At 57.7% G+C, this 57,671-nt stretch carries 49 protein-coding genes and 1 tRNA gene (1 of these 50 running past the window's edge); 36 read left to right on the top strand and 14 right to left on the bottom strand.

Annotated elements, in window-relative coordinates:
- On the top strand, positions 1–522 hold the 3' portion of the coding sequence (locus DXC67_RS10555) for a septum formation initiator family protein (RefSeq protein WP_233503122.1). Its footprint begins 237 nt before the window's first position; only the last 522 of its 759 coding nucleotides appear in the window; its start codon lies beyond the left edge, outside the window; the stop codon is at positions 520–522.
- A gap of 28 nt (positions 523–550) precedes the next feature.
- Positions 551–1,552 (top strand): hypothetical protein, encoded by a 1,002-nt coding sequence (locus DXC67_RS01690; RefSeq protein ID WP_117637107.1) that lies wholly within the window; start codon positions 551–553, stop codon positions 1,550–1,552.
- 35 nt (positions 1,553–1,587) lie between these two features.
- Here DXC67_RS01690 and DXC67_RS01685 read toward each other — a convergent pair whose 3' ends face one another.
- The 3 genes from DXC67_RS01685 to DXC67_RS01675 form a co-directional block, all read right to left on the bottom strand.
- Positions 1,588–2,874 carry an ATP-binding protein gene (locus DXC67_RS01685; RefSeq protein ID WP_233503121.1) on the bottom strand — a complete coding sequence of 429 codons (1,287 nt, stop codon included), beginning with the start codon at positions 2,872–2,874 and terminating at the stop codon, positions 1,588–1,590.
- A 275-nt stretch (positions 2,875–3,149) separates the two neighbouring features.
- Positions 3,150–3,234, bottom strand: a tRNA-Leu gene (locus DXC67_RS01680).
- 31 nt (positions 3,235–3,265) lie between these two features.
- Positions 3,266–3,889 carry a hypothetical protein gene (locus DXC67_RS01675; RefSeq protein ID WP_089573579.1) on the bottom strand — a complete coding sequence of 208 codons (624 nt, stop codon included), beginning with the start codon at positions 3,887–3,889 and terminating at the stop codon, positions 3,266–3,268.
- A 163-nt stretch (positions 3,890–4,052) separates the two neighbouring features.
- Here DXC67_RS01675 and DXC67_RS01670 point away from each other — a divergent pair, with 163 nt between their 5' ends.
- Positions 4,053–4,340 carry a PTS sugar transporter subunit IIB gene (locus DXC67_RS01670; RefSeq protein WP_055252380.1) on the top strand — a complete coding sequence of 96 codons (288 nt, stop codon included), beginning with the start codon at positions 4,053–4,055 and terminating at the stop codon, positions 4,338–4,340.
- Positions 4,341–4,351: 11 nt separating this feature from the next.
- A complete protein-coding gene (locus DXC67_RS01665) occupies positions 4,352–4,726 on the top strand; it encodes a VOC family protein (RefSeq protein WP_089573578.1) in 375 nt (124 codons plus the stop codon).
- 295 nt (positions 4,727–5,021) lie between these two features.
- Here DXC67_RS01665 and DXC67_RS01660 read toward each other — a convergent pair whose 3' ends face one another.
- The 3 genes from DXC67_RS01660 to DXC67_RS01650 are packed head-to-tail and all read right to left on the bottom strand — an operon-like array spanning position 5,022 to position 7,611.
- Positions 5,022–6,317, bottom strand: a complete 1,296-nt coding sequence (locus DXC67_RS01660; protein WP_117637105.1) for a cell wall metabolism sensor histidine kinase WalK — start codon at positions 6,315–6,317, stop codon at positions 5,022–5,024.
- A complete protein-coding gene (locus DXC67_RS01655) occupies positions 6,301–7,050 on the bottom strand; it encodes a response regulator transcription factor (RefSeq protein ID WP_117637104.1) in 750 nt (249 codons plus the stop codon). Before DXC67_RS01655 ends, DXC67_RS01660 begins: the two co-directional genes overlap by 17 nt.
- Positions 7,051–7,068: 18 nt before the next feature.
- On the bottom strand, positions 7,069–7,611 hold the full coding sequence (locus DXC67_RS01650; protein WP_117637103.1) for a DUF4342 domain-containing protein: 543 nt from the start codon (positions 7,609–7,611) through the stop codon (positions 7,069–7,071).
- A gap of 504 nt (positions 7,612–8,115) precedes the next feature.
- Between DXC67_RS01650 and DXC67_RS01645 the strand changes: the two genes are divergently transcribed.
- Both DXC67_RS01645 and DXC67_RS01640 read left to right on the top strand, forming a co-directional pair.
- The gene (locus DXC67_RS01645) at positions 8,116–8,790 is read left to right on the top strand and encodes a type IV toxin-antitoxin system AbiEi family antitoxin domain-containing protein (protein ID WP_199408775.1); all 675 of its coding nucleotides are present in this window, start codon (positions 8,116–8,118) and stop codon (positions 8,788–8,790) included.
- An 18-nt stretch (positions 8,791–8,808) separates the two neighbouring features.
- The gene (locus DXC67_RS01640; RefSeq protein ID WP_199410550.1) at positions 8,809–9,582 is read left to right on the top strand and encodes a nucleotidyl transferase AbiEii/AbiGii toxin family protein; all 774 of its coding nucleotides are present in this window, start codon (positions 8,809–8,811) and stop codon (positions 9,580–9,582) included.
- A gap of 188 nt (positions 9,583–9,770) precedes the next feature.
- On the opposite strand, the gene DXC67_RS01635 is transcribed toward DXC67_RS01640, so the two are convergent.
- Positions 9,771–11,210 carry a hypothetical protein gene (locus DXC67_RS01635; protein ID WP_117637102.1) on the bottom strand — a complete coding sequence of 480 codons (1,440 nt, stop codon included), beginning with the start codon at positions 11,208–11,210 and terminating at the stop codon, positions 9,771–9,773.
- Positions 11,211–11,498: 288 nt separating this feature from the next.
- Here DXC67_RS01635 and DXC67_RS01630 point away from each other — a divergent pair, with 288 nt between their 5' ends.
- The 6 genes from DXC67_RS01630 to DXC67_RS10785 all read left to right on the top strand — a co-directional run bounded on the left by DXC67_RS01630 (position 11,499) and on the right by DXC67_RS10785 (position 17,056).
- Entirely contained in the window at positions 11,499–12,416 is a 918-nt protein-coding gene (locus DXC67_RS01630; RefSeq protein WP_117637101.1) for a hypothetical protein, read from the top strand.
- A 37-nt stretch (positions 12,417–12,453) separates the two neighbouring features.
- On the top strand, positions 12,454–13,938 hold the full coding sequence (locus tag DXC67_RS01625; protein ID WP_158551265.1) for a VirD4-like conjugal transfer protein, CD1115 family: 1,485 nt from the start codon (positions 12,454–12,456) through the stop codon (positions 13,936–13,938).
- A gap of 115 nt (positions 13,939–14,053) precedes the next feature.
- On the top strand, positions 14,054–14,656 hold the full coding sequence (locus DXC67_RS01620) for a ClpP family protease (RefSeq protein ID WP_117637099.1): 603 nt from the start codon (positions 14,054–14,056) through the stop codon (positions 14,654–14,656).
- A gap of 74 nt (positions 14,657–14,730) precedes the next feature.
- Positions 14,731–15,558 (top strand): hypothetical protein, encoded by an 828-nt coding sequence (locus tag DXC67_RS01615; protein ID WP_117637098.1) that lies wholly within the window; start codon positions 14,731–14,733, stop codon positions 15,556–15,558.
- Between the two features lie 78 nt (positions 15,559–15,636).
- Entirely contained in the window at positions 15,637–16,413 is a 777-nt protein-coding gene (locus DXC67_RS01610) for an HNH endonuclease (protein WP_117635636.1), read from the top strand.
- 295 nt (positions 16,414–16,708) lie between these two features.
- The gene (locus tag DXC67_RS10785) at positions 16,709–17,056 is read left to right on the top strand and encodes a DNA adenine methylase (protein WP_117637097.1); all 348 of its coding nucleotides are present in this window, start codon (positions 16,709–16,711) and stop codon (positions 17,054–17,056) included.
- On the opposite strand, the gene DXC67_RS01600 is transcribed toward DXC67_RS10785, so the two are convergent.
- A complete protein-coding gene (locus DXC67_RS01600; protein ID WP_147327734.1) occupies positions 17,002–17,481 on the bottom strand; it encodes a type II restriction endonuclease in 480 nt (159 codons plus the stop codon). The two genes, DXC67_RS10785 and DXC67_RS01600, sit on opposite strands and share 55 nt — an antisense overlap.
- A 176-nt stretch (positions 17,482–17,657) precedes the next feature.
- Here DXC67_RS01600 and DXC67_RS01595 point away from each other — a divergent pair, with 176 nt between their 5' ends.
- From DXC67_RS01595 to DXC67_RS01575, 5 genes are all read left to right on the top strand, one after another.
- Entirely contained in the window at positions 17,658–18,842 is a 1,185-nt protein-coding gene (locus DXC67_RS01595; RefSeq protein ID WP_117637095.1) for a WYL domain-containing protein, read from the top strand.
- Positions 18,829–23,454, top strand: coding sequence for an ATP-binding protein (locus tag DXC67_RS01590; RefSeq protein ID WP_117637094.1), 4,626 nt, complete (start codon positions 18,829–18,831; stop codon positions 23,452–23,454). Before DXC67_RS01595 ends, DXC67_RS01590 begins: the two co-directional genes overlap by 14 nt.
- A gap of 130 nt (positions 23,455–23,584) precedes the next feature.
- Positions 23,585–23,890, top strand: a complete 306-nt coding sequence (locus DXC67_RS01585) for a hypothetical protein (RefSeq protein WP_117635630.1) — start codon at positions 23,585–23,587, stop codon at positions 23,888–23,890.
- 102 nt (positions 23,891–23,992) lie between these two features.
- The gene (locus DXC67_RS01580; RefSeq protein ID WP_117635629.1) at positions 23,993–24,817 is read left to right on the top strand and encodes a hypothetical protein; all 825 of its coding nucleotides are present in this window, start codon (positions 23,993–23,995) and stop codon (positions 24,815–24,817) included.
- A gap of 171 nt (positions 24,818–24,988) precedes the next feature.
- Positions 24,989–25,606, top strand: a complete 618-nt coding sequence (locus DXC67_RS01575; protein ID WP_117637093.1) for a hypothetical protein — start codon at positions 24,989–24,991, stop codon at positions 25,604–25,606.
- A gap of 71 nt (positions 25,607–25,677) precedes the next feature.
- Here DXC67_RS01575 and DXC67_RS01570 read toward each other — a convergent pair whose 3' ends face one another.
- Complete coding sequence (locus DXC67_RS01570; RefSeq protein WP_117637092.1) at positions 25,678–27,321, bottom strand: hypothetical protein; 1,644 nt, start codon at positions 27,319–27,321, stop codon at positions 25,678–25,680.
- 269 nt (positions 27,322–27,590) lie between these two features.
- On the opposite strand from DXC67_RS01570, the gene DXC67_RS01565 reads away from it, so the two are divergent.
- The 8 genes from DXC67_RS01565 (at position 27,591) to DXC67_RS01535 (ending at position 37,100) form a co-directional block, all read left to right on the top strand.
- Positions 27,591–28,328, top strand: a complete 738-nt coding sequence (locus DXC67_RS01565; RefSeq protein WP_117637091.1) for a hypothetical protein — start codon at positions 27,591–27,593, stop codon at positions 28,326–28,328.
- Positions 28,329–28,372: 44 nt separating this feature from the next.
- Positions 28,373–28,579: a hypothetical protein gene (locus DXC67_RS01560; RefSeq protein WP_117637090.1), complete on the top strand. Its 207-nt coding sequence runs from the start codon at positions 28,373–28,375 to the stop codon at positions 28,577–28,579.
- A gap of 60 nt (positions 28,580–28,639) precedes the next feature.
- Positions 28,640–30,409, top strand: a complete 1,770-nt coding sequence (locus tag DXC67_RS01555) for an AAA family ATPase (RefSeq protein ID WP_158549337.1) — start codon at positions 28,640–28,642, stop codon at positions 30,407–30,409.
- Between the two features lie 624 nt (positions 30,410–31,033).
- Complete coding sequence (locus tag DXC67_RS01550; protein ID WP_117637088.1) at positions 31,034–34,384, top strand: CAP domain-containing protein; 3,351 nt, start codon at positions 31,034–31,036, stop codon at positions 34,382–34,384.
- Between the two features lie 96 nt (positions 34,385–34,480).
- On the top strand, positions 34,481–34,846 hold the full coding sequence (locus DXC67_RS10285; protein WP_117799814.1) for a hypothetical protein: 366 nt from the start codon (positions 34,481–34,483) through the stop codon (positions 34,844–34,846).
- A 128-nt stretch (positions 34,847–34,974) separates the two neighbouring features.
- The gene (locus tag DXC67_RS01545) at positions 34,975–35,730 is read left to right on the top strand and encodes a metallophosphoesterase (RefSeq protein ID WP_089572443.1); all 756 of its coding nucleotides are present in this window, start codon (positions 34,975–34,977) and stop codon (positions 35,728–35,730) included.
- A 9-nt stretch (positions 35,731–35,739) separates the two neighbouring features.
- On the top strand, positions 35,740–36,378 hold the full coding sequence (locus tag DXC67_RS01540) for a metallophosphoesterase (protein WP_117637087.1): 639 nt from the start codon (positions 35,740–35,742) through the stop codon (positions 36,376–36,378).
- Positions 36,375–37,100, top strand: a complete 726-nt coding sequence (locus tag DXC67_RS01535; RefSeq protein WP_117637086.1) for a metallophosphoesterase — start codon at positions 36,375–36,377, stop codon at positions 37,098–37,100. The genes DXC67_RS01540 and DXC67_RS01535 overlap by 4 nt, the downstream gene beginning before the upstream one ends.
- Positions 37,101–37,115: 15 nt before the next feature.
- Here DXC67_RS01535 and gluQRS read toward each other — a convergent pair whose 3' ends face one another.
- The gene (gene gluQRS / locus DXC67_RS01530; protein ID WP_255413181.1) at positions 37,116–38,135 is read right to left on the bottom strand and encodes a tRNA glutamyl-Q(34) synthetase GluQRS; all 1,020 of its coding nucleotides are present in this window, start codon (positions 38,133–38,135) and stop codon (positions 37,116–37,118) included.
- Between the two features lie 509 nt (positions 38,136–38,644).
- Here gluQRS and DXC67_RS10355 point away from each other — a divergent pair.
- A complete protein-coding gene (locus DXC67_RS10355) occupies positions 38,645–40,591 on the top strand; it encodes a DUF2207 domain-containing protein (RefSeq protein WP_158551264.1) in 1,947 nt (648 codons plus the stop codon).
- 452 nt (positions 40,592–41,043) lie between these two features.
- Here the strand turns inward: DXC67_RS10355 and DXC67_RS01520 are convergent, their stop codons facing one another.
- Positions 41,044–41,685, bottom strand: coding sequence for a GNAT family N-acetyltransferase (locus DXC67_RS01520; RefSeq protein ID WP_117637084.1), 642 nt, complete (start codon positions 41,683–41,685; stop codon positions 41,044–41,046).
- 265 nt (positions 41,686–41,950) lie between these two features.
- Here DXC67_RS01520 and purH point away from each other — a divergent pair, with 265 nt between their 5' ends.
- From purH to DXC67_RS01500, 4 genes are all read left to right on the top strand, one after another.
- Complete coding sequence (purH, locus tag DXC67_RS01515; RefSeq protein ID WP_117637083.1) at positions 41,951–43,558, top strand: bifunctional phosphoribosylaminoimidazolecarboxamide formyltransferase/IMP cyclohydrolase; 1,608 nt, start codon at positions 41,951–41,953, stop codon at positions 43,556–43,558.
- A 250-nt stretch (positions 43,559–43,808) separates the two neighbouring features.
- Positions 43,809–44,540 (top strand): hypothetical protein, encoded by a 732-nt coding sequence (locus DXC67_RS01510; RefSeq protein WP_117637082.1) that lies wholly within the window; start codon positions 43,809–43,811, stop codon positions 44,538–44,540.
- A 177-nt stretch (positions 44,541–44,717) separates the two neighbouring features.
- On the top strand, positions 44,718–45,389 hold the full coding sequence (locus DXC67_RS01505) for a response regulator transcription factor (RefSeq protein WP_117583591.1): 672 nt from the start codon (positions 44,718–44,720) through the stop codon (positions 45,387–45,389).
- A gap of 9 nt (positions 45,390–45,398) precedes the next feature.
- Complete coding sequence (locus DXC67_RS01500; RefSeq protein ID WP_117637081.1) at positions 45,399–46,442, top strand: sensor histidine kinase; 1,044 nt, start codon at positions 45,399–45,401, stop codon at positions 46,440–46,442.
- 202 nt (positions 46,443–46,644) lie between these two features.
- On the opposite strand, the gene DXC67_RS01495 is transcribed toward DXC67_RS01500, so the two are convergent.
- A complete protein-coding gene (locus tag DXC67_RS01495) occupies positions 46,645–47,082 on the bottom strand; it encodes a universal stress protein (RefSeq protein ID WP_055285548.1) in 438 nt (145 codons plus the stop codon).
- A gap of 249 nt (positions 47,083–47,331) precedes the next feature.
- Between DXC67_RS01495 and DXC67_RS01490 the strand changes: the two genes are divergently transcribed.
- Both DXC67_RS01490 and DXC67_RS01485 read left to right on the top strand, forming a co-directional pair.
- Positions 47,332–48,312, top strand: coding sequence for an undecaprenyl-diphosphate phosphatase (locus DXC67_RS01490; RefSeq protein ID WP_117637080.1), 981 nt, complete (start codon positions 47,332–47,334; stop codon positions 48,310–48,312).
- A gap of 356 nt (positions 48,313–48,668) precedes the next feature.
- On the top strand, positions 48,669–51,569 hold the full coding sequence (locus DXC67_RS01485; protein WP_117637079.1) for an ATP-dependent helicase: 2,901 nt from the start codon (positions 48,669–48,671) through the stop codon (positions 51,567–51,569).
- 281 nt (positions 51,570–51,850) lie between these two features.
- Here the strand turns inward: DXC67_RS01485 and DXC67_RS01480 are convergent, their stop codons facing one another.
- Together DXC67_RS01480 and DXC67_RS01475 are read right to left on the bottom strand one after the other, a co-directional pair.
- On the bottom strand, positions 51,851–52,783 hold the full coding sequence (locus DXC67_RS01480) for a type I phosphomannose isomerase catalytic subunit (protein ID WP_369831353.1): 933 nt from the start codon (positions 52,781–52,783) through the stop codon (positions 51,851–51,853).
- 72 nt (positions 52,784–52,855) lie between these two features.
- On the bottom strand, positions 52,856–53,575 hold the full coding sequence (locus DXC67_RS01475; protein WP_117637077.1) for a GntR family transcriptional regulator: 720 nt from the start codon (positions 53,573–53,575) through the stop codon (positions 52,856–52,858).
- A gap of 302 nt (positions 53,576–53,877) precedes the next feature.
- Between DXC67_RS01475 and DXC67_RS01470 the strand changes: the two genes are divergently transcribed.
- The 4 genes from DXC67_RS01470 (at position 53,878) to DXC67_RS01455 (ending at position 57,547) form a co-directional block, all read left to right on the top strand.
- Complete coding sequence (locus DXC67_RS01470) at positions 53,878–55,278, top strand: glycoside hydrolase family 1 protein (protein ID WP_117637076.1); 1,401 nt, start codon at positions 53,878–53,880, stop codon at positions 55,276–55,278.
- A 120-nt stretch (positions 55,279–55,398) separates the two neighbouring features.
- Entirely contained in the window at positions 55,399–56,742 is a 1,344-nt protein-coding gene (locus DXC67_RS01465; RefSeq protein WP_117637075.1) for a PTS sugar transporter subunit IIC, read from the top strand.
- Positions 56,743–56,902: 160 nt separating this feature from the next.
- Positions 56,903–57,205, top strand: coding sequence for a PTS sugar transporter subunit IIB (locus DXC67_RS01460; protein WP_055285538.1), 303 nt, complete (start codon positions 56,903–56,905; stop codon positions 57,203–57,205).
- A gap of 9 nt (positions 57,206–57,214) precedes the next feature.
- Entirely contained in the window at positions 57,215–57,547 is a 333-nt protein-coding gene (locus tag DXC67_RS01455) for a PTS lactose/cellobiose transporter subunit IIA (RefSeq protein ID WP_199410549.1), read from the top strand.
- The last annotated feature ends 124 nt before the right edge of the window (positions 57,548–57,671 follow it).

Genomic DNA, 57,671 nt, shown 5'->3' with positions numbered 1-57,671 from the left:
AGCAGGCCTTCGAGCCGTCTTTCGGGCTCGGACTTTATGCGCTACGCCAACGACAATGCGGTGGTCAAGGCAATCTATGACTTTACGCATGGCTCTCTGCGTCCGCTGTTTATCGGTATCGTGGTGGCTCTGGCGCTCGTGAGCCTGTATTTCCCCGTGCGCGACCTGTACGTTGCAAAACGCTCGAACGACATCTTGGCCAAGCAGGTCGAGATTCGCGAGCAATACAAAGATGAGATGAAAAAAGACACTGACAAGTGGCTCTCGGAAGAGGGCATTAAGGATCGGGCACGGGAACTGGGCATGGCGATGCCCGGCGAGAAGAGGATTGAAGTGCTGGGCCTGGACGATGATTCGGATTCGTCGTCGAGCAAAAAGTCCTCAAACGCCAAGAAGGCCAGTGAAGTGGCCAAAGAGATCGAAGAGGTCGGCAAGGACGCACCGTGGTACATCCAGACGCTCGATATGCTGTTTGGATTTAACGGCGTCGAGGGCCAGACGGTCGCGTCCAGCGGCGAGTAGGCGAGTAGCGCCCGGAGGGGAGCCCGCAATGGCAGATTGCAAACGATATAAGGTGGCCGCGATCGACCTGGGAACGGTGTCGTCGCGACTGGTGCTGGCGCAGGTCGAGGCCGGGGCGATCGTGGAATCGTTCAAGCATACCGAGATCACCGACTTGGGCGAGGGCGTGGACGCGACGGGCCGCTTTTGCGAGGCGGCGGTCGAGCGCGTGCTCGCCGCATGCCGCATGTTTGTGGACGAGGCGCGCACCTTTGGGGCCGCGTGCGTCTGCACCACCTGCACGAGTGCCGCGCGCGATGCGTCCAACGCCGCACTGCTGCTGGACGGCCTGCGCGAGCTGGGGCTTGAACCGCAGGTGATTCCGGGCGAGGTCGAGGCACGCCTGACATTTTTTGGCGTGGCGCACGACTTTGCCGGTGAACGCATTATCGTCGCCGATTCGGGCGGTGGCTCCACGGAGCTCGCGACGGGCGTATACGCTCCGGAGCGCGGGGTCTTTGCGCTGGAGGGAACGCGCTCACTGGACATCGGTTGCCGTCGCGTGACGGAACGGTTTTTCTCGGCGCTGCCGCCCGCGGACGGCGAGCTCGCGGTTGCCGCCGCGTGGGCGGGCGAGCAGTTCTCCGCCTATTTTGAGGGCCTGCCGAGCAATTATGAGCGTGCAGAGCGCCTGGTCGCGGTGGGCGGTACCGTCACTACGCTCGTGGCGCTGGTCCACGAACTGGAGCCGTACGACTCGAGCTTTGTGCACCTGCGCGAGCTTTCGATGGAGCAGATTTCTGCCGCTATCGAGCGCATGTCCACGCTGGACGTGGAGAGCATTGCCGCGTTGCCAGGCGTGCAGCCCAAGCGCGCGGGCGTGATTCTGGCCGGCGCCGTGGTGATTCGCGAACTCATGCGCGCCGGTGGCTACGATGCGCTCACCGTAAGCGAGAACAGCCTCCTCGCCGGCATGGCCGCCACCATCAACGAGGTTCTCGACGGCGCGACCCCCACCATCGCCTGGACCCCGAGCCTGAGCACCCTCTAAAACTAGTCTTTTTGGGACGGGGCTATTTTAGCTACTTATGCCAGCCTGTCGATTTGCCCAATCTCCCAAAGCGGAATATTGACGAGCGTGTCCTCGTCTCTATATGCCGCCAGAGAGCTCCTCACGCAACGCTCGAGTTTGAATTTTTCGCAGGCTATTTTCAGACTCTTCGCTTTAAGGTTCTCTGCCGCCTTGACCTCAAGCGGAAGCACGGTTCCCGCATGGTCGATGGCAAAGTCGGTTTCGGCATTGCCAGAGGTAGAGGACCAATACACGGGAGTTTTGTCCTGGAGCAAAAGCTCCTGCGCGACGTATTGTTCGGTCAGCGAACCTTTGAACTCGGTAAAAACAGCGGATCCGTTAAGAACGATGGCCGGAGAGAGACCGGAGAGCGCTCCGAGGATGCCGGTGTCGATGCAGAACAGTTTGAAGCCCGAGAGGTCTTCGTAGCTCGAGAGCGGCGCCTTTAGAGCGGAAACACGTGGCACCTTATGAACGATTCCGTAGTCCGTGAGCCACTGGAGGCTTTCCTCAAAATCGCGTGCGCGCGCTCCAGGGCGAAGGGCGCCATAGACAAACTTCTTGTTCTCCTTGGCAAGCTGGCCGGGAAGGGATTTCCAAACCAACCTCATGCGCTCGACGATGCGGGCGGGTGCATGTTTGCCAAAATCGGATTCGTAAGCCTCGATGATTTGCTGCTGAATCCTTCGGGCTTCAATGAAGTCGCGTGTCTCGGCGAAAGCGGAGACAACTTCGGGCATACCACCGACAACAAGGTATTCCTTGAGCAAGTGCACGAGCTTTTCGGTGACGTTTGCTAGAAGGTTCATGTCTGCGGCAAGGATGGCGTCGGCGAGCGGGTTGCCGTCGACGGCGCGAACGAACTCGGCAAACCCCATGGGACGCATGGTGAGCTGGTCGATTTTGCCGACGGGAAATGACTCGTTTTCGCGTCGGAGCGCGAGGCCCATATAGGAACCGGCTGCTACGATGTGGTATTCGGGTGCAAGCTCGTTGAAGTACTTGAGCGAGGTGATCCCGCGTGGCGCCTCTTGGATCTCGTCGAAGATGATGAGCGTGTCTGTCGGCGTTACGGTTTGGCCACGTAGGAGCTCTATCTGGGAGATGATGCGCTTGGGGTCGAGGTCCCCATCGAACAGCGAGCGTGTGCTCGGCTCGAGCATAAAGTCAAAACGAATGACGTTTCGATACTGCTGGCTTGCGAATTCGTTAAGAAGCCAAGTCTTTCCTGTCTGGCGGGCTCCCTTAAGCAAGAGAGGTTTGCGATTCGCCCTTGATTTCCAAGCGATAAGTTCACTCATAAGCTGTCGTTGCATATTGCCTCCCAACCCTCTCGGCTAGTATAAGGCCATTTGGGCGTTTCCATCGGAAAATGTGTGAGACAACCACGTTTTTCCATCGGAAAATGTGCGAAATAACCACGTTTTTCCATCGAAAAATGTGTGAGGAAACTCATTGGGTGGGTGGAAAAAAGTAGTCAAAAAAGCCCCGTCCCAAATGAGCTGCTCTGCGGTTGACGGCGTCCGAAAAAAAACGAGCCCGCATCTCAAAGGGACACGGGCCCGTAAAAGCCATATGGTAGGGGCGGTGGGACTCGAACCCACAATCCTCGCGGCGAGAGATTTTAAGTCTCCTGCGTATGCCAATTCCGCCACGCCCCCGTGAGACTAGAAGTCTAGCACAAGCCGTCCGTTACGCGTTGACGGCCATCGAGTGCTGGCCTGACTTTTCCAAGTACTCGGCAAACTTGGCTTCGTCGCCCTTGTTCTGGTACTGCAGGGCCAGCAGGTACTCCAAGCGGCAGCGCTTGACCGGGTCGTCGCCGACATCCTCGAGCATGCGCTCCAGCTCGGGAATGTCGTTGTGACGCTTGAGGATCATCGTGTCGTACATCAGCTGGCACTCGTGCGCGACCGCCTCGGCCTGACCGCCCTCAAAGCCCTTGATTTCGTGCAGCAGCTCCTTGGACTTTTTGCGGTCCTCCTGGCCAACGTAGTAGTTAAAGGCCTTGATCACCAGGTCGACGCGCTGCATCTTGGGCAGGTTGAGTCCCAGCAGCAGGTCGAACATCTCGCCGGCGCGCTCGTGGTCCTCGCGCAGCAGATAGGAGTTCAGACGCAGGTAGTCGCGGTTGTAGCGCGGGTACAGCATGCTGGTGAGTTTGCCGTCGAGCAAACGATCGAACTCGGCCCACTGTTTGGCGGCCATCAACTGTTGCAGGCGTTTAAACGTAGTGCGTTTTTTGACGCTAAAGAACACCGACACGGCGATACAGATGATAACGACGGCGGTCCAGAGTGTGCGGGAATCGGGCATGTTAGGATCCTTAGTCGCTCATAAAGCGAGCGGTATGACAACACGTACTAGATGTATTATACGCAGCGCACAAGCAAACTGGCATAAAAGCTCATCGAGGCTGAGTGCCATCGCTCGCTGCGGTACACTTACCTAAAGTAAACCATGAAGGGAGACATTACCTATGAAGAAGATCGTTTTGGCTTGCGGTGCTGGCGCTGCTACTTCCACGCTCGTTGCCCAGAAGGTCGCTACCATGCTCGACGCCAACGGTTATGCCGGCAAGTATGAGATCGTGCAGTGCGCCATCTCTGAGGCCAAGGACGCTTGCGACGAGGGCGCCGACCTGCTGATCGCCACCACCGTTGCCCCCGAGGGCCTCACCTGCCCGTACGTGAGCGGCGTGCCCTTCATGACCGGCATGAACCGCGTCGCTGCCGAGAAGGCCGTCCTCGACGTCATGGCTCAGTAGGCGCTGACTGTATGAGTGAGCAGAACGCCAATCCGGTCGAGCTCTTTGGCATGCGCGTTGCCCATGTGGGCATTAACGCCACCGACCCGGCAGATGCCCTGGAGATCGCGGAGCTGTTCTCGACGATGATGGGCCTGCCCGTTATCGAGACCCCGGTTTCGTACTTTAACGATTCGCTGATCGAGGTCATGAAGCAGAACGGTCGTGGCACCAAGGGCCACATCGGCTTTGCCGTCAACGACATCGATGCGGCCGAGAAGTGGTTTGCCGAGCGCGGGCTCGAGGTCAACGAGGAGTCGCGCGTGCTGCTGCCCGACGGCGGCACCAAGCTCGTGTACTTTAAGCGCGAGTTCGCCGGCTTCGCCGTGCACCTGTGCCGCGAGTAGCGCACAGGCTGCTATAGCTAACGAAAAATGGGGTAAGGCCACGTGGCCTTACCCCATTTTTAATGCCGAGAGGGTGACTGACGGGCTGCCGTAAAACGAAGGTGAATGCTTTTCCGCGAAGTGAACGAGTGAAATCGGACCCCTGGAGCATCGACACTTTGGAGGCACCGTTTCCTGCGGTTTCGTAAGGTTTTTCCTGCGGTTTTGGCGTCAAAAAGTGTGGATGCTTCGGGGGTCCAAAATAGGTCGTTCACTTCGCGGAAAAGCATTCACCTTCGATTCGTGAGAGACGCCCCTACCGCGGCAGGCGAATCGTAAAGCGGCTGCCGACGCCCTCGACTGAGGTCACGCCGATGACACCGCCATGGCTGTCGACGATCCACTTGGCAATGGCGAGCCCCAGACCCGAGCCCTGCGCGCCGGCATCGCGTGCGTTGTCGGCGCGATAGAACCGTTCAAACGCGTGAGCTGCGGATTCCTGGTTCATGCCGATACCCTCGTCCTCAACACTTATGTCGATCGTGCCCGCGCCCGCATCCGGCGTCACGCCAAACGAGATGGATGTGCCCGCGTCCGAATACTTGGCGGCGTTCTGCACGATCACGCGCAGAGCCTGCTTCACGAGCGCCACGTCAACGGGCGCGTCGCAGCGCGGGTCGCTGGTAAGTGCGGCATCGTACGCCAGTCGATATGTGTGCGCGGCATCGATCATCTGCGATTCCTCGCATACCTCGCCGACCAGTGCGGCCAGGTTGGTATTCGCACGCCGCAGGACCGTGCGCCCGGCATCGCCGCGTGCCAAAAACAGCAGCTGCTCCACGAGCTCCTGCATATGCTCGCTTTCGGCTTTGAGCGAGGTGATGGATTCTGCCAGCACGTCCGGGTCGTCTTTGCCCCAGCGGTCGAGCATGTTCACGTAACCCTGAATCACCGCGATGGGCGTGCGCAGCTCGTGACTCGCATCGTTGACAAAGCGCATCTGCTGCAGCTTTGCCTCTTGCATCTGGCGCAGTAGGCGGTTGAGTGCAACCTCGATGCTTGCCAGGTCGGCGTCGCCGGTGGTGACACTCGGCGAGTCGACGCTTGCGCGCTCGATGGCCTGCTCCAGTGTTTCCATCTTGCCGCCGGTGAGCTGCATGCGGCCGAGTTCGTCCACGCGCAAGGCAAGGTCGTTGAGCGGTGCCATGGTGCGGCGCACGCGACGGGCGCCTCCGAGCATGTTGAGCACGCTGATGACCTGCCCGCCCGCAACGACAAGGTAGAGGGGCCACAGCGCGACGAGGTCCTGCGCGAGGGGGAAGGTCTTGGCGGTGCGCGCAAGCTCGACGGTATAGGTGAGTGTGGCCGGGTCCCAGCCACGCGCGGGAGCCAGCGACATGCCGTGAACGGTGGCGCTGGGAATCCATCCCGCGGTAAACGCGCCGTCGGGCAGCGTCTGGTTATAGCCGTAGACGAGAATCGCCGCCGCGGCGACCAGCAGCCACAGATCGAGCCAGACGTAGCTTATCAGGCGGCGCCACATGTAGCTCCAGTTGATGGCGCGGGCGATGGAGGTGACGCGCTTGGTCTCGTCGTTACGCGCGGCAGACATAGCCCACCCCGCGCACGGTCTGGATGATGCGGGCACCGCCGGCGTCCTCGATCTTGGCGCGCAGATGCGCAATGTGCACGTCGACGTTGTTGGTGTCGCCCACATATTCGTAGCCCAGCGCCTCGTGCGCGATGCGCTCGCGCGTGAGCACGGTCTCGGCATGCGCCATAAGCAGGGCGAGGACATCGAACTCGCGGGCCGTGAGCGCGATGGGCGAGCCGCCGACCGTGACTTCGCGGCGGTCGGGGTCGAGCGCAACCGAGTCAACGGTAAGTGCGGCGGGGGAGGGCGTGGCAGCGGTCTGGGCCGTGTCGGTTGCCGGGGGCATTGTGGCGATACCGGCGCCTCCAATGCCCGAAGCCGCCCGCACGGCCTCCGAGCGCTTCAGCGCCACGCGGATCCGTGCGAACAGCTCCTCAATCGCAAATGGCTTGGTCAGGTAATCGTCGGCGCCGGCATCGAGCCCGGCCACCTTGTCCATCACGGCATCGCGCGCGGTGACCATAATCACCGGCACATCCTTGTGCTTGCGGACACGCCGCAGGACCTCCATACCGTTGAGCTGCGGCAACAGCACATCGAGCAGAATCAGATCGTAGTCGCGCTCCAGCGCCAGGTTCACGGCGGTGCGACCGTCGGCGGCGTGCTCCACCTGGTAGCCTTCGTGCTCCAGCTCGAGCGTCACAAAGCGGGCGATTTTCTCCTCGTCCTCTACGATCAGAATCCGTGCCATGCGTGCCCCCGTCTGCGACTACTTGTCGTCGTTCAGATTTTGCTTGATGTCATCCGCGGCGTTAGCAGCGCTATCCATAAGGTTGTTGATGCTGCCGGGCACGTCGCCGTCGCTGTCGATGCGGTAGCGCATGCCAAAGAACAGGCCAATCAGCATCAGCCAAATCGTAGCGCCCCAGGCAAACAGCGCGACGATGGGAATCAGGATGGGGATGTTGAGGATGATCGCATCGCGGCGCGTGGCGATAAACTTGGTGTCCAGGCTCAGGCGGAAGAGCTTTTTGAGGTACTCCCACACGCCGTCCATCTTCTTGGAGAAGTCGGTCTTTTCGCTCGACTTTTCGTAGGCGGCCTGCGCGGCGACCATCTCGGCCGAGGGCTCATCGACCGGTGCGGACTCGGTCGCGGCGTGCGCCGACGTGGTCTGGGTCTTGCCCTGCGACTCGAGCCAAATGATGGCATCCAAAACGTTGCCGTTGGCAGCGTCGAGCGCCGCCTTGGCATCGGTGTAGCTCACGCTGCACTTGGTGCGGATGGTTTCAACTTTTTCGAGGTCGTCCATGGCCTGTCCTTTCGTTCGATGGGCGCGACGCCGGGCAATTTGCTCGGGCGCGAGCGTTGCGTTCGGCGGCCTGCGTTGCGCGGCGCCGCCCCGCTCTTGGTCGAACTCTATAGTGCAGGTTATAGATTAAGCGATTCTTGAGCCAAGATTAATGTTGGATGAGTTTTTGGGTGGTGCGGAGGCGGGCAGGGGCAGAAAAGGCAGGTTTTGCGTGGCGTGAAGGAGGGGCGGTCTGATCTTTGGGATAGCTGATAGCGAGGTCTAATACTTTTCCGAGAAGTGAATGAGTGAAAACGGACCCCCGAAGCATCGACACTTTAGAGGTGCCGCTTCCTGCGGTTTCAATGCTGAAATCCCACGATTTTGCCGCCGAAAAATGCGGATGTTTCAGGGGTCCAAAAACAGCCGTTCACTTCGCGGAAAAGTATTAGACCTCAATAGCGGGGGATGGGGTGCCGGTACAAAACGGCGTCAGAAATGGGGTAAACAAGGCAAACGGATCTAATGGATCAAAAATCACGTTGCAAAAGTATGAAAATATCCTACAATTGCAGCATGAAGTACTTTAGCAACATAGCGGCGATAAGCGAGCTTTCCGAGAGCGAGGGCGTGTTCACCACAGCCCAGGCGGCTCGCATGGACATCTCTCGAGATGCGCTGGCGCACTCATGCCGCGCAGGGCGTCTTGAACGGATATGCCACGGCGCCTACCGGATGTCTGGAACGCAGCGCCGAGACACCGACGAACTCAACGCCTTTTGGAAGCTCACCAATCCCTCCCTTTGCGCGTGGGAGAGAAAACGTCAGTGGGATGGCATCGCCGTGAGCGGTACGACAGCGGCGAACCTGCAGCAAATGGGCGATTTCTATCTGTCCCCCTACAGGATGACCGCGCCCATGCGTATCAATACAAGAAACGAATCCCTTTCTTTTGTAAAGCGCGAGATTGCTGAGCGGGACATCGTTTGGCTCGACGGCCTGCCGGTAACTAAACCCGAGCGCACGCTTGTCGATCTTTGCCTCGATTGCGAGGATCCCTCATTAATTATCGATGCCTATCACGACGCGCTTGGACGTGGACTCGATATACAACGGCTGAAGGATCTTGTAGAGGAGAACTCTAAAACCGCCAAACGACGCGAGCTGATGGCGCCTTTGCTGATGGTACTGAACGGGTAATGCGAAACGGAGGACATGGTGAAGTACAAAACGCCTGCCGCATTGGAGATGGCTGTTAGGAATGCCGCAAGAGAATCACCAATGGATACTAATCGGGCAATCGTCGGTTTCTACTTTCATCGCTTCCTATGTCGCGTTTTTTCAGAAGATGACGGCAGCTTTGTGCTCAAGGGCGGTCAAAGCGTCCTGGCGCGAACACTCGATGCACGTGTCACAAGAGATATTGACTTGGTTGCTCAAGAGGAGAGTCTCGAAGAGGCTATTGTCGATCTGGTGCAGGCTGCTTCGATTGATCTGGAGGATTTTGTTTCGTTCGTCTTTGATCGTGCAGAGCAAATCAAAGAAGAAGATGAGTATCGGTGCGGTGCGAAGGTGTGGTTCACCCCCTTTATGGGAACCAAGAAGCTACAGCCAATTTCAATTGACTTGGTAATTGATGAAGTGCGGGGACTTGAGCCTGAGGTTCTTGCGCCGATCGATCGTCTGAATATCGAGGGGCTCCCAGTCTGCGACTATCGAGTATGCCGAGTGGAGAGTGCCCTTGCAGATAAATTGCTCGCAATGATAGAGATGCATGAGGGCCGTGCTTCATCGCGAATCAAGGATATAGTCGACATCTTGGTGTACGCGAAAACTTGCTTCGTCGATGGGGCTACGCTTGTCGAGAGGGTCGAGAAAGAAGCGTCTGCCCGCAAAGTGGCAATGCCGGAAGAGTTCGTGGCGCCTCTCTGGTGGAAACAAAATGGTTCTGCACAGTACGTAAAGATGGCGAGGCAGGCGGGGGGTACTTGATCTCGCGGGGAACATTGCTGGGGCAGAAGAGGTCGTCAATCGGTTGTATACACCGTGCTTTAATCATTCGGCGAATGTGTGCAAATGGAATCCTCAGACCACGGGATGGGAATAGGCTAGATAGTTAAGCCGGCGGGCGGCAGAATTAGTTCCTGTCGCCGGCTTAAGACGTTTCTACTGCCTATGCGCTATTCGCAGGCCTGGTCGACCACCTGAGTGACGGCCTTCTTTGCGGTTTCGAGGTTGCGCTGGGCTTGGGCGACAGCGGTCTCGGCTTGTTTCTTTGCTTCTACGACCTCGGCAAAGCGATTGATGGATTCGCTGTACTCGCGCGTGCGCGGGTCGAGCGCTGGCGGGACTTCGATCTCGAACAGGTCGGTAGGGCGGATGGCGCGGATGCTGGCTGCTTCAGTTAATGCTTGAATCAGCTTCGCCCCATGGCCTTCGGTAAGGTATCCAACGATTATCTCCGAAAACACTACGCGCTCCTCTTCGGTCATCGTTTGGAACAACGGGCGAATGACGGTGGTGTTATGCGAAGCAACCAGGTGTTGCTTCGCGTCATCGGCGCTGACGACGAGCAGGTTGGACGCGCCGTAGCGACCCAGCATGCGTGGCATGACGATATCTCCAGCGCGGAGCTCATATCGATCGAGAACGCTGGGGTTCACCTTTACGATTTTGGAATCCGAGCCATTTGCACTCTCTACAGCATCTACGGGCAGAAGATTGCCGTCCTGAAAATCTTGAGATGAGATTCGGCGCACCTCGACTGCGTCAATGTCGTTCGATGTCGTGCTCTCGCGGGGCATGAATGGCGCGACTCGCGTAAAATAGTCACCGAGTGTGGCGCTGAAGTTTCGGGTGATGGCGATGAGGCTGATTTTGCCTTTTGAGAGAGCGGCGTGGTGTTGGAGCAGCTCGCGCGTGGCAAAAGTGGACGTTTCGATTGGCGTCGATCTTGGCGTATTGGTATCAATGCGGGCCCAGTCAGGAGAGATAGAAAAGGTGATATCAGAGTAATACGATGTTTTAGTCACATATTGAAAACGCGGTCCGGGCTCAATTGCGCTGCGAAATGCAACGCTGCGATTTCCTGAAGACAGTATGAGGAGCGCGCTTGTCATGTAGGGCCTGGGCTCGGAAAGTGGCAAATAAACGACGCTCTCGATGAGCCCTTCGCGTATCAAAATCGTGCGTGCTTGTTCAGCTTTATCAAGTAAATCGGCGGGAAGTACCACGGCTGCTCGAGTGCGGCCCGAAAGGGCGAGAGCATACAGGCACCAAATAAAAGGACCCCAGTCGCAAAAATCAAGGTAGCCAGGCTCCAAATAATCGATGAGCGCGGCACTGTCTTTTTCGATATCGTGCTTATTTGCGCGGTAGTAGTTTGATGCATCGACAAACACCGGCGCTGCATCATCATCGCTTGCATTCTGCTTTCCGGGTTCAAGCTCACAAATATCGGGCACGCCGTTACCGTTTAGGGTAAAGCACTTAGCGAGATCTTCGGCATCCACAGCGCCAGGCAGACGGACAGTGAGCAGGCGACTGCCTTGTTCCAGGTTAAGCGCGCGCGAGAGGGCGGCGGCGGTGAGGCGTGGCAATGATGATGTAGTTTCACGCATGTATAGAGCCCTTTCTTCTCAGTGGGTTTATATTAGCAGAAAAATATTAAAATTTCTAATGACGAGAACAGCACGCTGTGCTATCCTCGAAGCAATCCAAAGCCAACTCAATAGCAATTGCTTGATACATTCGCTTTGTAGCCTTTAGGCAAACTAAGCAATCGAGCAGGATGATTTCACTTATGAAACTACAGGTTAGATCAATAATCATCGTTCTAGCGTCAGAACATTCTAGAACTTAGAACAGACTTACATCAACCACCTGAAACCGGATAGAAAGAAGCATTCATGAAGAAACGGGACAGTATTTACGAGGCATTCCTCAGTGCGATCGACGAGGATCTCCGCGGTATGTGCGAAGTGAACAGGAAGGCAGAGCTGCCACTTCCGTGTCCGTACTGCGGCGAGAAGAACGTCGAGCGCCTGGCTAAATCGCTCGTTGGCGTGCTGGAAGAGCGCTCGCCCGATATTCCCGGGCTGGTGCCCGAGCAGTATCGAGCCGATGTACACGAGGCCCGCGAGCTTTTGACTGCTGCGACGCTCGCTTTGCTTTCGCTGTATTTTTCCCCGCGCGATAGCTGCATGGGCAGCGTGGCAGCCGTGGTGAGCATGTTTAGGCATGGATGTAATGCGGCTTTTAAGTCAGCTGGCGTTCTCTTGTTTGAGCAGGTTACGACAGGGATGAAGTACAACGTCAAGAAGGATGCCTATATTCCGTCCCCATTCGTGCGCCATATCGATAGCAAAAAGCCTTACGACCGGCTGCACCGCGATGGATCGCGTGGCTTTACGGCGGATGAAGATGATGCCGTCATGTTTTATAAGCGCTACCTCAAGGTGCAACGACGCGTGTTCGATACGAGTCCGCGTTTCAACTTTGAGTTATGCGTCAAACGCCCGTTTGAGGCACTTTTGGACGAACGACACACTTTTTATTACATGGAGGAAAAGATGGAAATCGATTTGGCAACTAAGGTACGGGGGCTTCAGGACCGCTACCTCCTCAACTGCGCTCGGGCCAAGGGATACGACCTGCTCGACAAGCTGATGATTAATGCATTGCTTGCGTATCTGCGCGACGGGACGGTTTCAACTGCTGCTCGCGAGAGTTATCTGGCGCAGGCCGAGCGCCTGATCGGCCACGCGACCAAGTCGTCGCGCTCGGCACAGCTCAATGAGGACGACGGTGTCGATCGCATTGCTTAACAACCACCAACGTCACGGACAAGAAAGGAGCCACGCCATGTCAGTCATCAAGATGTACGGCTACGAGGCCGCGCAGCAAACGGAGTATCAGACCAAGAAGTGGGCGACTAAGGAGGAGATGCAGGCGCTGTCATCCGGCGATGAGCAGCGCGATGTGATCTTGGCGCAAGGTGCCACGGTGGCTTTCTACGAGGGCGACAAGCACTGGGAGACAAGCGTGTCCAACAATGTTTTTGCCTTTGGCGGTACTGGTAGCGGCAAAACAGCGAGTTTCGTTTTGCCCAACCTGCTCAACCACCACGAGTGCTGCTATGTGGTCACAGACACCAAGGGCGAGTTACTGCGCCGCACGGGAAAAGGCTTTGAAGAGGACGGCTACGAGGTAACGGTTCTCGACACCATCAATCCCGAGCAGTCGTCCGGGTACGATCCCCTGCGCTACGTGATGGATGTCGAGGATATCCCCACCACGGTGGCGGCAATCATGGAGGGGATCGATCCTGACAGGCGCAGCTTTAGGAACGACCCGTTTTGGGACAACGCGAACGACCTGCTGCTTCGAGCGATTGTTGGAATCCTGTTCCTCCTGGAGTGCCTTGCTGGCACATTTGCGCCAGGCGGGGATCCTGAGGCTCCGCGCCGCTACCTTAAGATGAACAACGTCTTTAAACTGGCTGCGCTCATCAAGGTTACGGGAGATGGTGAGGGGCGATTCCCGTTGGACTACCTTGTAGAAGAGGTAGAGTCCAGGGAGTTTCTCGATAAGTATGGTGCGGAGAACGCTGATCTGTATGGCGTTGAGCAGTATCGCGATTTTCGAGGTGCGGCAGATAGGACGCTTAAGAGTATTCTGATCACGCTCAATGCAACTATCTCGCGGCTTAAGACGCCTCAGCTCATGCGCGTTTTTGAGAATGACGAGATGCGTCTTGATCGTATTGACGAGGGCAAGCGCGTGATCGATCTTAAAGTGAGCGACAACGATTCGGCTAATGCATGGCTTGCGAACGTTGCCCTTAAGCAGCTGTTTAACCTTGCCCAGCGCCGTGCCGATGCCAGCCCCAGCGGCCATTTGCAGCGTCGCGTGCAGTTTGTGCTCGATGAGTTTCCCAATGTGGGACGCATCCCCGATTTTGAGCGCAGCATTGCGACCGTGCGCAGTCGCGGCATTAGCTTTTTGATGTGTGCGCAATCGCTGAGCCAGCTCGATGTCGTGTACGGCAAATCAACGGCGCTTACCATCCTCGATAACTGCGATAGCTTGGTCTATATGGGTGGCGGCAGCAACATCGCGACGCAGAACTACATAAGCGAACTGTGTGGCGAGTCGGTTTTGGGCACCAAGTACGTGGGCGCCGAGCGCACTGCCGTAGATGTGCGCGGTTGCGTGATGACCCCAGGCGAGGTTGGGCTTATGCCTCGCACCGATTGCCTGGTCAAGGTGACCGGCATGCGTCCCTTCCGCGCCAAGAAGTACTATTGCGACGACCATCCCAATGCAGCTAAGTGGCTAAGGGATTAGTCCCTGCAGCTTTGTGTATCCCATCTTGCATATTTTGTCGCACGGCTTCCGTTAGCCGTAAGCCGTGCGGTCCAGTTTTTGCCTCCTTACCGATTCCGTTTAGAAGGGAATTGCCATGTCCGTTATGTATCGTGAGCCCAGCATCATCAAGAAGTCCAAGGACGGCCGCGTTGCCGCCGTCGATATGGCAAGCGAGCTGCTTAACAGCCGCGTGCTGCTGCTGGAGGGCGAGGTCAACGATGTGACCTGCAACGGCCTTATTAAGTCCATGCTGGTGCTGGAACATCAAAGCGCGGCCGAGCCCATCACCCTCATCATCAATAGCCCGGGCGGCAGCGTTACGGCGGGGCTGGCGCTCATCGACACCATGCAGTCGCTCGATTGCCCCGTGATCACGGTGGGTGAGGGCGTCGTGGCCTCGATGGCCGCGGTGATCTTGGCCTGCGGCGACCACCGCCAGGTGTACCGCCACACGCAGGTGCTCATTCACCAGCTAATGGGCGGCACGGGCATGGCGCAGCAGACCGATATCGAGATTGTGGCCCAGCATGCGGCAGCCATGCGTGCCGAGCTGGACGAGCTACTGGCCGAGCACGGCAACCTGAGCGCTCAGGAGTTCCATGAGCTCACCGAGCGCGACTGCTGGTGTAACGCCAAACGCGCCCTAGAACTGGGCCTGGTGGACGAAGTGATTGCGCCCAGCAAGAAAGCGCTCTAGTGGGGCGCATGCCTTACAAGCACGTTAAACAGGGCGAATGAGCACGTAGTTGAACAGCCAGAAAGAGGTTGAACATGAGCAGGATTTGGGATGTCGACGGTATTGAGTGGGAAGATCTGCCCACCGTGAGCGACCTGCTGTGCGCTGCGGACACAAAGATCCTGGCACGCGAGGTTGCCCTGCGATACGGCGGCAAGCCGGGCGGCTGCGGCCGTGTCGATAACGAGCGCAGCTTAAAGCGCGCCCGCCGCAAGGTCAAAAAGCTGCGCAAGGTTGACCCCGAGCCCAGCGACAATATCGTCCTGCTGCCCAAGCACGTCATCAATCGTCGTGGTGCAGGCCACGGCTTTGGCTATTACGACGTGGAGCCGTGCATCTTTACACGCGGCGGCGTTCAAATGCTAGGTGAGGATGTGCTCGCCAAAGTACGTCCGTGGGAATTGATCTTGATGGATGATGAGTCCGCGAGCGAAATGCTGGGCTATCGCGTATGGCTCGGCGGCGAGTGGGACCTGTGCGAGCGCTACCGCTTTTTGGCCGTGGTGTGCGTTCGCATGCTGAACAGCATCCGGGCGCAAAAGGAGCTGCGCAAGTGCCTCGTGCAGGGCGAGACAGCCTGTGATATGGACGAGGACGAGGCGATCGAAGGGATTCGCCGCGACGTGCTGTATCCCGAGGAAGTGATCAACGCCAAACTCGGCGGCTATTGGGATGCGAGTTTGGGACTCAACCTGCCCTGGAAGAACGAGCACCGGCAGACTTGCACGCGAATCGACAGGGCTATCGATGACCTGTTTTCTAAGGAAACGAAGCGCTGCGCTGCCGAGCTTGGGAAGAAACTTGAGCGAGGGTATGAGGAGCGCAGGGAGGTGCCGTTGTTTCAATCATTCACCGACGAATGAGAAAAAGGCGGCGGCCGCGGTCCCCCGCGGGATTATCCTGGACCTATTACGTGAGCGGTGCGCGGGCGAGGAGCAATCATGGCTGGTCGTGGAAGCAAATGGTCGAGGGAAGAAACCCTTGCGGCTCTGTTTCTGTACCTCGCCCTACCATCGAAAAAGGTTGATGATACAAACGAGGATGTCCAGGCGCTAGCTAAGGCCATTGGCAGAACGCCGGGCGCGGTTGCTCTAAAAATCTGGAACCTTGCATCATTCGATGAGCGTCGACGTGCTCGCGGCAAGGTTGGAATGACCCATGCAAGCAAAATGGACAAGATGGTTTGGGCTGAGTATTCCTCTGCTGGTGATGAGCTTGTCGAGGAGGCGACTGAGGTTTTCCTCAACCGTTTCGATTTTAAAGAACCGCTAAGTGATGAGCTGAAAGAGACGATCGGCTTTGATTTGCCAGAGGGCAAGGAGCGCGAGGCAATTGTTTCGATGCGGGTGAACCAGGAGTTCTTTCGAAATACCCTGCTCGTCAATTACGATTCAAGATGCTGCTTGACGGGGCTAACGAACAAGGCTCTGTTGGTTGCTAGCCATATCAAGCCCTGGAAAGTCTCTGATCCAAAGACGGAGCGACTCGCGCCCGACAACGGCTTGCTTTTGAACGCATTGCACGATAAAGCGTTCGACCGGGGACTAATCACCATTACGAAGGACCTAAAGATAGTGGTGTCTAGCGTGGTCGAGCACGAAACTCCTGAGGACGAGTACTTGTGGCGCTACAACGGAGAGCCGATTACGCTTCCGAAACGATTCGCCCCAAGAGCTGAGTTTATTGAATATCACAACGATATGGTGTTTAAGGGGTAGGGGTCCGTATGGAAAGCCCGAGTTGAAAGCGATTGTTGTTAAGACGTTGCTTAAGCGTCCTCGTTATCCGGAGACATTTTTAGTATTTGAGGGTCGTTATTAATTATTAGGAATGATTTTCGAAGAGTATTGGCTTTATTTGGCTTAACGATGGATATGGGGGTGCGTGCCATGCTTCGCTGCCGATTCTTGGGTTGAGGAAAGGGATATTGATGTGCGCAACGTGTGTTGTGTCCCAGCTAGCGTCTAAACTAAAATCCTTGAGTCTGAACATGGACGGCGCATCGGAGGTTTGATGTCGGTAATTGTTCCCCCCATTAAATGCCAGGGAATTAAAACGAAGCTAGTCCCCTTCATTGAGGAGACAATAAACTGGGATAAGCAGCAGGGGATATGGTACGAGCCGTTTTTGGGGAGCGGGGTTGTGCTATTTAACGTTTGTCCACAGAGAGCGGTGGTCGGTGATCGCAATCAACACATTATTGATTTTTATAGAAGCGTGCAGCGGCATGAAATAACATCAGAGTCTATGCGGGAATACCTTGAACGCGAATCTGTGATGTTGCGTACTGGTGGAGCGGAATACTACTACGAGGTAAGTTTATATGGAGCAATGCCTCCTCTCTTTAGGTGCTTTCGATAAGTTGATTTGACATCGACAGCAATTCGATTCCCCTCTTCGTTTTGAGGGGTTAGTACAAAGTCCGGATAGTAGTTTTGTTTGTCTGGGGTCGTTAGCGTAAACCCGAAGTCGTCGGCAATCTCCTTGAGCAACGGCTCGGTAAGCATCTCGAAAATTCTTCCGAGCAGTTTCGTGTCATATCCGATTGGATAGATGGTTTCGTCGCGAAAAGCAAATCCCTTAGCAACCCAATCGACATTATGCTCGGCTACAGTTTTATTGAATTCGCTAATTAAATCAAACATTGTTGTCTCTATTTCAATCGATGCCTGCAGAGAAATATCGATGGGTCGGTTTGCGTTGATTGTAGCTCGCCAATGAATAAAAACAAGGATGCATTCGGTCGCCTTCGGCTCTGCTCGAGGTTGCCAATCAAGGTGATTCAAGTTTGCTGCGAGTGCGCCCTAACAGTCATTACGTCGTATACGAGTTGTGCTAATCTATTTGTGAACGGCGGAGCCCTTTATGGATGGCTTCGCCGTTCACCGTTAAATAGCGGCACTTTCAATCTCTTGGTCATATCGACTGAGTAAAATGTTGATTGTTCAGATTGGAGGCGGCTATGGTTCAACCGAAAATCCAGGGAAATCACCGAGCATATCCAAAGGAGCTGGCGATATATGTCGAGCGTATCCTATTGGAGGAAACTGATGCTGGGCTTGGCAAAGGGTTGAGCGTTTCTGACATAATGGCGGAGCTTAAAGCCCGTTATGGCTATGAAGTTAAGCGCGACACAGTGCAGGGCGTATTGAACGCACTTGTTGATTCTGGATCAAAAAAGCCTTCGCTCTGCAATAATGCGGGCGCCAGTCCGTTAACCGAGATGAATAGTATCGATCTCGACAACAGTTGTCTGAATCCGTTCTACACGGTGATTGCAAGTCGATTGGCTTGTAAGGGCGAGCGGCTGACGAATGGCGATGGGGAATCTGCACCTAAAAATGCGAAGCGCCTGTACAGCATAGAGCGTCAAATTGATAGTGCGCAAATTGAGCATCTGTGCCGTCTCATTGAAGCCTCTACGGGCGTGGGTGGAGCCGACGTACTTGAGCATGCAGTTCTTCGCCTACTGTGCGGCGAAGAAAGACGGCAGATCGAAGATCGTTTGGCTCAAGAAAATGCTCTGCTCAAAAGCGGCAGAATTGCAAATATGGAAGCAACGCTTGCAAATTTGAAGTTATTGGAAAAGGCCATTAGCCAAAGGCAGAGAGTCCGCTTTCGAACTTCTGATAAGGGGCGATTGCATAGTCATACGCCATATCATCTATGTATGCACGATGGCTACTACTACCTGTTTGTGGGCCACAAGGGTGCCGCGAGGTCTTTTGACGCAATTCGAGTTGATAGCCTGCGGGATATAACCATTGCTGGACCATCGGACGATGCAAAAGGTCATTTTGAGGCGATGGCCGAAGAAGCAAAAAGGTTCTCTTGTGCTGGCGTGAACAGGATGTTTAGTGACGACATCGTTACGGTTCACGTAAGGTGTCATAACCAAGCAAAGGAGAAGTATCTTTTAGCCGAATTTGCCGGAAACGATGGGTTTCGGCGCGAGACACAGGACGGGCATCCAAATCCAGAGTATTCGTTTATGGCGTCGTATGATGGCATGAAAACATGGGCAATGAAGTGGCTCGATGTGTTTGAGATACTTCAACCAAAGAAATTGCGCGATGACGTTGTGGACATTATTGGACATAAATGTATCTATGTGAGTGCGAGGACTGATTCAAATGACCCCTGCTGAGAAAAAGCAAGCAATTGGCGATGCGTTAGATTACTGGTATTTGCTTGATTTTTTGAGCCAAGGCGACCAACCCGAAGAGAAAAAGGACCCGCCTAGGCCCAGAAAAGGAATGCTTGATGACTGCTTTGTCCCTGAAGAGCGGGACGACCAGGAGCTAAGGACGCCTTCTGAAGAAGCGAGAGAGCGTACGGATAGTGTCACAAACGGCGAAAACTGGCCGATCTCAACGATTTATTGTCACCTGGGCTCCGTTCCACGCGAAGCGGTCATGACTTATCTTGCAGAAAAACCGGGGAATGAAATCGAAAAAGAGGATGAGTGCATGACGGTTGCACTATTAGGTGTGAGTCCTGATGGTCAATTTGTCAGCTTCGAGTTGTCCTCCTTATTTTGGTGGTTGAAGAGGAACGTCGGGAATAGCCTAAATGCCATCGGTAGCTTTGAGAAAGAGCAGGACGATATTTGCAAGAAGCTCAATCAAGAACTCGTTGGAACAAAGCTGACATATGGTGTCATTAGGGGCATTGTCAATAGTTGCGTCCGGCCAATGATTAAGGGGATAGCCAGCTGCCTTCCCGACGGTGACGGGGCTAAACGTATCAGCGAGTGGTGTTCAAGGCTGCTTGTCGAATATAGAGCAATGAAGCCAAAGGACAGCGGGGACGATGCGTGTCCAACGTTCGACCAATCACTCTGTCACTCATTTTTCGCAAAAGACATTTCCATGATAAATGAGCTGTGCAACAAGTCAGGGTCTTTCGACGATCTTCGTGAGGGATCGCTGTCTCTTGTCGCCGCATACCTTGAAGGTGGCTTGAGGAATGAATCTGCCTGCGGAGAGATCGATCTTCTGGACGGCGAAGACGATGAAGATCTGGCTGATCGTGCAGACTTCTTTTCTGAAGTGTTGGGAGCCGGCGCTACACCTATCGGTCGCTGGCCGAGTAAATACTCCTTGAGTTTGATGCAACAAGTGGCGGTAAATCTTGCGGTTGGTCGTGGCGGTTCGACACGCAAATACCCGGCAAACGACGTTATGTCGGTTAACGGTCCTCCGGGCACGGGAAAAACAACCCTGCTCAAGGATATCGTTGCGGCTAACGTTGTCGAAAAAGCCCGTCTGCTGTGCGAATATGACAAGCCCGATGACGCCTTCGAAGAGGTAGAACTTAGCAAACGGTATCTCAAGTACGCCAAGAATCCTTATCGCTTCAAAGAGGGCAGAACGGGAGATGCGATAAAAAGTCTCAGCATCTTGGTCTGCTCGACAAACAATGCAGCAGTTGAGAACATCGCCAAAGAGCTTCCTGATGGGAAGGCCTTTTTGGAGGGTATTGACGAATCTGAGAAAAAGGAGTTTCTAGAGTCAGATTTGTCCAACATTGTTTGGGGAAAGAAAAACGAGCAGAAACCGGTGGATGATCTCTATTTCTCTTCGGCGCTCGTTGACAATAAAGGCAATCTTCGCGACCCTACGCATCCTGGGCTTATGGTTGCGGCATGTCTGGGAAACCGTAGGAATATTAATAACTTCAGAGATTGCGAGCTTTCTTCGCTGCAGTTTAACGGCGGGCTGGGAAAGGGCGGACGGTTTTCTGAGGCGAAGAAGCTGTTTCTTGCTCAATACAAAAAGATAACCGATCGATTCAACAGAATGGAGGAGCAAGCAGCCGGGGAGCGCGAACTTCTGAACCGCAAGAAGCATTTGTCCCAATTGAATTGTAGGTGTCAAAAGGACGAGCGAGAGATAGTTGAAGAACTGACAACCGAAACGGTATGTCTGTCTCGTCCTTTTGAAGGCAGTTCCGCAGGTGATGTCCGGAAATATCTTGATGACATTGCGAAGGATACTGCTGATTATGAGGCGAGAAGGAATGGGCTTGAAGCAGAATTGCGCGATGCGGAAGAAAAGGCCAGTGGGCTGATCGGGAGCATCTTCAATAGGGGCCGTTTGTCCGATAGCCGCGAGAAGCTCGATTCCTTTATGCTGCAAACCGCACCGGACCAGAGGCTTGTTGCGCTGCGTACGAAATTCGAGAACAAATACGAAAAACTAGAGAATGAAAAGAAGGAACTATCCTCTTTGTGGGTGAAGATCCAAGGTCAAAAGCGCAACAGAGTTGATGGTGCTGAATCTGTTGAGACGATTAATGGGCATTTTGTCGAGTGCATCTCAAAGGGGGATAGCGAAAGCCGAAAAAAGACTCATCTATATAATCCATCCGATGACCCTGACCTAAAAAAGGACCGCAACCTGCTATTTCTCTATGCATTGCAGGTGACACGCGAGTTCATCCTTGAATCAAAATGTATGCGGAATAACATTGCGCTTCTACGAACATACTGGGGAGCCAAAGACAAGGGCGTCGATTCTGGTAAAAAGGAGTTAATAGAGTTCACGCAAGCCGATAGAAGGAGTATGGCCCCTGCGCTCTTTCAGACGCTCAGTTTGCTTACCCCAGTGATTTCTTCCACGTTTGCGTCGATTGGCCGCATGTTTGAGGACATTCAGATTGGGAAAGACCCTTTATTTGGCCTGCTGATAATAGATGAGGCGGGACAGGCGGTGCCGTATGCTGCTTTGGGCGCCCTTGCTCGCAGTCGACGTGCAATGATTGTCGGTGACCCCTCTCAGATTGAGCCTGTGATCACAGGGGATGTTAAGGAGCTCCGCGCTGTCCTCGGTAAAAAAGTATTACTACCTTATAAGGGGGATATGGCTTCGGTCCAGCGACTTGCCGACGCCGTTAACCCCTATGGCCACCTGCGCAGCAACGGCGAGGATGATCAATGGATTGGCTGCCCGCTTGTGGTTCACCGTCGCTGCATATCACCCATGTTCGATATTTCAAATGAGATCTCGTATCAGGGCTCCATGCTTAACGAGACGGCTAGCCCAAAAAAGGATCTCGCTGACAGCTTTTATCTAAAGTCCTCACAGTGGATCAATGTTACGGGATTTGAACGTGGCAATCGCGATCATTATGTTGATGCCCAGGGCGATAGAGTGTTCGAGATTGTCAAGGACGCTTTTGATAAGGCCGTAGCTACGGCTGAGAAAAAAGCTTGCGAATCGGGCAAGTCCGAGGGAATTGTTATTCCAAGTCTCTATATTATTTCTCCGTTTAAAACCGTTGTCAGGGGGCTTCAGGACCGGCTGTTAAGTGCTAGGACTGAAGTGGCTGACAAAGATGCATGGCAATATTTCGCAAAGCATAATATTGGTACGGTTCATACGTTCCAAGGTAAAGAAGCCCATCAAGTGGTATTTGTCTTGGGGTGTGATACAAGGCGCAGTTGTGAGGGCGCAATCAAGTTTGTAAACCCAAATATCGTGAATGTTGCGGCAAGCCGAGCCAAGTATCGCCTCTACGTAATTGCCGACTATGCAGCGTGGAAGATTAACGAGAACGTTGCAACGATGAAGCGCATTCTCGATACGGCATGGGTTGTGCATTGGGAAAATTACCAGAAAACCGGCGCTATTGAGGAACTCAATGCAGCCAAGGATATGCTGCCGCGAGGAGAATCTCTTCCAAGGGAGACAGCTGGCGCGGACGAGGAACATATCAATGAAGACGACAAGAAAGATGACAATAAAGATGTTTGGTGCCCTGATGTAAACACCGATTCCTATTTGGACAACGTGGGCGAAGCGTTCAAAAGCTTTAATCTGGATGCAGAAGACTGTCGAATCATAGGCTTTTCTTCGCGCGAAGCTCTTCAAAGCGCATTCGCTGATTGCGAGTGCGACCAAAATGGCAAAAATAGGGTGCTTGAGAATATCGAGCAGGGGCTTCTTCTGTGCAAGATATTTGGCATTGGCAGTGTTGGCACCGATAGCGATTCAGATTGCGCATTTTGCCTGCTAATGTTCTGCCGTGCGGCGGAGAGATACTTGCGTTTGAAATTGCTGCCGACCTTGAAGGCCATTGCTCCCGATTATGTTGTTGCAAGAAAGCCACTCAAGGAGCTTGAGGGCCTTAACCTCGGTCAATACAAAAGGTTAATTGAAAAAAAGAGTGAGCTACTGGCATCCTCTGTTCGAGTTGAAAATGCTGAATTGACGCAGGCGTCAAAGGGGGACTGGTGGAGGACACTCGGCGAAACACTGGGTCGATTTACTGAATTTCGTAATAGCGCCTGTCACACCGACCGAAAAGAGATGGTTAGCGCGGGCGAGGTCTGGCTGGCGCTTCGATGCCTTTTCGTTGCTTTTCAGCTTGATGAATCTGGTCATAAGAGTGTGGAAATCATGCGAGAGGGTATTGCTTACGAAGCGGCTTTTGCGGGGGCCGAGCGTTTGCCGGTCTGTTACTCAATGGATCAGGCAAGCGCTAAGGGCTATGCCTCGATTTCGAAAATACTGAGAGAGGGTGGCTCAGGGATTAGGGCTGAAGATGCCAACACTATTCTGATGGAACAAGGGTATCTGCGACTTTTCGATGAAGGCGAAGAGAGCGTACAACAATGCAAAGTTCCGTCCGCTAAAGGCTTGGGGCTGGGCGCAGTCTTTGTGTGCGGAGAAAAGAACGGCGACGTATTCTACTACGCGCAGTATCCCCTGGCGAAAGCCAAAGAGATATGCGACCTATTTGAATCTAAGTCGTAATTTGGCCCAAGGCTAAGTGCGCTTTATGGTTTAACCCGCAATCTACCGCTATATAGCGGTAGATTGCGGGTTGCTTTTTATCTCTTTTCACTATTCTGCAGGTGTCAGTTGTTCGAAGGGAGATTCAAAGATGCTTGAGTCCGATTGTATTTATATTTGCGACGAGTCGAGTGAGGCGGATCTCACGTGCACGCTTTTGCAGATGAGGCAGATAGTTGACGAGGCAATTGATCTTGCCTATGAGCTCGAGGACTCCTCTGTTGCTTACAAGGGAGTTGTTGACGGCTTGTTGGCCACGTGGGAGTCGTTGTGCTACCGCAATGCCGCTGTCCATGAGCTTATTCAATCTGTTCTGCTTGAGCGTAATGAGATCCTGCGATTTGATGAATTACAGATGCGTAATGATGAAGTACCCGAGCGGCCAATATGCCGATAGCAACGTTTGTTTGTCTCTGAGGGCAACAGTCTTGTTCAATCCCTCGAAGACAGTGTTTTCTTACATTAGCTTGCGAACGTAGCCTTCTTTGAAAGGAAGATCATGAACACTTCTATCCAAATTTCGGCCAGCACCGTTGAAGCTTCACCCCGCACCGCCAAGGGCGAGGTCGTCAAGCTCGTGCAGGGCGCACCGCTTATTGTCGTTGCTGCGGTTGCCGTTGCCGGCATCGCCTCCGTCGCCGCTCCGTTTTGTGTTTGGAAGGGCGAGGTCGCGCTGTTTCTGAACGAGTCGTTCCACACCAACTGCTCAGTTTCTGCGATCGCGGAGTACGCGTCAGCGGCACCCGGGTCCGATTGGGCGTCGCTGCTCGTGGCCGTGCTCATCGCGGCCTACCCTGCCTACCATGCCGTCTGGCGCGTTCGCGAGGGGTTTGGGCTCAGCTGCAAAGCTCCGGTGTTCAGCAGGCGCGTGTCGCGCTCTCTTGCCGCGGTAAGCGCCTGCCTGCTGCTGGCGATGCTGTTCATGGGCTATGGAACGAGTTGGCTCATCAACGGCAGCGCGATGGGTGACCAGAACCTTGTTGAGTCGGGGCACAATGTATGGACCGTTTCCATCATGATCATGCTGGGCTGCGCCCTGATGTGCCTGTTCAAGTGGTTCCTTGCCAAGGGCCCTGGCCGTAATTTCGGCAGCGGCTTTGCCGTCGAGCTTGTCCGCCTTGCCGACGTCCTGCTGAAGCGCGCGAGCTCGAACCTGGTGTTGTGCTACGTGGCCGAGCTGCTTGCCTGCCTGCTGGCGCTGGCCTTCATTGCCGTGGCCTATGTCGTCGCGAGCGTGGCCATCGCGCTTGCGTTCGCGGCCGTAGCCTTGGTGGTGTGCCTTGCCGGGATTCCCATTATCCTTGCTGCCTCGTGGCGCAGGTAGCGGGGCGATCATGCGAGTTCTTATCGCAGCGTGAGAAGAACTTGCAGAAATCGCAAGTTCTTTTCACGCGATGAGAAAAACTTGCAGATTGGCGCGAGGACGACGTCCCTCCGCGCGAGCGCGGTTTCGATATTGGTCATTAATGTGTCCGAACGATTGATTGGAGACAAAATGTATCCGGACTATGAGTGCAACAACTACCCCATGAGCGTTACGGATGAGGATGGTCCGTTCCTGATCATGGAGGCGGAGCTGTCTGGCGATGTCGAGCTCAATGATGAGTTTAAGAAAGACGCCAGCTATAGATATTCGTGTGCGACTGTTTCTGCGGCGATTGATCTTTGCAAGTCAATGACGGACGGCGATGCCGATCCTTGGTATGAAAGTTGGGAGAAGGCGGTTGAGCGTTATCCGCTCGAGAAATGCGAGGATGCGACAACGCTGTATTGGATTGAGCCGACCGATCCGCACAAGGCGCTGTGCGCCTTCCATCCCCATCCCGATCTTGAGCGGTACGTGGCTGAGGCAATTGGCGCCGTTGACACCTATCTGCTGGAGCGCGAGTACTGTCCCTTTGCGGTCAGCCACTTAGATCTAAAGGATGTTGACGTCCTGCTCAGCGCCGCTTGGGGATTGGCTCGAGTCCTTAAAGATATTTGGGGAACTTGCGACCCTGATGTTATGGAAAAGATTGAGGATGCTACGTACGGTGCGCATATAACGGTTAGGGACCTGATCGCGGGCGAAGAGGCAGCCAAAGCCAGCGCAAAGTCCGATGACAATTTCTAGCCGCCGCGCTGAATGGCGCGCCTGATTGACAAGCCGTCGGAAAAGTCCGGACAGTCTGCCAATCTCGGTCGCTACATCGTTCCCTTGCTCGCAGCGTAATGTTCCGCCTGCTTAAGGGCGTCCTCGTAGGCGCGCTGCTTTGCTTCGTACTCTAGCGCGTAGCGCTCCTGCTCCGCTCGCCCGGGAACAGGCACGGTCATGCTTCGCAGGTCCATTGGGGCAAGTTGCACAAGCGCGTCTCCGTGCGAGGTGTCCGCCAGTTTCTTCTGCCCCTCATCGGACGACAGGTATGCCAGGACAAACTGGGCAAGCAGCTCGTCCTCAAAGGTAGCGCAGAACATGGCGTCGCAGGGGACAATGCTCTCAAACAAAAGACCGCGCTCCACGGGGCGCTCAGAACCGACAGAAAAGTGGCCTGGCGTGATGAGGGCAAGCTTGAATGGAGGCCCGACGCGTGATATGAGAAGGCTCGCCTCGCAGGCGTCGATCGGTTTGGCCTTCCGAAAATCTTCGTAGTCTACACGGCTTACATCGTAGATATCTGTATCGGGGACACGCTCAAGTACATCTTCTGCGGCAATGATTGCGCCATCATGAAGATGCTTTAGCGACAGGTAGTAGCAGTCGTGCTGTTGGTAACTGTCTGTCGGATCTGATTCGGGCAGTTTGGTTACAACGCTGCGGGCGGTGCCGCGGTAGATTGGCGCTAGCGACCCAAGGGGGATGAACATTCTCTCGTCGAACGATCCGCTCTTTGTATTGGGTAATAGGGGATAGATGCCGTTGCCCTGATCCTCGAGCCGATGCCAATAGACTGGATTCTTTTGATCGCCGTAGGCTCGGTCGACGGAATCGAGGAGCTGGTGCAGAATCTCATCGGTCATTTGCTTGTCGTCAAAGCTCCTGCCGTCAAAAAGGAAATACGGATCATTGGGCTCGCCGTCGCCAATAAAGAGCAGCGCGCGACCCTCGGCCTTTTTGGCAATGGTGTTGGGAAGAAGCACAATGCTCTTTAGCAGGCCGAGGTCACAAAGAAGGCGACGTCCATCTACGGCTCGCGCCAGATTGAACAGACGGTCCGAAATCTGAATGACGGCCGTGGCATGGGACTGAGAGCAGGCAATGGATGCCGCAAGAAAGATGTAGTACCACTCAGTGACCGAAAGCAGATCGGGGATGCCTGCGCTGCGTTGCAGCTGCTTCGAGCGCGTTCTGAGGAAATCCAGGACTCGCGCATTTGCCGCATCGATAGATGCCGGGAATTGGGATAGCGGTCGTAGCTCGGGGGGCCTGCAGTAAATGAGTGCTGATTCGTACGTGTGAGAGGCTGCGTCCTGCTCGTAGTCGTATAAAAAGATATTCTCTTCGATGGCAGTAAACGTCGACGTCGGGACTTTGACTCGGTTTTTGCAAACGCAAGCGGGCACATAATCCCATTCGTCGGTTGCTTCGTTGTAAACGCGGTCCTCAAACTCAAACGAGGCGGCCGAAGGTCGCTTGAGGTCAATCCCCAAAACAGACCACGAGGGGCCATCGACGTGCTCGCTCGAAAACTCAAAATCGCGACAGCACAGTTCAATGAGCCTTTTCGTTCTCGACGAAGGCTGATATTTCTCGACCATATGAGACACAAGATCCGATAGATATCGGCTCATATATGGCTTGAGATCTTCGTTTAAGCGAAGAGTTGCAAATTCTGCTTTAGTTTTGAGCATGCGCACCTCCTGCATATTCCCTATATTGCGCGGTTCGCTGACTGGCCCGTCGCGGCTCAATTGCCTTCAGTCTACAAGAAGAGCAGTTGCGGCGTTTTTCAGACGGGGCACTCAAATGAAAAAGAAAAAAATCGAATGGTGCGTATGAGGCCGTACGCATTGGGTAATATTTCGCTAGATACTAACACTAAGAGATTTGCATATCTCCTAGTTGTATCAAGCTACAGTGGATAAACCAACTAGTTGTTTCAGCAACGAAAGGACAGCTAATGAACGGATACGACACGTATAGGATCGAGCCAGACGCTCTCAAGAAGCCAACAACAGTGAATATTTTCGGCATGATTCTGCAAACCATCTTTGCGGTTGTGCTGTACGTTGTCGCCGTCGACATGATGTGCTTGCTGACGACGTGGCTCGGCGGCTTTATGTTCGAGATTGGCGAGGGCAACACGGTGATTCCGCTCCATTCGTGGCGCCTGGTGGCGTTTAGGGCGTACTGGGTTGTGCTGGGCGTGGCGGTCGTTGCGGCGCTTGCCCACAAATGGATTGTGCTGTTAACGGGAGAGCGCGAATCCGACATGTGCGAGCTGCTCGGTGCAATTGAGGGTGCGGGCGCATTTGCATCCGTCGTCTGCGCGATCGTCTGTTTGCTGGGCTGTGCCGCCGCATTTGATTGGTGGGCTGGCGTTACCGGAAAGATGGCTTCGGATTCCCGCGCCAATGATTATCTGCTTTGGGCTGTTGTCTTAACAGTCGGAACGATTGTCGAGTGGCGAATTGTCGAAGGAGTTCTCAAGGCTTTATTCCCTCATGAGTGCTTGTTCCACGGGCTTCGCTTTGCATCTGCCTGCGTGGTTACTCCTCTGCTCGCGCTTGTGCCCACAGCACTGGTCATCGTCGTGTGCGCGGTGGTGGTAGGCCTTTTTGCCGGGATTGTGTTCGCATCGCTTGCGATCCCCGTGGTTATCACGGTTATTGGCATTGCCATCGCTATGAGTCGCTAACCCACAACGCAATCCAAATATCTCGCATAAAGAAAGGAACGACCATGTCGGTATTCTCTAACGCTCAAAAGCTTCTGCTGCTTGCCGTACTTACCGCTCTTATGGCTGGTGCCCTGATGTACGAAGTGTTGCATCCCACACTGTTTCCGCTGCTCAAGCAGGGCATTTTGCAGCTGCTCTACCACATTCCGGTCTTTACCCAGCCGGGCAACGTGATCTATCTGGAGTCGGCGACATCGCTGGCACTGTAGTGGTTTAAGGGCTCGGCCCACATCGAAGGAAAGAAAACCAATATGGAAAGGAAGGCGCCCATGACTCAGAAGCAGTATCGAAACATCGATCGCTACCAGGACTTGCTCAATCGAATTGCGCCTACGCGTCTGGTGGAGCAGACGCGTCAGAGTGTTATTGGCCACGAAGGAAGCTTGGAGGCCTTTGTGACGGCGCTGAGCTTTGAGGTCAACCGCTGCGTGATGTTGGCACGCGGCGCCGACCCGCGCGACGTTCTTTCGCCCGCTGCCATTTTGGTGATGGGTTCCACCGGCACGGGAAAAACCCACACCATCAAGGCCGTGGCAGATGCCGCGGGGCTCAAACTGTTCGTGTTCGATGTCTCCACCATGACGGGCGAGGGCTGGCGCGGTGCCAGCATGAGCAACTGCCTGTCGCAGGTCGCGGACTATCAGGCTGCCAATCCCGGCGAAATTTGCTTGGTGCTCTTTGACGAGTTTGACAAGGCGGTTCGTGCCGAGCCCGATGGGGGCGAAGTTGCATCGAGCTTTAGTCCATCGCAGTCGTTCCTTAAGCTCTTGGAAGGCGGGGAGATGCCGTTTGAATGTGATACCTCCAAGAGTGCGGCTATTAAGACGCTCAACCTCGATCAGGTTGTTTGCATTTTGGGCGGCGCCTTTATGGGCTTGGATGCTCTGGTGCGCAAGCGCCTGAGTGACAAGTCTGGCACCACGGTCGGCTTCGGATCCTCGTATGCCGCCGTGCGCACCGCCGCAAAATCGGCAAACGAGCTGCGAGACAGTGCGACCATCGAGGATGTTGAGACTTGGGGTATTATGTCCGAGCTGTGCGGGCGCATTGGCTCGGTGATTAACTTTAACGCCTTGAGCGTGGACGATCTGGTCCAGATTGCGTATGAACAGTACCTGCCCAAGTACAACAACATGATGGGAAATGGCGCCAAGATGGAGCTGATGGCAGATGCTGCTCGCCTTGCGGCGAAGCGCGCGGTTAAGGAAGGTGCCGGCGCGCGCGGCATGCTCCGTCAGCTGCGTCCCCTTATGATGTACGCCTGGAGGGACATGCGGGAAGATACCTATATTTCCCGTGCGACCTTGGTCGTGAGCGACGGGGAGCTTGCGGTTGCGTACGAGCACTCTCATGAGCCGCGGGGATTTTTGCGGGAAGAGATGGGGAAGAATTCGCCCTTTCTGAACGGGAGAGAGATTGAAGCCCTTGCGCTGGTGAGCAACTGGATGGAGCATGAGGACGAGGACGAGCATAAGCCGTATCAGCCTGAGTTTGCTTGGCTGGCGGATTTGGTGGACGGCTCGGCGCTCGACAAGATCGTGCAGGGCGGCAAGGCATTCGATCTTGCTGGGGTGTTGTTGCGCGGCGTTCCGTTTGATGGGCCGGAGCGCATTGCCGCCCACGAGCTGCTTAAGGCCTGCGCCTGCTACAACGACGTGCTCTATGCCGACAAGGAACAGTATCGCAACCTTGCCCAGGTGCTTACGCTCACCAAATTGGTGTACAAAAAAACGCCCGATTGCTTGCTGAGCCCGCTCGATGTGGTTATGAACGGCACGACTACGGGCAACGGTTTTCAGGGTCTTGGCGAGTGGGTCGATGCCATGAGCAGGTCCGAAAAGCCTTCGTTGGAAAAGTGGCAGTACCTGGCGGCCGGGGAGGCCCTGCGGATTTACGACCACTTTAGCAAACGCCCCGACCAGGTTAAGGAGCTTGCCGCCGAGGTGTCCCTGATGCGTGTCGCCCTTGCAGTGATGGACGTTGAGGAGCGTGAGGCATTGGAGTGTGATCTTGAGAAGCTGCTCGCTTCGTGCGAGTAATCGCCGACTGCTTCTCTTTCCTTTCTTCTATTTTCTCTGGTGGCATGGACGCCACTGTCTTAACCGCCCTGCGTGAGATTTTGTCCGTACGGGATGGTATTCAACACATGTAACAAAACAAGTGAGGGAGCGGCGGGGGAGAGCGAGGCGGTTTACAGAAATGAACATCCGTTATATGCGTTAGAAAAATAAAATTGTTCTTGCAACATACAAGCGGAGCGCATATACTGCAGTCATAGCGTATGAGATGGGGTCTCTAAATGAGGCCAAGCACAGCAATTTGAGTTTATGTAGACGGGACTTGAGCATGAGCACCAGCAGTTTCTCCTTTAACAACGATAATAGTAGTTACATTAATCTCGAGACTATCCTTGGTTGCACTGTCGGTTCTCGCGCAGAGAACGGGCTTGTATTTCTAGATGAAGAGAAGCCATGCGGCGAAGAACTCGAGTATTTAGATGAGATTGAGCGCGAGCGGAACTATGAGTTTGGCTTTTGCGGAGATCAGTTTCATCACGATTCAATTCGCTCAATTTAATTACCCCGTTATCACCTCTTTTTAGCGGGGCAAGTTAGATCGACTATCTGTGTCAAACAACGGCTCACCGTGGGAAGGAATCGGCAATGAGCAAGAACATGAACAAGGACATGAACGGCAAGGCCTTGGGTAAGGCCAGGGCGGCTGGGCGCGTGGCGACGGTTGCTGCGGCGACGATTGCCATGACGGGCGGCTCGCTGCTGTCGCCTCTGACCGCGGCGGCGCAGGGTGCGGATGGCATTGGCGCCGCGGGCGCAACGGCTGCGGTGATGTCGCCGCTGACGAGCGCTGCGGCCGCCGGTACTGGCGCGGGTGCCGTGTCTGCAGCGCAAAAGGTCGCCGACCTGCAGGCTGCAGTTGATGCGGCGCGCGCTAAAGCTGCTACCGCCAAGGCCGATCTGGAAGCGGCTGCCGCTCCCTACGATGCTGCCGCCGTCAACCAGCAGCAGGCGCGGGGCGCCTATGACGCGGCCCGCGGTGCGAGCGATAGCGCGGCCTCCGCTGCTTCGGCCGAGCTGGAAAAGCAGCTGGGCGCTGCGCAGGACAAGGCCGATCAGGATGTCAAGGCGTTTGAGGACGCTCAGGCTGCGCTCGATGCTGCCAAGAAGGAGCTGGCGGACAAGGATGAAGCCCTGACTGCTGCCCAGAGGGCATCCCGTGATGCCCAGTCTGCGCTTGAGGCCGCACAGGCTGCTGCATCCGATGCTACGCCCGAGGCTGTAGCTGCCGCCCAGGCTGCCGCAGGGCAGGCTGCGAGTGACCTGGAACAGGCGAAGCAGCAGGTCGTTGATGCGCAGGCCAAGCTCTCGGATGCTCAAGACGCTGCCACTGCCGCCGCTGCCAAGCAGCAGGACGCGCAGGGCAAGCTTTCGGCAGCTCAGCAGGCAAAGGCCGCGGCAGATGCGGACGTGGATGCCGCGCAGACGAGCTATGACGCGGCCAAGGCCGATCTGGATCGAGCCGAGCAGGGCGCCGCGGGCCCGGAGTACGAGGCCGCCAAGGCAAAGGTGGCTGCTGCGTCCGAAGCGCTGACGGCCGCCAAGGCCGCGCAGTCGAAGTGCGAGAGCGAGCTTGCTGCCGCTGAGCAGGACGTTGCCGCCGCCGAGGGCGAGGTTCAGACTGCTCAGCAGGCAGTTGCCGATCAGCAGCAGGCCGCTGCCGATGCCCAGTCAAAGCTGGATGCCGCCGCTGCTGCCAAGACCGCTGCCGACGCCGCTCTTGACCAGGCCAAGACCGATCATGCCAGTGCGCTCACGGAGCTGGCCGATGCCCAGGCCAAGCTTTCGGCGGCCAAGGACGAGAAAGACGCTGCCGACAAGGCGCTCGATCAGGCGAAGGCCCAAAAGCAGCAGGCCGACCAGGCTGTGGCTCAGGCCCAGGCAAAGCTCGATGCCGCTCAGGCAACGGCGAATGCATCGGCGGAGAACTACCGCCAGGGTGCCATCGCATTCTTTAAGAGTGTGGGTGCCGACGATGCGGCGGATATCATCCTCAACTGCAAACTCGCTGGCTACAACAAGGTGGGCGAGGAAGTCGACGCGACGAGCCTGACCAATATGAAGCAGGCGGTTGTGTGGCTCAAAGCGTGCAACGAGTATCGCGCAAGCGTTGGCCTAGGCGAGCTCAAGGTGACATATGCCATGATGGCGACCGCCATCGCCGACGCGAACTTCTCCGATACGAAGGTCGCGCACGCTCAGCAGTTTAACGTGGGCGAGAATGTGGCGTGGAACTACGGAAGCAATCCGTTTAAGCAGTGGGTCGATCAGGAGAAGGCCATCTTTGATGCTGCCGCCGCCTCGCTGGGCGCGTCGGGCCTTACGGGAAAGGCCGCTTACGATTTCTATACAGCGCATAGCTCCCAGATTGATAACTACGCCGCACTGCACGGTGGACCAAACCCTTCGGTCGGACATTACATCAACGTGATCAACCCCGATTACACCGTGACGGGCATGGGCGTTTGCACGCGAGGGACGCTGTACGGGAGTACACAGGCGCAAACATTTGTATATTCTGGTCAATGGTATAAGCCGTATAACCTCAATCCGATGACGGTTGCAGAGTATGAGGCTGCGTTGAATGCGTGGTGTGACTCGTTGGCAAATCCCGAGCAGGGCGTGGATGCGGCACGCAAGGAGCTTGCTGTGGCGCAGGGCGTTGCCGACGATGCCGGCAGCAAGGTGAGTGCAGCATCGCAGGCCGTTGCAGCAAAGCAAACCCAGGTTGAGCGCGCTGCCGCTAACGTTGATGTCGCGGCAACCAAGGCCTCGGAGGCCCAGGCTGCCGTGGCGCAAAAGCAGGCTGCAGCTGACGCCGCCGCGCGTGCCGTCAGCGATGCCCGCGCCGATTTGAGCGCTGCCAACGCCGCTGTTGCGGCAGCGCAGGACGCCGTGGCCGCCAAGTCTGGCGAGCTCGACATTGCCAAGGGCAAGGTGGCTGCTGCCAAGCGCGCACTGGACGCCGCTCGTGCCGGTGTTGGCGACAAACGGGATGCACTTGCCGCGGCCCAGGATGAGCTAGCGGCGTACTCAGCCGATATCGCCGCTGCTCAGCGTGCGTTTGATGCGGCGTCGTCTGCACTCGAAAGCGCGCGTGCCAATCAGCGCGAGGCGGAGGCCGAACTTCTTGCCACCCAAGGCGATGCCGATCAGGCAGGCATCGATGCTGCTGCCACTCAGGTGGAGCTCGATATGGCGCAGCGGGCTGCAAGCGATGCCGACGCCGTCGTGGCAACGGCTCAGGCAAAATCTGATGCAGCTGCCGCCCGCGCCTCTCAGCTTAAGAATGCCGCCGCAGCACTTGCCAAGGCCACTGGGGACAAAGCGACTGCCGATGCCGCGCTCGATGCAGCGGCGATGGCCGTGAGCGATGCCGAGTATGACGTGGTGGAGGCTGACGATGCCGTGGTGGATGCGACTGTCGCGCGCGACGCCTCTGCCGCCGCGGTTGCCCGCCTGCGCAGAATCAATATTGCCGAAGCCATTGTCAACGGCAGCACTGACGATGCGGACGAGGTACTTAACGCCAAGATCGCTGCGGCCCACGATGCCGCCGAGCGTGCCGCGACCGCCAAGGCCGAACTCGATGACGCCGTGGCTGCGACGGATGCCGTGGCGCCGGCATACTTGGAGGCGCTCGCCAACTACACCGCCGCCAAGGTCGAGCTCGACCAGGCTATTGCCGAGCTTAACGCCGAGATCGCTCGCCAAGAGGCCGCCGACCGCGGAAACGGCGAGCAGACCCAGCCCGTCACGCAAGTGACGTACCAGGCCAAGCATGCGGAGGCAAAGACCGAGGCCACGACTTGGCAGACGGCGATGCCCGCCACGGGCGATGCGTCCGAGCTGCTGGGTGAGACCTTCGTGATCGGCGGCACGGTCCTGGTGGCCGCCGGCGTATTCCTGTCCGATAAGCGCCGCCAGCTGATCCGTTAGGGACAGGGAAGCGCGCTGTTTTTGGCGCGCACCGCAGGGGCATGGGCTCTGCGGCGCGCGCCGCCTTTTTCTTCAAGATTGATTAAGGAGGGATATATGCAAATAAGAGGAGAGGCCGCGATCGCCTGCGGATTCATGGCGGGTCTGGCAACGGGGTTGCTGTTCGATGGATGTTTCGACAGCTATATCAATCGATTCTGCGATTTTGGTTTTTCGAGAGGCAAGCCTTGGAAAACAGCGCCAGCTCGTCAAGAGGTGGCTGCGCCCATCGAGCCCCGCAGCGTGGATACCTCAAAAATCAAGGTAATCGTCACTAAGAACGGCAAGATTTACCACCGTTCTACGGGGTGCAAAAGCCTTCCTCAAAACGCCATTAAAACAAGCGTACCATTAGCGGCTGCACTCAAGCGAGGCAAGACGCCCTGCCCAACATGCTGCCCGCCAACAGTGTGCTCGATCTAGTTTTTTGGGTGTTTGATCCGTTTGGATGGAAGAACGAAGGGTAAGCCCTAAGGGATACAGATGCCGGCCCGGCCTGCAATTTCTTCCATTGATTTGTCCAGAGTCGCACAGCACGGAGGTGTTGTTTGATGTCTATTTTCGTTACCGGAGACGTTCACGGTGTTGCCGAGTATGGGGCGAGTCGCTTCTCGTCGCGCGTTTGGCCATTGGGTCGAACGCTGACGCGCGATGACGTTGTCATCGTTGCCGGCGACTTTGGCTTTATATGGAGCGGCTCGAACACCGACAAATACTGGCTCGACTGGTTTGAGTCCAAGCCCTGGACCACGTGTTTTGTCGACGGCAATCACGAGAACCATCATCTGCTGGCGGGGCTGCCAATGCGTGAGTGGAACGGGGGCCTCGTTCACGAGGTTCGCCCGCACGTGCTGCACCTGATGCGCGGCGAGGTGTTCGACATCACGGGGACCACGGTGCTCGCCATGGGTGGCGCCGCGAGCCATGACAAACAGTGGCGTCAGGAGGGAAAGACGTGGTGGCCCGAGGAGATGCCGAGTGAGCGCGAGATCAAACACTGTCGCGCCTCGCTCGATCGCGCGGGCTGGAAGGTCGACTATGTTGTGACGCACGAGGCGCCGGTCGATTTGGCTGACGAGCTGTGCATGGAGTGCAATCGCGAGTTCTACGACGATTCGCTGCAGGCCTTTTTGGGCGAGCTCGACGGGCGGCTCGACTACCGCACCTGGTTCTTTGGCCATTACCATGACGATGAATGGCGCGATGACAAGCATCGCCTTATCTACCAAGATATCGTGCCGATCGAAGCGCGATGTGCCGATGGGCAGGATGAGACGGCGAGTGACTATTTTGAGCAAGAGCGTTAGGAGGTCCCCATGATCTGGTTTACCAGCGATACCCACTTTGGGCACGAGAACATGCTGCGGCTCGCCGACAGGCCTTGGTCGACTGTTGGGCAGATGAACGACGCCATGGTCGCTAGCATTAATAGCAAGGTCGCTGCGGATGACGAGCTTTACATTTTGGGTGACTTCAGCTTTAAGATGACGGTCCAAGATGCCTACGAGTTGCGCAAAAGCATTGCATGCAAGCGCATCCATCTGCTGCCCGGCAACCACGATAAAGACTGGACGCAGCCTGCGGTGGCGGATGCTTTTATCGTCGAGCCGCCCATTTGCGTGCTCAAGATCGACCGTCAGAAAATCGTGCTGAGCCACTATCCCATGGTCGACTGGCAGGGTATGTCGCACGGCGGCTGGCATTTGCACGGGCATATCCACAGCTGTGGCGACGCGTATAACAAGTTCAACCTTCGGCAGGGGCTGCTGCGCTACGACGTGGGCGTGGACGCCAACGGCTACGCCCCGGTGAGCCTGGAGGAGCTCAAGTCGTGGTTTGCACAGGTAGACGAGCCGGTGTGTTGCGTTAAGTGGCCGTGGTGGGTCAACGCCACGGGCGACGAGCAGGTCGAGCGCGATCTCGAAACCTATAAGAGGGAAGTGGTGATCCGATGACGGTCTATGTGACGGGCGACGTCCATGGCGGCGCTGACATGCAAAAGCTGCGCGATTGGGATCTTGGGGAAAGCCTGACGAGCGACGACTATCTCATCATTGCCGGCGACTTTGGCCTTCCGTGGGATTTCTCTGCCGAGGAGTGCGCCGACATCGCTTGGCTGGAGTCGCGCCCCTATACCGTGCTGTTCGTCGACGGCAACCACGAACGTTTCGACCACTGGGCGGAGCGACCCATGGAGTTGTGGCACGGCGGACTGACACAGCGCCTGTCGGACACCTCGCCCATACGGCGCCTGACGCGCGGCGAGGTTTTTGAACTCGACGGCTCAACGGTCTTTACCATGGGCGGCGCCACGAGCGTGGACAAGGAATACCGCATTCCGTATTCCAGCTGGTGGCCGCAGGAGCTGCCGGACGAGCGCAACTTTGAGGAGGCGCGGACAAAGCTCGACGGCGTGGGCTGGAAGGTCGACTACGTGGTCACCCACACCTGCTCTACGCGCATGCTTTCGCCCACGCTTTATCCGGCGCCCGGCTGGAATTGCCCCGCCGTTGATCGGCTTACGGCGTTTTTCGATGAGCTGGAGGACCGCTTGGACTACAAGCGCTGGTACTACGGGCATTTTCATCGGGATGCCAACCCGGCCGAGCGCCATACCGTGCTCTACGACTGCATCGTTCGCCTGGGCGACGAACTCCAGCCCTGGGATGTTGCGTAGGGGTGGGGTGCCTGATTACTCAGCCGTTACGGTAATGTTCTCCCTGTGCTTGCGGATAACATCCCAGCTAAAATGCTCGACCAGCTGCTCGGCAGAGCGCGGCGTGGTGCCCGGCGCGATGCCTGTTTGTCCGGCGAGCCAACCCAGCAGCGCTTCGGGCGTGCCAAAGCGGGCGCGGAGTTCGCCCAGGTCCAGATCGCGGTCTCGTTTGGAAAGGCGGCGGCCGTCCGGTGCCATGAGCAGCGGAATATGTGCGTAGTGCGGCGTGGGCAGTCCCAACAGGTGCTGCAGATAGATCTGGCGCGGCGTGGACCCCAGCAGGTCGCATCCGCGCACGACCTCGGTGACGCCCATGGCAGCGTCGTCGACCACCACGGCTAGCTGATAGGCAAACACGCCGTCGCTGCGGCGCACCAAAAAGTCGCCGCACTCGGTGGCGAGTGCTTCGCATTGGGCGCCGTACGTGCGATCCACAAATTCGATCACGTCGTCTGCGAGGTCGTCGACGGTGGGCACGCGCAGACGTGTGGCCGGCGCGCGCAGGGCGCTGCGGCGGGCCACCTCCTCGGCCGAAAGACTTCGGCAGGCGCCACGGTAGATGGGCGTGCCGTCGCTCGCGTGCGGTGCACTCGCGGCGTGGAGCTCGGCGCGTGTGCAAAAGCAGGGATAGGTGAGGCCGGCGTATTGCAACTGGTGCAGGGCGTCCTCGTACAAGTCCAGGCGGTCGTGCTGGTAGTAGGGGCCTTCGTCCCACTCCAGCCCCAGCCAGGCCAGGTCGTCAATCAATTGAGCGGCAAGTTCGGGGCGCTTGCAGCGATCGTCCAGGTCCTCAATGCGTAACACGATGCTGCCGCCCTGGCTGCGGGCCGAAAGCCACGCGCACAGGCAGCTGAACACGTTGCCCAGGTGCATGCGGCCCGAGGGTGACGGGGCAAAACGGCCCACGACAGGCGCGGGGGCGGGGACGAGCTTGCTGTTGGTCGCCGTCGACGTGGCCACGGCGGGCGTTGCTATGTTGCATGCGTTGATATCCATGCGGACGAGTATAGCGCGGGGTGAGGTGAGGGGAGGCGTCGTCGATGCTCGCAAGTTGCCGCGGCCACACGTTGCGCGTGCCGGACCACCGGCTCGGCGCCTTAATCGTCGTCAATCAATCTAGCCCTCAAACGACAGAAACCCCGGCAGCTCTTCGCAACTGCCGGGGTTCCGCGGAAAAGGGGGACATGATCCTCAAGCGGACGGCAAAGGGGCAAACCGTTTTCGCTCAACTGCTTTATGCCCCTCAACTGGCGGCTCAATCAGCGAATGCCGCGCCCACACAAAGCCGCTACACCTGTGATGGAGCTATGAAGTGGTATCTATTGCCGGAGCGGGCTATGCCAAGGAGTGTTCCAGATTACCGGCAGATAGGGAACGTCACCAGGTGCCGGCGGCGGGCGTGACTTTTGTCCCGTTTTGACGCTCCGCTGACTTAGATGTTCGTCACATGAACCCGCAAACGTGGGACAATGACGCTACTGGTACCACAGACAAAGGATGTGCCTATGAACGCCCCCGTTGCCCAGCCCTGTCGGCAGCGCCGCCTGTTTGCGCGGTTCGCTTCCGTCTGCGCACTCGTCGCGCTTGCGTTGTTGCTGCTGCCTGCCGTCGCGCACGCCGACGGCTACTCCATGAGCCAAACCTATATCGGTGCCACGGTTGAGGCCGATGGCTCGCTGACCGTTGTCGAGGGACGCCAGTTCGATTTCGACGATGACATTAACGGCGTGTATTGGGATATCAATACAGGCTCTAACCAGCAAGGCGGCTCGGTGGTCGTCAATGTGCTGAGCGTCGAGGAAGACGACACTGCGTTTAACAAGGTCGACAGCGCAAATAAAGGCGACGACGGCGTTTACACGGTGGAACAGTCCGACGACGGCGTAAAGATTAAGGTGTTCAGCCCTCACGAGAGCGGCGACAGCGCAATCTACTACGTGAGTTATTCCATGACCGGTGCGGTTATGAACTGGGCCGATACCGCCGAGCTCTACTGGAAATTCGTCGGCGACGGCTGGTCGGCGGACTCCGATGACGTCGAGATGGAGGTCTACTTTGCAAATGCCGCTGCCGGGACGGCTGCCGTCAAGGGCGATAACTTCCGCGCATGGGGCCACGGCCCGCTGACGGGCGACGTGTCGCTCGATGCGGACGAGCCCATGGTCACCTATACCATTCCCTGCGTGCACCAGGGCGAATTCGCCGAGGCACGCATCGCCTTCCCTAGCGACTGGGTGCCGCAGCTTGCCGCTTCGGGCGAAGAGCGCATGTCAACGATCCTGAGCGAAGAGAAGGAATGGGCCGACGAAGCTAACGCCCGCCGTGAGCACGCGCGTGCGGTTGCCAGCGCGATTGCCGTGGTGTGTGTTGTTGTGGCGGTTGCCTATACCGGTGTAATCGTGATGCTCAAGCTGCGCAGGCCCAAGCCCAAGCCGCTCTTCCAGGACGAGTACTTCCGCGATGTGCCCTCCGCCGATCATCCCGCGGTGCTTGCAACTCTTATGAGCTGGAACGACGTGCCCGATCAGGCATATATCGCCACGCTGATGAAGCTGACCGACGACCGCGTGATCAAGCTGGAAGAAGCGACCGAGACCAAGAAGAAGGGTCTGCTCCGTCGCGAAAAAGAGGAGCAGACGTATCGCATCACAGTGACCGACGAGGCCTGGAAGGCTGCCAAGAAGGACGGCATCGATCGCGACGTGCTCAAGGTCTTCTTCGCTGGCGTTAAGCCCGATAAAGACGGCGTCCGTTCGCGCACGTTTAGCGAGCTGGAGGAGTATGCCAGCGAGCGTACTGAATCTGTTGGCGACAAGCTCGAGGACTATCAGAGCACGGTTAAGGGCAAGCTGGAGGAGTGCGAGTTTATCGCATCGGATGGCACTATCGCGATGGTGGCCGGCCTGGTTCTCGGCATCATCATTGTCTTTGGCATTTTGGGCTCTCTGTTCTATACCGACTTTGCGGACGCCAATGTCGGCGCCGCTATGATCTCGATCCCCGTCACGATCGTGGGCTTTGTCCTGAGCTGCACCTTCCGCCGTTACACGCCGGAGGGCGCCGAGGTGGCGGCTCGCTGCAAGGCGCTCAAGCATTGGCTCGAGGACTTTACGCGTCTGAAGGAGGCCGTCCCCAGCGACCTGATCTTGTGGAACAAGTTTCTGGTGATGGGCGTTGCCCTGGGCGTTTCGAAAGAAGTGCTGCGACAGCTGGCCGAAGCCGTGCCTGCGGACCTGCGCAACAGTGACGATTTCTACGACAACTACCCCTGCTACTGGTGGTATTACCATCACTACGGCAACGAGTCCCCGCTCGATTCGTTCAACGATGTGTACCACGAGACCATCCGCGAGCTGGCTTCGAGTTCCGATAGCTCGAGCGGCGGCAGCGGTGGCGGCTTTTCCGGTGGCGGCGGTGGCGGCGTCGGCGGAGGCGGCGGCGGAACGTTCTAGCGAGCGCTTGCTTTGGGGTGGATCTTTCTGGGCGGTTGCCAGGGAAGATTCATCCCATTTTTGTGCATCGAAACGGGTCAAACTTTCCGCTGAGGACCTTCGCGCAAGGGGCAGTGGACAAAAAATGCCAAATATGAGTACTGTTGCTGCGTTGGTCACATATGTTTGCACATAATAATGGGCTCCTAATGAGAGTACTTCTCGTTAGGAGCCCATTTTATTGAACATTTGGGGAGCTACGTCAGCTCATGCAGCTGGTCGTCATGCCTACAAGCGTCAAAAATGTCCCAAATCGCTGCTACTAAAAAGGTAACAGTACTCATATTTGATGTTTTTTGACCAGGGCTATCTACAAACCCCCTAGGCCACTCATTGGGGACAGACTTAAATGACTAGTTGTTGGGGATCAGTCATTGGGGACGTTCTTAAATGACCAGGTGTGGCTGCTTGGGCTAGGCTGTTAGGTCGAGTTCGTAGAGATAGCTTTCGCGCGGCATGTCGTGACGACGCTCTTCGCGGTTGGCGCGGTGCGTGGCCGTGCGCTTAAAGCCGTGCAACTCGTAGAACTTCCACGAGCAGTTGGAGTCGGTGTACAGGTGCGCCCTTGTCGCCCCGCGCGAGGACAGGTACGAGACCGCGGCATCGAGCAACACTGAGCCTACACCCAGGCCGTGGACATCGGGATCGACGGCGAGCAGCGTGACTTCGTTGTCGTGCGGCAACGGGCTGCTCTCGAGCAGGCGGTTGTTGGTTCGGATGGTTGCACGCACAAACGAGAGATACTCGGCGCAGGCATCAGGCTCCAGCTCACGCATCTGCGATAGCAGCGCGCGTTCGGTATCCATCCAATGTTCCTTAACGGTGGCGCCGGAGCTCTGTCCCGCACGCGCGAGCGAAATGCCACGCGCCTGACCGTCGATTACGGCAACCTGCGAAAACGTCGATGACGAAAGGCAATAGGCGAGGTCGCACGCGGCCTCAAGGCGGTTGTACTCATCGTTATCCAATTTGTTATGCCAAAGCTGCTGCAGAATCAGCGCGATGGCGTCGAAGTCTTCGGTATCAAACGGTCGGTAGAGAACCCGCGAGACCATGGTGCCTCTTTCTTTTGCGGATGCATATCGAGCACAGTTCTACCACGCTATTGGCATCTAATTATGGTGCCCCTGTGTTCCATGAACTCACCGTGCCCATCCCCTCCGCGCGCAAACTTTTTCTGCACATGCGCCCGTTGCGGGGTGCATCGATGCGCTCGATGCGCTACATTGAATCAGTATTTTCAATGCCGCTGCGCGAGCGCTGCAGATCGACGTATCACCGACTCACAGAGCACGGCGGCGTACCAGACAGGAGGACTGCATGGGATCTGATGTGAAGATCGCACGCGCGTTGATCTCGGTTACCGATAAAACGGGTGTCGTCGATTTCGCACGGACGCTGGTCGATGACTTTGGCGTCGAGATCATCTCTACGGGCGGCACGGCTCGTGCCATCGAGGACGCGGGCGTTCCCGTAACCCCCATCGAGGAGTTCACGGGCTATCCCGAGATGATGGACGGCCGCGTTAAGACCCTGCACCCCAAGGTTCACGGCGCGCTGCTGGCCCGCCGCGATTCCGAGCAGCACATGCAGGAGGCCGCTCAGCACGGCATTAAGCTGATCGACTTGGTCGTCGTCAACCTGTACGAGTTCGAGAAGACCGTCGCCAACCCCGAGGTCACCTTTGCGGACGCCATCGAGCACATCGACATTGGCGGTCCCTCCATGTTGCGCTCCGCCGCTAAGAACGCTGCGAGCGTTACCGTCATCTCTGACCCGGCCGACTACGACGCTGTCCTTGCCGAGATGCGCGAGACCGGCGGTTGCACCACGCTTTCCACCCGTCGTCGCCTGCAGGTGAAGGTCTACCAGACCACCGCCGCCTACGACACGGCTATCTCCCGTTGGCTTGCCGCCCAGGCAAGTGACGTGGCGGATACCTCTGCCAAGCTCGAGATTTCGCTGGAGAAGGTCGATGACCTGCGCTATGGTGAGAACCCGCAGCAGAAGGCTACGGTCTACCGCTTTGCCGAGGGTTGCGAGAACACCGCGAGCTCGCAGTTTCCGCTCGTGGGCTCCGAGCAGATCCAGGGCAAGCCGCTCAGCTACAATAACTATCTGGATGCCGATGCCGCTTGGAACCTGGTCCGCGAGTTCGACGAGCCTGCCTGCGTGATCCTCAAACACCAGAACCCCTGCGGCTCCGCCGTTGCCGAGGACATTACGTCCGCTTACGACCGCGCCTTCGCCTGCGATCCCAAGAGCGCCTTCGGCGGCATCATCGCCTGCAACCGCGAGGTTCCCTTTGAGCTGGTTGAGCATTTTGCCGATCAGAACAAGCAGTTTGTCGAGGTCATCATCGCCCCGAGCTACACTGCCGAGGCGCTCGAGCGCATGGCCAAGCGCCCCAACCTGCGCGTGCTGGCTACCGGCGGCGTGGACCACGGCGCCCAGGTGGAACTGCGCTCCATCGACGGCGGCATGCTGGTGCAGGAGGTCGACCACGTGACCGAGGACCCCGCGACCTTTACGTTCCCCACCGACCGCAAGCCCACCGATGCCGAGATGGCCGAGCTCGAGTTTGCCTGGAAGGTCTGCAAGGGCGTCAAGTCCAACGCCATCCTGGTCTCCAAGGGCAAGGCCGGCATTGGCATGGGCCCCGGTCAGCCCAACCGCGTTGACTCTGCGCTGCTTGCCTGCGAGCGCGCCGAGGACTTCTGCGAGCGCGAGGGCGTGGAGAAGGGCGGCTTTGCCTGCGCAAGCGACGCGTTCTTCCCGTTCCGCGACAACGTCGACGTGCTTGCCGCACACGGCGTGACCTGCATCATCCAGCCCGGCGGCTCCAAGCGCGATGACGAGAGCATCCAGGCCTGCAACGAGCACAATATTGCGATGGTTTTCACGGGTGCGCGCCACTTCCGCCATTAAGTAGGGAGGTGGCGCTGCGGCTTGCCCAACCACCGCACCTTGCCGCTCATTCGTCGCCCGCGTACCCAAGTACGCGTCGCTCCTCTTTCACGGCAATCTGCGGCACCTGGGCAACCCTCGCCGACCTGTTAGGTTGACTGGGGAGGATGGGATGTTATCTCGTCCCTTGGACCGCCTCGCTTCTAAAATTATCTCTGCAAAAGACGGCCGCTCCGTTTGGAGGGCCGTCTTTTTGGTATAAGAGGACGGAATGACTAACACGAAAGGTATGACCATGCCCCAGATTGATGATGCAGAGCTGTTTGGCAATGCCGAGGACCAGCGTGCGTACGAGGACTTTTGCGCCAATCAGGAGGCGGTCGAGAAGTTTACGCTCGACAAGCCCGCGCTTATCTGCCGTTGGCGCATGTCCAACAAAAAGGTGCCCATGCTCAACCGTCACATTCGCGCGCTGTCCGAGCGCTTGGTGCAGGGCGAGCCGCTTGCCCATAACATGCTCAGCTGGGCCAAGCAGCACGTTGAGTGGTCGCTTGCCGAGGGCGATTACACCGCGCACGACGGCGTGCTCATGCTGGTGATCGACGTTAACGGCAATGCCGCCATGACGGTGGGTGAGTACGAGCCGCTGGCCGATACTTCGGCCAAGGCGCTGCGTGCCCGCTCCGCCGAGGCCCGCTCCGAGGCCGACGAAACCGGCGTGGCGCCCGAGCTGCTCGCTGCCGTCAACAACGGCGAGCTCGCCTTTGTGGCGCCGGCGGACGAGTTCCTGTGCGGCACGGCGACGCTCATCGAGCAGCTGGCCCAGACCAAGGGCATCCCGGTCACGCGCGTAGACATTCCCGCGCAGCTCAAGGGCGCGTTGTTCCTGGTGAGCGACGAGCACGGCGTGGTCCCCGCAACCGAGACGGACGCCGCCGAGGCCGACGCCGCGACGGTCGCCTTCTTCGCCGAAGGCTACGAAAAGCTCCGTGCCCGCTGCTAAATGATTTTTCTGGGACGGGGATTTAATAATCATTTGATCCCCGCGCCCGTTGCGAGCGAGGGGCGAGCCAACGCTTTCGTTCGCGAACAGTTCTGTCACCTTGTTGCCGCGCGAGGCGCGTACTTGCGGCTCCGCAGCCATAATGGTGGCAAGACAACCAAGAAGGGAGCGGAATCCATGGCGCTGATTTATATCGTTGAGGACGACGAGCCCATTCGTCGTGAGCTTATCGACATCCTTGCCCGCGCCGGGTTTGAAATCGAGGCCTGCGAATCGTTCGAGCATGTCTCGCGCGATATTCTCGCCGCCGCGCCCGATCTGGTGCTGCTCGACCTCACGCTTCCCGTCAAGGACGGCCAGCATATCTGCCACGAGGTTCGCCGCGAATCCGAGGTCCCCATCATCGTCCTCACGTCGCGCACGACCGAGATCGACGAGGTCATGGCCATGACGCTCGGCGCGGACGACTTTGTTCCCAAGCCCTATAGCGCGCGCGTGCTCGTGGCGCGCATCAACGCACTGCTGCGTCGCACCGCGGCGTCAGGCGAGCGCAGCACGCTCGTCCACAAGGGGCTGGAGCTCGACCTCGCCCGCTCTATGGTCACCAACACGGCGACCGGCGACAGCACCGAGCTCACCAAAAATGAGCTGCGCATTCTCTCGCTGCTCCTGAGCCGCGCGGGCAAGATCGTCTCGCGCTCGGCCATCATGCAGGACCTGTGGGACTCCGACGCCTTCGTGGACGACAATACGCTCACCGTCAACATCAACCGCCTGCGCACCACGCTCGAAAAAATCGGCATCAAGGGGTATTTGACGACGCATCGCGGCCAAGGCTATTCGGTCTAGGGGCCGGCTATGTCGTTTGGCAAGTTCTTTAAAGATGCACTGCTTCCCGTCGCCGTGTGGACGTGCGGCGTGCTGCTGAGCTGCTTTGTGCTGACGGTCGCCGGCGCACCCGTTTCTATCGTGGTCGTGGCGGTTGGCGTGTCCTTTATCTTCGGTATGCTCGGCATCGTGATCGAGTACGCTCGCCGTCGCCGTTTTCTGCGTCAGTTGGAGCGCGCGGCAGAGGAGCTCGAGAGTCCCGCATGGGTGCAGGAGATGGTGCAATGCCCAACCTATGCCGAGGGCGAGCTCGAGTACGAGGTCCTGTGCCGGGTGGGCAAAGCCGCCTGCGACGAGGTTGCCGAGGGCCGGCGTCAGACCGAAGACTATCGCGACTATATCGAGAGCTGGGTCCACGAGGCCAAGCTGCCCCTGGCGGCGGCTCACCTGATTCTGGAAAACCTCGACGGCGGCGCAGATGACCCAACACGTGTCGATGACCTGGGTCGCGAGTTGGCTCGCGTGGAACGCTATATCGACCAGGCGCTGTACTACGCGCGCTCGGAAGTCGTGGAGCGCGACTACCTGATTCGCCGCTGGGACCTTAAGACCTTGGTGACGGGTGCGATTAAGGCCAACGCGCGCGAGCTCATTGCGGCGCACGTGGCTCCGGTGTGCGAGAACCTCGACTTCGAGGTCTTTACCGACGAAAAATGGCTCGAGTTTATCCTGGGCCAGCTCATTCAGAACAGCATTAAATATGCGCGCGAGGACGGCGCGAAGATCGTGTTTTCGGGCGCGTTACTGGACGAGGGCCTGGCGAGCGAGCGCATCGAGCTCACCGTTGCGGACAACGGCTGCGGCGTGTGTGCGGCAGACCTGCCGCGCGTGTTCGAGAAGGGCTTTACCGGCGACAACGGCCGCACCACCAAGCGCGCAACGGGCATCGGCCTCTACCTGGTGGCGTGCCTATGCTCCAAGATGGGCATCGACGTCACGGCGGCATCCGACTCCGGCGAAGGCTTTGTCGTAACATTCGCGTTTTCAACGAATAAGTTCCAATATTTCGAGTAACGCACGCGGCAGACGTCCGCCCAAACAAAACGTGCCACCCCAAACGGGGCGGCACGCCATCTTTTATCAGCCAACTCGCTGAAGTAAGGCTGCGAAGGCCGCAGGGCCGGGAGGGGTTTCCTAAGGGCATATCCCGCAGCCGCAACGCGGCGAGGACGTGCCCGTGGAAACCCCGCAGGCCCCGCGGCCGGTGGGAGCAACGCTACTTCACGACCAGAATGTCGCAGTCCGTATTGCGCAGCAGGAACGTCGAAATCGAGCCCAGTAGCGCGTACTTAATTGAGGACAGGCCGCGGGCGCCGCAGAGCACCAGATCGGGCTTGACCACGTCGAGCATCTCATCCTTGAGCGTCTCGCGAATGCGGCCGGTACGAATCATGACCTCGACCTCGGGAATGTCAGGATTGGCCTTGGCCTCCTCGAGCTGCTTGGCGATGGAGTTGTTAAAGGCCTCTTCCAAGCCGTTGACCAGGTCGACCGGATAGGAACCGGCGCTCTCGAGCGCGGTGGAGTCGATGACGTGCCCGATGATCAACTTAGCGCCGTTGTTCGCGGCGACCTTGATGGCGCGTGCGAGCACAAAATCCTGCTGCTCAGTACCGTCGAGTGAAACAAATACCTTGGTGTAGCCCTCGTTCATGGTTTCCTCCTTGGTCTATCGCACGGGCGCGGGGCTCGTGCGTCGGGCGGGCGCGGGCGCGTTGGCCGCCGGACACTTTATCTTGTTGCAGTTATACCCAAGGATTTCGGTTTGACCGCTCGCAATTCTGTGAACGGGCGAGTTTTTTGGTAAGGGTAGGCGCGGTCGCACCGCCAACGGTTGATAATGGGACATCGCCCGCATCGTCCGCAGAACATCTACCGGCGGGTGTCTAACGAGGGGGTCCCTTTGGATATTATCGAGCTTCTAAAATCTGCCTTCATGGGCCTGGTCGAGGGCATCACCGAATGGCTGCCCGTTTCGTCGACGGGTCACATGATCTTGGTGGACGAGTTCGTCAAGATGAACGTGAGCGAGACGTTCTGGAATATGTTCCTGGTCGTGATTCAGCTCGGCGCCATTCTGGCTGTCTGCGTGCTGTTTTTCCACGAGCTCAACCCGTTCTCGCCCAGCAAGGGTAAGGAGGGCCGCCGCGACACCTGGGTGCTGTGGGGCAAGATTGTGCTCGGCTGCATTCCTGCGGCGGCGATCGGCCTGCCGCTCAACGACTGGATGGAGGAACATTTCTACAATGCTCCCGTCGTGGCGCTGGCGCTCATTGTGTACGGCGTGCTGTTTATCGTGATCGAGAACTGGCGCGCGAGCAAGCGCGAGGAAATGGCCGTTGCCGGTTCGTTTGGTTCGCGTGCTGTGGTGTCGGGTGAACGTCCTGCCGGTGCGCACTTTGCGGCGTCCGCCGCGGCTACCGCCGAGGATGAGGACGATGACGATAACCTGGACTTTGGCTCCATCACTACGCTCGAGGACCTGAGCTGGAAGACTGCGCTGGGTATCGGCTGCTTCCAGGTGCTTTCGCTGGTGCCTGGTACGTCTCGTTCCGGTTCTACCATCATCGGTGGCCTGCTTTTGGGCTGCACGCGTTCGGTGGCGTCTAAGTTCACGTTCTTCCTGGCTATTCCCGTTATGTTTGGCGCAAGTGCGCTCAAGCTGGTCAAGTACTTCATCAAGGGCGGCACGTTCGGCACCAACGAGATCGCCATCTTGGGCGTGGGCTGCGTTGTGGCCTTTGTGGTTTCGCTCATCGCCATCAAGTGGCTCATGGGCTTCGTCCGCCGTCACGACTTCAAGTGCTTCGGCGTCTACCGCATCATCCTGGGCATCGTAGTGCTCGCATACTTCTTTGTTCTGGAGCCGATGCTCGGCCTTTAACTTAGTCGACGCTGCGCGGCGGCCAGGGCGACAACTTGTCATTCAAAGAGGGCGGCATGACCAAAAGGTCTATGCCGTCCTCTTTTCATGCCAATTTGTTCGCCCTGGCCGCCGCTCGCTGCTGCTGCCATGACATCGGTGGCTCCCTGATTGGTGCATTGGGGTCAGGTTATTTTGTACCGGCTTGGTGCAGACAAACCTGACACCTTTGCACCAAATTCGCTGGGGCGGGCCTGACGGCGGCGCACGGAGTCGTGGTGTGATTTGCGTCGGTGTCCGCGCGGCTCGGTATACTGATACGGCTCAAACTATGGCGCTGCCCGCAGGCGCGCCGTCCGTCAGATGAGGAGTCGCCCATGACCCAGCCCCTGCCCTGGGAAAAGAACACTGCCGCGCCCGTGTCGCCCGCGCCGGAGCCCGTGCCGCTCGATGCGTACACCGTCCCCGCCGCGCCGGAACCCGAGCTCGTTCCGCTCGACATCTACGACGCCCCGGCTCCGGCGCCCAAGCCCGCCAAGCCGTTCGTCGATATCGATAGCCTGAACCCCGCCCAGCGCGAGGCGGTCCTGACCACCGAGGGCCCGCTGCTGGTCCTTGCCGGCGCCGGCTCGGGCAAGACCCGCGTCCTGACCTTCCGCATCGCACATATGCTTGGCGACCTGGGCGTTAAGCCCTGGCAGGTCCTGGCCATCACGTTTACCAACAAGGCCGCGGCTGAGATGCGCGAGCGTCTGGCAGCACTCATCCCCAGTGGCACCCGCGGCATGTGGGTGTGCACCTTCCACGCCATGTGCGTGCGCATGCTGCGCGAGGACGCCGACCTGCTGGGCTACACCGGTCAGTTCACCATCTATGACGACGATGACTCAAAGCGCATGGTGCGTGACATCATGCAGGCGCTCGGCATTGAGCAAAAGCAGTTCCCCATCAACATGATCCGCAGCAAGATCAGCTCGGCCAAAAACGCCATGATTGGGCCCGAGGACATGCTCAAGAGCGCCGATAGCCCCAACGACAAAAAGGCCGCGCAGGTCTACCTGGAGCTGGAGCGCCGCCTGCGCGCCGCCAACGCGATGGACTTTGACGACCTGCTCGTGCGCGCTCTCGAGCTGCTGCGCACCCGCCCCGAGGTGCTCGATAAGTACCAGGAGCGCTTCCGCTACATTAGCGTCGACGAGTATCAGGACACTAACCACGTCCAATACGAGATCGCCAACCTGTTGGCCGCCAAGTACCAAAACCTTATGGTCGTGGGCGACGACGACCAGTCCATTTATAGCTGGCGTGGCGCCGACATCACCAATATCCTGGACTTTGAGAAGGACTTTAAAAACTGCAAGACCGTCAAGCTGGAGCAGAACTACCGCTCCACGGGTCATATCCTGAGCGCCGCCAACGCCGTGGTGCGTCACAACTCGCAGCGTAAAGAAAAGCGCCTGTTTACGGCCGAGGGCGACGGCGAGAAGATCCAGGCCTTCCAGGCAAGCGATGAGCGCGACGAGGGCCGCTGGATTGCTGGCGAGATCGAAAAGCTGCATGCCAAGGGCACGAGCTACGACGATATCGCTGTGTTCTACCGCACCAACGCCCAGTCGCGTATTCTCGAAGATATGTTCCTGCGCGCGGGCGTGCCCTACAAGATCGTCGGCGGCACGCGATTCTTCGACCGCGCCGAGATCCGCGACGTCATGGCCTACCTCAAGATGATCGTGAACCCGGCCGACGAGATGAGCGTCAAGCGCGTCATCAACACGCCGCGTCGCGGCATCGGCTCCACCTCGATTCAAAAGATCGAGCAGCTGGCGCGCGACAACCGTTGCTCGTTCTTCCAGGCCTGCGAGATTGCGTGCGCCGAGACGGGCATGTTTAGCGCCAAGGTCCGCAATGGCCTGTCGAGCTTTGTGTCGCTGGTGCGCGAGGGCCGCCGCATGGACGGCGAGCTCAAGGACGTTGTCGAGATGATTGTCGATAAGACGGGCCTGCTGCAGGCGTTTCGCTCCGAGGGCACCATGGAATCCGAGAGCCGCGCCGAGAACATCCAGGAATTCCTGGGCGTGGCCGCCGAATTTGAGGAGACGCACGAGGATATCGAGGGTACGCTCGAGAGCTTAGAGGAGCTGCGCGCGGCCGGTGTTGCCGACGTGCCTGCCGGCGCCGAGCCCGAGCCCGTCGTGGTGAGCGCACCTGCGCCCGAGCCGGGACCGTCTGCCCCGGTATCCTCGTTTGAGGCGCTCGTTGGCGCGCGTGATGCCGCAGGTTCCAATCCGCTCGATAGCCTAGCCGCCCCGGCGCTCTCGCCGCAGGATGCCCTGGCCGCCGCCATTGCGGGCAACGCGTATGCCGCGCCGACGGAGATGCCGGCGGGTGCCGTGCATGTCGACGAGATCGAGCGCACCTACGGTCCGCTCACCTGTAAGGCGCTTCCTGCTCTCATGGAGTGGCTGGCCCTGCGCTCCGACTTGGATTCCCTGGCCGGCGAGACGCATGCCATCACCATGATGACCATCCACTCCGCCAAGGGCCTGGAGTTCCCCGCGGTGTTCGTGGCCGGCATGGAGGAGGGTATCTTCCCGCACGTGCACGACTTTGGCGGCAGCGATGATCCGGGCAAGCTCGAGGAGGAGCGCCGCCTGGCCTACGTCGCCATCACGCGTGCCCGTAAGCGCCTGTTCTTGACCTATGCGGCCACGCGTCGCACCTACGGCTCGACCTCTGCCAACCCGCGCTCGCGCTTCCTTAACGAGATTCCGTTTGAGGATATCGAGTTTAGCGGCATCGGTTCTGCCGGTTTTGAGGGCACGGGCTGGGAAAAGCGCGGCGACCGTCACGGCACCTTTGGCTCGGGCATGGGCTCGGATATGTATGGCGGCAAGGTGTTTGGTTCGCATACGCGCTCGACCGGCGGCTCCGGCTCGCGCGGCGGGTCGAGCTTTGACGACTTCTTTGGCGGCAGCAGCTATGGTACTGAGCGCCATCGTGGGGTTTCGCCTGACGCCGGCCGCGTTGCCTCGACCTTTGGCTCGGGCGCGCCGCGAGCCAAAAAGCCGTCGTCCAAGGTGTCGCCGACGGTGGAGCGCAAGGTCGATCGCACCAGCGCGTCGCAGGACTTTGCCGCGGGCGATACCGTGAGCCACAAGACCTTTGGCACGGGTACCGTGATCTCGGTCGCCGGAGACATGATTGAGGTTCAATTCGAAAAGACCGGCCAGACCAAAAAGCTCATGAAGGGCTTTGCACCGATTGTCAAGCTGTCGTAATCCCGGCGGCCCCGGACAGGCGCCAAGGACAACGTCGCCTGCTCGGACAGTCCTGCGCAAGACGGAGGCCACATTAAGTGGCCTCCTTTGCGTGCGGAACTCGCGATCGACGTTGTCCTTGCCGCCTGTCCGGGGCCTTGGGTAGCGTTGCTTGCGAGCGTCGCTCTGCCTGTTCGCTTTTTGGTCTGGAGAGCCGGGTGGGCTGATATATGGATATGAGTAGGGGCTCTCCCGTATGTGGACGGGGGAGCCCCTTGTTGCGTTTGGGTTGTTGTGGTGGCTTACAGGTGGCTGATGATTAGCTCCATTTTGCCTTCGAGGTCGATGGAGGCGACGGTGCTGGGGGCTAGCAGATGGCTTCCCTTATGGACTGCCTCGCCGCAGACGGTGCCTTCGCCGTCGATGACCGACAGGCACATGAAGGGCCAGCGCTGGTCGAGGGTCTTGCTGCCGTCGACGCGCACGCGATCGACGGTGTAGCAGGGGTTGGACTCGAGCTCGGTCACGCCATCGACCTCGGGCGCGGTCACGGTACCGTCGACCGGAGCCTGAGCATCAAAGTTGATGCAATCCAGACTCTGCTCAATGTGCAGCGGACGCAGCTTGCCGTCGGTGCCGGGGCGGTCGTAGTCGTACAGGCGATAGGTCACGTCGCTCGACTGCTGCGTCTCCAAAATGAGCGTGCCGGTCTTGATGGCGTGCACGGTACCGGAATCAATCTGGAAAAAGTCGCCCTTGTGGATCGGCAGCACGTTGAGCATGTCGTCCCAGCGGTCGTCCTTGATCATCTGTGCGGCTTCAGCGCGATCCTTGGCGCGCTGCCCGACGATAATCGTGGCGCCGGGCTCGCAGTCCAGGACATACCAACACTCGGTCTTGCCCAGGCTGCCGTTCTCGTGCTCGGCGGCGTACTCGTCGTTGGGATGAATCTGGATCGAAAGGTCGTCCTTGGCGTCCAGAATCTTAATGAGCAGCGGGAACTCCTTGCCCTCGCAGTCGCCAAAGAGCTCACGGTGCTCGGCCCACAGCCACGACAGCGTGTGGCCGGCATACGGGCCCTCCGCAATCTGGCAGTCGCCGTTGGGGTGGGCTGAGATGGCCCAGCACTCACCGATGGGGCCCTCGGGAATGTCGTAACCAAACACGGTCTCCAGCTGGCGGCCGCCCCAGATCTTCTCGTGGAAGATCGGCGTGAGTTTAATCAAATCGGACATGTGCATACTCCCATAAGGTTGTGCGGGTGCCGCGTAAGACAGCTCAAAACGAGCACCCACCGGATTACAAAACTAGGCCAGCGTTACGTTGTGCAGCTCAAAGCGGTCGCCTACGTTGTGCGAGATAGAATATTCAAATGCGGTGCCGCTATCCAAGAAGCCAATCTGGTTGAGTTCGAGCAGGGGAGAGCCGGGTTTGGTATCCAGGCGCTCAGCCTCTTCCTCAGTTGCCGCGACAGCGCGAATGGTGCGATGGAAGCTCGAAATCTTCAGCCCGCATTGCTCGCGGATAAAGCCGTAGACCGATCCGTACAGGTCCTTCTTTTTAAGGCCCGGGATCAGTTCGAGCGGCATATAGGTGTACTCGATGACGATGGGCTTCTCGTCGACCTGGCGCACGCGCACGATGTGATAGGCGAAGTCATCCTCGGCCATTCCCAGCTGGGTCGCAACCTCTGCCGGCGGATTGACGATCGAGAAATCGTAGACCACCGAGGTCACCTTTTCCCCGCGGTGCTCATACGAAAAACCCTGGGCACGGTCGTTCTTGCCTTGAAAAAACACCTGGCCTGGAAGTCCCGCCGTGTCCTTGACGTAGGTGCCCGATCCGCGCCGGCTGGTAATAAGGCCTTCCTCGGTGATCTGCTCAATCGCTCGTTTGACGGTGATTTTGGAAACGCCATAGAGCTCACAGAACTCAACGACGGTGGGCAACTTATCGCCCGGTTTAAGTGCGCCGTCCTCGATGCTTCGACGGATATCTGCAGCTATCGCCTCGTATTTGGGAATCATGCAATCCTCCCTTCATATTTGCGTCGATATTTAGAAAGTATACCTACTTAAAAAGCATCCATATGGCTTTCATGAAAGAAGTTCGATAAAGAAAAATGAAAAAGACGCTTTACATAGAAAATTAGAGCGCTATAGTTACAGACAACAAGCGAGATGCATTGGCGTTTCCTTGTACTGTTTGAGGACGGTTTTGTTTTGGCGGGTTGGATATCGGTATGACCGGTGTGCGCCCGCGCCGGATAACCTGCCAAAGCAAACCCGTCTCCAACCGGAAGCTCTAAGACACGAAAGCGAGGACTTTGATGGCACAGTATCAGCTGCCCCGTGACTTCTTCTTTGGCGCCGCTATGTCCGGCCCGCAGACTGAGGGTCGGTGGAACCAGGGAGGCAAGCTCGAGAACCTGTGGGACACCTGGTCCATCCAGGATCTGGGTTCGTTCTACAACTGCGTTGGCTCTTATGCCGGTAATGACTTTATGGCCAAGTACCAGGAAGACCTTCGCATTCTGAAGGACTTGGGCCTGGATACCTATCGCACTTCCATTCAGTGGAGCCGTCTGCTCGATGCCGACGGCAACCTCAACGAGGAAGGCGCCGCGTGGTATCACGAGTTGTTCCGCGCCTCTCGCGAGGCCGGCCTGGAGCCGTTTGTCAACTTGTACCACTTTGACATGCCCACCTACCTCTTTAACCGCGGCGGCTGGGAGAGCCGTGAGGTCGTCGAGGCTTACGCGCATTATGCCGACGTCGCCTTCCACGAGTTTGGCCAGGAGATTAAGTACTGGTTCACCTTTAACGAGCCCATCGTCGAGCCCGAGCAGCGCTATCAGGAGGGCGTGTGGTTCCCGCAGCTCCACGACTTTAGCCGCGCCCGCACCGTGCAGTATCACATCTCGCTGGCGCACGCGCTGGCCGTGGCCAACTATCGTCGCGCCTATGACGAGGGCGCTATTCGCGCCGATGCCAAAATCGGCATGATCAACTGCTTTACCCCGGTCTACACCAAGGAGAACCCCAACGAGGCGGACCTCGAGGCCGTGCGTATGACCAGCGGCATCAACAATCGCTGGTGGCTCGACCTTATTACCAAGGGCGAGCTTCCTGCCGACGTGCTCGACAGCCTGGCCAAGGGCGGCGTTAAGCTCCCGTTCCGTGCCGGCGACCAAGAGATTCTCAAGCAGGGTGTTGTTGACTGGCTCGGCTGCAACTACTACCACCCCACGCGCGTTCAAGCGCCGGCGAGCAAGGTCGACCAGTACGGCCTGCCGCACTTTGCCGACGAGTACGTATGGCCCGACGCCGTTATGAACGAGAGCCGCGGCTGGGAGATCTACCCGCAGGGCCTCTACGACTTTGGCATGGACTGCGCCAAGAACTACCCCGATCTTGAGTGGTTCGTTTCCGAGAACGGCATCGGCATCATGGACGAATATAAGAACCGTGACGCCGAAGGAACCATTCAGGATGACTACCGCGTCGACTTTGTACGCCAGCACCTGGAGTGGGTTGCCAAGGCAATTGCCGAGGGCGCCAAGTGCCGCGGATACCATTATTGGGCCGTTATCGATAACTGGTCTTGGGCCAATGCCTTTAAGAATCGTTACGGCTTTGTCGAGGTCGACCTTATGGACGGCTACAAGCGCCGCCTTAAGAAGTCGGCGGCCTGGCTCAAGCAGGTCGCCACGACCCACGTGGTTGACTAGCGACCGGGCGAACGCCCAGACCGTGCGCCGCCGCGCGCAACACATGGCACATCTGGTGGCAGAGGGCGACAGGCCACCGTGCGTATAGGAAAAGGCCGGATTTGAAAGTTAGGAGCAATCATGGCCAGTGACAACGGAAAGAGCTTCCTCGACAAGTTTGCCGAGGTCTCTGCGAAGGTGGGAAACCAGGTTCACCTGCGTTCCCTGCGCGATGCCTTCGCGACCATCACGCCGCTCTATATCCTTGCGGGTATCGCGGTTCTTATTAACAACGTCGTGTTCCCCCTGTTCCCGCTCGATGCGGCGGGCCTTGCCAACCTTCAGACGTGGGGTTCGGCAATTACGCTGGGCACCCTCAACGTCTCTGCCATTATCTTGGCCGGATTGATTGGCTACAGCCTCGCTAAGAACAAGCGTTTCGATAACCCGCTCGCTTGCGTGGTCGTCGCTATCTCTGCTTTCGTCATCATGATGCCGCAGCAGATCACCGCCACGCTTGCCGCCACGAGCCCGCTGCTCACCGACAAGATCACCTCCGCCGAGGTCACGGGCGCCCTTTCGACTGCCAACACCGGCACCAACGGGCTGTTCTCGGCTATTATCATCGCCCTGCTTTCCGTCTCGCTCTTCATCAAGATTTCTGGCGTCGAGAAGCTCAAGGTTAAGCTGGGCGAGGGCGTGCCTCCCGCGGTCTCCAACTCCTTCAACGTCATGATCCCGATGCTGCTCAACCTCGCGATCTTCGCTCTTGCCGCAGCCCTGCTCGCCGTGTGCGCCGGCACCGATCTGTGCACCATCATCTCCACGTGCATCTCCAACCCGCTCAAGAACATCATGAACGCCGGTCCGTGGGCTGTTATCCTCATCTACACCCTTGCTAACCTGCTGTTCTGCGTCGGTATTCACCAGTCCACCATCTCTGGCGCTACCGTCGAGCCGATCCTGACCATGCTCATCGTCGACAACATGGCTACCTTTGCCGCCGGTGGCACCATCCAGCCCGATCACTACATGAACATGCAGATCGTTAACAGCTTCGCCCTCATCGGCGGCTCGGGCTGCACCCTCATGCTTCTGCTCGACACGCTCCTGTTCTCCAAGAACAAGGCTTCCGAGACCGTTTCCAAGATGGCTATCCTGCCTGGTTTGTTCAACATCAACGAGCCGGTTATCTACGGTTACCCCATCGTGTACAACCTGCCGCTCATGATTCCGTTTGTCCTTCTTCCCGATTTGTTCATCGGCATCACCTATGGCCTTACCTGCGCAGGCATCATCAGCCCCTGCATCGCCCAGGTGCCCTGGACTATGCCTCCCGTCATCAATGCCCTGCTCGCTACGGGCTTTGACTGGCGCGCCGGCGTGTGGCAGGCTCTCGAGATTGTCATTGGCATGGCCGTCTACCTGCCCTTTATGAAGATTTCCGAGAAGGCAATCGCCAAGCAGGAGGCTCTCGCCGAGTAGAACGCCTAACGGTCGTCCCTTTCACCTTTGCGGGCGCCGGTACGCGGTGCCGGTGCCCGCAGCTCTCTCCCTTGCGTAAAGATGCAGGGGGTGGGAACAATAGCCGCAAAGAATGAAACCAGTCGTCGTCTGCGCACCGCGCAGTTATAAGGAGGAAACCATGAAGAAGATCATGCTCTGCTGCAATGCCGGTATGTCCACGAGCCTGCTGGTCCAGAAGATGCAGGCCGAGGTTGCAAACCGTGGTCTGGATATCGAGATCGAGGCTCGTCCCATGAACGAGGCCCACGATCACCTGGACGAGTGCGACATGTTGCTGCTTGGCCCGCAGATCGGCTACACCAAGGGCGATTTTGAGAAGGAGGCCGCTGGCCGCTTCCCAGTCGAGGTCATCAACATGGTCGACTACGGCCGCATGAACGCTGCCGGCATCATCGACCACTGCGTCAGCGTGATGGGCTAGGTGCAGCATATGGAGGATATGAACGAGTTGCAGATGACCTGCTTCGAGATCATCAGCTACGTCGGTACCGCCAAGAGCATGTACATCAATGCCGTGCAAAAGGCCAAGGAGGGCGATTTTGACGCCGCCGAGGAGCTTATCAAGCAGGGCGACGAGGCCTATAACGGTGGCCACGATGTCCATATGGGGCTCCTTAAAAAGGAGGCCAACGGCGAGCGTAACGGCGAGGCCCCGTTGATTCTGCTGCATGCCGAGGACCAGATGGCCGGCACCGAGACCATGCGCGTCATGGCGACGGAGCTCATCGAGATCCACAAGCAGCTGCAGGCGCTTCAGGCCTAGTCGGCGTTATCGCCGCGATGGACCGTGCAGTCCAACAGACAATACAGTCCCTTTCACGGGCGCCGGGAGCCTCCGCCTCTCGGCGCTCGTTGTTTTTGGCAAAGGTTTACGCGGCCTGTTGGCT

The sequence above is a fragment of the Collinsella sp. TF07-1 genome, assembly GCF_003437235.1.
In the GTDB taxonomy this organism is placed as follows: domain Bacteria; phylum Actinomycetota; class Coriobacteriia; order Coriobacteriales; family Coriobacteriaceae; genus Collinsella.
Note: the sequence above shows the minus strand (reverse complement) of the source record. Positions and strands in the feature narration are given on the sequence as shown.

What these genes read in the sequence shown, in the direction of transcription:
- DXC67_RS01555 (WP_158549337.1), top strand. Translation starts at nt 28,640, where the DNA reads ATGACTCAGAAGCAGTATCGAAACATCGATCGCTACCAGGACTTGCTC.
- DXC67_RS01590 (WP_117637094.1), top strand. Translation starts at nt 18,829, where the DNA reads ATGACCCCTGCTGAGAAAAAGCAAGCAATTGGCGATGCGTTAGATTAC.
- DXC67_RS10285 (WP_117799814.1), top strand. Translation starts at nt 34,481, where the DNA reads ATGCAAATAAGAGGAGAGGCCGCGATCGCCTGCGGATTCATGGCGGGT.
- DXC67_RS01670 (WP_055252380.1), top strand. Translation starts at nt 4,053, where the DNA reads ATGAAGAAGATCGTTTTGGCTTGCGGTGCTGGCGCTGCTACTTCCACG.
- DXC67_RS01475 (WP_117637077.1), bottom strand. Translation starts at nt 53,575, where the DNA reads ATGATTCCCAAATACGAGGCGATAGCTGCAGATATCCGTCGAAGCATC.
- DXC67_RS01595 (WP_117637095.1), top strand. Translation starts at nt 17,658, where the DNA reads ATGGTTCAACCGAAAATCCAGGGAAATCACCGAGCATATCCAAAGGAG.
- DXC67_RS01625 (WP_158551265.1), top strand. Translation starts at nt 12,454, where the DNA reads ATGTCAGTCATCAAGATGTACGGCTACGAGGCCGCGCAGCAAACGGAG.
- DXC67_RS01565 (WP_117637091.1), top strand. Translation starts at nt 27,591, where the DNA reads ATGAACGGATACGACACGTATAGGATCGAGCCAGACGCTCTCAAGAAG.
- DXC67_RS01615 (WP_117637098.1), top strand. Translation starts at nt 14,731, where the DNA reads ATGAGCAGGATTTGGGATGTCGACGGTATTGAGTGGGAAGATCTGCCC.
- DXC67_RS01585 (WP_117635630.1), top strand. Translation starts at nt 23,585, where the DNA reads ATGCTTGAGTCCGATTGTATTTATATTTGCGACGAGTCGAGTGAGGCG.
- DXC67_RS01620 (WP_117637099.1), top strand. Translation starts at nt 14,054, where the DNA reads ATGTCCGTTATGTATCGTGAGCCCAGCATCATCAAGAAGTCCAAGGAC.
- gluQRS (WP_255413181.1), bottom strand. Translation starts at nt 38,135, where the DNA reads ATGGATATCAACGCATGCAACATAGCAACGCCCGCCGTGGCCACGTCG.
- DXC67_RS01495 (WP_055285548.1), bottom strand. Translation starts at nt 47,082, where the DNA reads ATGAACGAGGGCTACACCAAGGTATTTGTTTCACTCGACGGTACTGAG.
- DXC67_RS01630 (WP_117637101.1), top strand. Translation starts at nt 11,499, where the DNA reads ATGAAGAAACGGGACAGTATTTACGAGGCATTCCTCAGTGCGATCGAC.
- DXC67_RS10355 (WP_158551264.1), top strand. Translation starts at nt 38,645, where the DNA reads ATGAACGCCCCCGTTGCCCAGCCCTGTCGGCAGCGCCGCCTGTTTGCG.
- DXC67_RS01645 (WP_199408775.1), top strand. Translation starts at nt 8,116, where the DNA reads ATGGATCAAAAATCACGTTGCAAAAGTATGAAAATATCCTACAATTGC.
- DXC67_RS01635 (WP_117637102.1), bottom strand. Translation starts at nt 11,210, where the DNA reads ATGCGTGAAACTACATCATCATTGCCACGCCTCACCGCCGCCGCCCTC.
- DXC67_RS01660 (WP_117637105.1), bottom strand. Translation starts at nt 6,317, where the DNA reads ATGTCTGCCGCGCGTAACGACGAGACCAAGCGCGTCACCTCCATCGCC.
- DXC67_RS01665 (WP_089573578.1), top strand. Translation starts at nt 4,352, where the DNA reads ATGAGTGAGCAGAACGCCAATCCGGTCGAGCTCTTTGGCATGCGCGTT.
- DXC67_RS01570 (WP_117637092.1), bottom strand. Translation starts at nt 27,321, where the DNA reads ATGCTCAAAACTAAAGCAGAATTTGCAACTCTTCGCTTAAACGAAGAT.
- DXC67_RS01540 (WP_117637087.1), top strand. Translation starts at nt 35,740, where the DNA reads ATGATCTGGTTTACCAGCGATACCCACTTTGGGCACGAGAACATGCTG.
- DXC67_RS01505 (WP_117583591.1), top strand. Translation starts at nt 44,718, where the DNA reads ATGGCGCTGATTTATATCGTTGAGGACGACGAGCCCATTCGTCGTGAG.
- DXC67_RS01500 (WP_117637081.1), top strand. Translation starts at nt 45,399, where the DNA reads ATGTCGTTTGGCAAGTTCTTTAAAGATGCACTGCTTCCCGTCGCCGTG.
- DXC67_RS10785 (WP_117637097.1), top strand. Translation starts at nt 16,709, where the DNA reads ATGTCGGTAATTGTTCCCCCCATTAAATGCCAGGGAATTAAAACGAAG.
- DXC67_RS01580 (WP_117635629.1), top strand. Translation starts at nt 23,993, where the DNA reads ATGAACACTTCTATCCAAATTTCGGCCAGCACCGTTGAAGCTTCACCC.
- DXC67_RS01610 (WP_117635636.1), top strand. Translation starts at nt 15,637, where the DNA reads ATGGCTGGTCGTGGAAGCAAATGGTCGAGGGAAGAAACCCTTGCGGCT.
- DXC67_RS01470 (WP_117637076.1), top strand. Translation starts at nt 53,878, where the DNA reads ATGGCACAGTATCAGCTGCCCCGTGACTTCTTCTTTGGCGCCGCTATG.
- DXC67_RS01465 (WP_117637075.1), top strand. Translation starts at nt 55,399, where the DNA reads ATGGCCAGTGACAACGGAAAGAGCTTCCTCGACAAGTTTGCCGAGGTC.
- DXC67_RS01560 (WP_117637090.1), top strand. Translation starts at nt 28,373, where the DNA reads ATGTCGGTATTCTCTAACGCTCAAAAGCTTCTGCTGCTTGCCGTACTT.
- DXC67_RS01455 (WP_199410549.1), top strand. Translation starts at nt 57,215, where the DNA reads ATGGAGGATATGAACGAGTTGCAGATGACCTGCTTCGAGATCATCAGC.
- DXC67_RS01510 (WP_117637082.1), top strand. Translation starts at nt 43,809, where the DNA reads ATGACTAACACGAAAGGTATGACCATGCCCCAGATTGATGATGCAGAG.
- DXC67_RS01575 (WP_117637093.1), top strand. Translation starts at nt 24,989, where the DNA reads ATGTATCCGGACTATGAGTGCAACAACTACCCCATGAGCGTTACGGAT.
- DXC67_RS01675 (WP_089573579.1), bottom strand. Translation starts at nt 3,889, where the DNA reads ATGCCCGATTCCCGCACACTCTGGACCGCCGTCGTTATCATCTGTATC.
- DXC67_RS01520 (WP_117637084.1), bottom strand. Translation starts at nt 41,685, where the DNA reads ATGGTCTCGCGGGTTCTCTACCGACCGTTTGATACCGAAGACTTCGAC.
- purH (WP_117637083.1), top strand. Translation starts at nt 41,951, where the DNA reads ATGGGATCTGATGTGAAGATCGCACGCGCGTTGATCTCGGTTACCGAT.
- DXC67_RS01690 (WP_117637107.1), top strand. Translation starts at nt 551, where the DNA reads ATGGCAGATTGCAAACGATATAAGGTGGCCGCGATCGACCTGGGAACG.
- DXC67_RS01480 (WP_369831353.1), bottom strand. Translation starts at nt 52,783, where the DNA reads ATGTCCGATTTGATTAAACTCACGCCGATCTTCCACGAGAAGATCTGG.
- DXC67_RS01550 (WP_117637088.1), top strand. Translation starts at nt 31,034, where the DNA reads ATGAGCAAGAACATGAACAAGGACATGAACGGCAAGGCCTTGGGTAAG.
- DXC67_RS01685 (WP_233503121.1), bottom strand. Translation starts at nt 2,874, where the DNA reads ATGAGTGAACTTATCGCTTGGAAATCAAGGGCGAATCGCAAACCTCTC.
- DXC67_RS01655 (WP_117637104.1), bottom strand. Translation starts at nt 7,050, where the DNA reads ATGGCACGGATTCTGATCGTAGAGGACGAGGAGAAAATCGCCCGCTTT.
- DXC67_RS01535 (WP_117637086.1), top strand. Translation starts at nt 36,375, where the DNA reads ATGACGGTCTATGTGACGGGCGACGTCCATGGCGGCGCTGACATGCAA.
- DXC67_RS01460 (WP_055285538.1), top strand. Translation starts at nt 56,903, where the DNA reads ATGAAGAAGATCATGCTCTGCTGCAATGCCGGTATGTCCACGAGCCTG.
- DXC67_RS01485 (WP_117637079.1), top strand. Translation starts at nt 48,669, where the DNA reads ATGACCCAGCCCCTGCCCTGGGAAAAGAACACTGCCGCGCCCGTGTCG.
- DXC67_RS01650 (WP_117637103.1), bottom strand. Translation starts at nt 7,611, where the DNA reads ATGGACGACCTCGAAAAAGTTGAAACCATCCGCACCAAGTGCAGCGTG.
- DXC67_RS01545 (WP_089572443.1), top strand. Translation starts at nt 34,975, where the DNA reads ATGTCTATTTTCGTTACCGGAGACGTTCACGGTGTTGCCGAGTATGGG.